Source organism: Paenibacillus oenotherae, from assembly GCF_019443105.1.
Taxonomy (GTDB): domain Bacteria; phylum Bacillota; class Bacilli; order Paenibacillales; family Paenibacillaceae; genus Paenibacillus_Z; species Paenibacillus_Z oenotherae.
In genome coordinates, this window is the sequence record NZ_JAHZIJ010000017.1 from 57,672 (window position 1) to 110,352 (window position 52,681).

A 52,681-nucleotide genomic window follows, 5' to 3' on the forward strand; every position below is an offset into this window, starting at 1 on the left:
AAGAGGCAATCCGAAACAGCTGCTGAACGAGCGAATCTTCCGCAATATCAATCTGATAATCACCGATAGCATCCTCAAGATCAATGACCATGGAGACGAGCCCTTCAATCTTCCCCATCAATATGTCTTCCGCTATTGTCTGACGGGTTGCAGGCATATATAAAGCAGCGCCGACTGCATGAGCCAGCATTTCTTTATCAGAGCAGTTGTCAAAAGACATCGGAGACAAATGAAACAAACTCTTCTCTTCCTCAGCTGTCAAATAGTTAAAATAGCGCAATAGGTTCGCCTCCTACTCTCTTCGACTTCTCCCAGCCATGTGATCATCTATATATTTTTCATTATACCCGTTTAAAAAATATCCCTCCATTACAGGAGGGACATTATTCAAAGCAGGCCATTATTAAGCTGATTGAGATCCGCGTTTTCTACGGATTGTACTAAAGATCATTGTACCCACGAAGATGGCAATCAAGAGCGAGAAGAACCATACATGCGAGATATGAAGGCCGAATACGCCGCCGATCATTTTACCGCCGATAACGATAATAAGGATGAACGCCGCTTTCTCAAGCTCAGGGTAGCGCTCGATGAGTCTGAGGAATACTTGGGCGACTCCACGCATCATCAATACTCCGAGCAATCCGCCGACGAACAGTACCCATACCTGATCGCTGACACCGAATGCAGCAAGTACGCTATCGATACTGAAGGCGATATCCATCACTTCAACTGCCAGTACCGTACGCCAGAAGCCATAGCCTTTATTCTCGATCTCGCCTTCCTCATCACTGCCTTTGCGGCCGATGTATGGAATGACCTTCTTGTACAGCTTGAATTCCAGATCGAACAGATTGCTTAGTGCGATCCATAGCAGGTAGAGACCTCCGGCAATCTTGATCCAATCGATCTGGACAAGATATGTACCTACCCCAATTGCTATGAAGCGGAACACATACGCACCAAGCAATCCGTAGAACAATGCCTTCTTCTGCTGTTCTTTAGGCAAGTGGCGAACCATGACAGCAAGCACGAGCGCGTTGTCCGCAGACAACAAGCCCTCAAGAATAACAAGCGTACCAATGATTCCCCAGCTTACCGGGTCGCTCATCGTTGCCACGATGGCATCCCAGCTAAAGAAATTGCTGAAATTGTTAATTAGACTATCGAAAAACTCTGACATGTTGCGACTCCTCCAAATAAATGCCGATTATTTTGAGCCTGCTTTCCATCTTAAACCCCAGTTATAGGCCTCGTCCAGCTCGCGGTGACCGGAGTAGAATTGTACGAGACGTTCTATGCTGAAGGTCTGGTCATTCACATTCTTGATCAAAGCGATCGCACACATACCTTTACGGTTGTTATGCTCGTCCATTCTTACGATAATATCAGGTCCCCCGCTTTGCTTCAAGGTCACGACACCATCGGCCTCCGACCAATTGGTTGCACCCTGATAGATGAAGGTGAATACCAGCAGGCGCTTAATCTCCGACAGCTTGTTGCCGTTGATGCGAATGTTCTCTCCTGACTTGACCGAGCCTGTGCGGTCATCGCCATCCAGCTCTACATATGGAGCACGCTGGAAATTGCCGAACGCCTCGCCAAGCGCCTGGACAACGCCCTTATCTCCATTCTTAAGCTCATAGAGGCAGGCCAGATCCAGATCAACACCGCTGCTGCCGCCAAACCACCCTTTCTTCTGAGTAGTCTGATTCCAGTTCAGATTAATGAGAATCTCTCCAAGAGGCCCGTTCTTCTGCAGATTGATGGAATCCCCGCGCTTCTTAAGCTCGATCTTGTTCAAATTAACCGGATTGCCCGCTGGCGGCGTAGACACCGGTGGAGCTGGCGGCGCCGGCGGTGGACTATTCTGGACCTTAGGCGGCTGAACGACAGGTGCCGGAGGAGGAGCAGGGTTCGATGACGGCGGTGACGGGGCATCCGCTTTGACCTCAATACCGTAGTTCCTGCAGAGATCAGCAAGGCCGCCGGAGAATCCGGATGCGATGGCTGAGAATTTCCACTCCCCGTTATGTCTATATAACTCTCCCACGACAATAGCGGTCTCGACGGAGAAGGAGCTTTCGAGGTTGAATCGGATGACTTCGCTGCCTGTACTGCCATCCATAATCCGAAGGTAACAATCCTGAACAGAGGAGAAGCTCTGCTTGCGCTGTTCTCCTTCATATACAGTTAGCGTCAGTGCAACACGTTCGTATTGCGGCGGTATGTTGCGAAGCTGCACAGCCAACTGCTCATTGTCAGTCACACCGGCATAAGCCTGCTTGTTGGCATTGATCGAGACAGCGCCGCTTGCACCTGACGGATTACCGTAAAAAATCAAATCCTCATCACGAGTTACCTTGCCATTACCACCGATAATGAATGCAGAGAAGTCAAGCTCAATCTGTCCCGTATTACGCCAGCCCATGCCAATGACCAATGATGTCAAGGAAGCGTTGTTTTTCGTAATATCGGCTTTCTGACCTTTTATCATACTAACGGACACGTCAGTCACCCTTTTTGTTTAGTATGGAGCAGAGAGGCTGGGCGAATCCGCATCCCAGCCGCCAGGACGCAGCTATTGCACATCAAGACCGTAGTTCTGGCACAGCGCACGAAGACCGCCGGAGAATCCGGAGCCTACCGCCTGGAACTTCCAGTCCGCACCGTGACGATACAGCTCGCACACAACAACCGCAGTCTCGACCGAGAAATCCTCGCCCAGATCGTAGCGCAGAATTTCGCGGTTCGTCGTCTCATCAACAATACGAACGAACGCATTGCTTACTTGTCCGAAATTTTGATTGCGTGCAGCAGCATCATGAATCGTAACGGTGATGCCAATGCGCTCCGTCTGAGCAGGCACTTTGGAGAAGTCCACTTTAATCTGCTCATCGTCGCCGTCGCCTTCACCGTCACGGTTATCGCCCGTATGCGTAACCGAGCCATTGCCAGCCGTCAAGTTATTATAGAAGACGAAATCCTCAATTCCTTTCGCCCGTCCATCACCATGCAGCAGAAATGCGCTTGCATCAAGGTCAAATGCATGCCCGCCAGAGTAACGGTTCGTATCCCAACCCAAGCCGACAATTACCTTGGTTAAGCCCGGGTTAGATTTGGTCAGATCAATACGTTGTCCTTTCGACAGGTTAATACTCACACGCATCCCTCGCCCTCAATTAGTTGTCCTTGCACTTCGCGTCGAAGTCGAATCCCGTTCCACCGTCATACCTGGCTGCATCCGAGCCATATCCTGCGATAGCAGACGATACTCCGGGATTCGGCTTCGTCAAATCCACCTGATATCTCTTCGCCAATTGATCGTCTTGCACCTGCACACGCCCCCTTGCAGTAAAAAGAATGAAGACCGCCGCAAGCGGCGGCCTTAGCTGCATTAGGAAACGGAAAGTCCGTAATCGCGAGCAAGTCCTCCAAGACCATCCTTAAAGCCGCTGCCGATCGCGTTGAATTTCCATTCGCTGCCATTGCGGTAAAGCTCGCCAACGACAACTGCAGTCTCAACGGAGAAGTCCTCTCCAAGATCATAGCGCACAAGCTCTTCGTTCGTTGCTTCGTTCACGATACGAACGAAAGCGTTGGATACTTGTCCGAAGTTCTGGCTGCGGGAATCCGCATCATGAATCGTAATCGCGAATGCGATTTTGTCAGTCTCAGCAGGCACTGCGGAGAGATCAACCTTTACTTGCTCATCGTCGCCATCACCTTCGCCTGTACGGTTGTCGCCTGTATGTACGACCGAACCGTTAGAGTTCTGGGTGTTGTTGTAGAAAATAAAATCTTTATCGCTGCCTACTTTACCGGTAGCGCTAACGCAGAATACGGAAGCATCCAGGTCGAATGCATGTCCGCCATCATATTTGTTTGTATCCCAGCCAAGACCAACGATTACTTTGCTCAAACCTGGATTTGTTTTCGTCAAATCGATTTTCTGACCTTTTTGCAAACTGATTGCCATTGATTAACACTCCTTATAGGTTATATAAATTACGTATATCGGCGCGCAAGGATGTTGATATGAGCCGCATGTGCTCCCTCGCCGATAGCGCTAAATTTCCACTCGCCGTTATGCCGGTAAATTTCCCCGACGATTAATGCTGTCATGCCGGAATAGTTATCCGTCAGATTAAAGCGGATCAGTTCCGAGTTGTTCGCCGGATTCAAGACTCGAATGTAAGCGGATTTGATCATGCCGAAGTCTTGCTTGCGATTCTCGCAGTCGTAAATGTTGACCGCCATAAGCACTCGCTCCACATCAGCCGGCACGCTCTGCAAATCAATATTGATTTGCTCGTCGTCACCATCGCCTTCACCTGTCAGATTGTCGCCGGTATGAACAACGGACCCGCATGGGCTCTTCAGGTTATGAAAGCACACGAGGTTCTTTTCTTTAGTAATTTTGCTGTTCGCATCCAAAAGGAGCGCAGAAGCGTCACAGTCAATGTTCACCGCAGATTTCTTCTTGCCGAAGAAGCCCTTCGTCTCCACTTCCGCCGGATCCCATCCAAGTCCAACCGTAATACGGGTAAGCCCTGCATTACCTTTTGTAAGATCGACCTTCTGGCCCTTAACGAGACTGATTCCCACAGATTACACCTCCCTTCGTTTACAGTAGTTGGTTCTAGTACTAGTATAAGCCTAGCGACTCACTTACCGCAAACTACAAAATGCTCTACTTGCTACCTAGGTATACGTCATGCATGGAATCAAGGTTTCAATAAAATATTCCGGCCCCATTGTTTTTTGTCGTATGGATATAATATACATAATAATGTCGAAATGAACCACTATATTTCAAGTAAGTATGTATACAAAGCCGTATTAGATTCCATTCATTTCACTACTTTTAATATTGTACGGACAGCCTCTATAATGGAACAGAGATATAAATCCATTCGACGGAGGTTGCATGAATGAAACCGTTCCCGCTTCAGGACAGAGGAATTCCCGCTAGTCAGCTTGTATTAGGATCCATGCGGCTTGGCGGAGGCTGGGACCAGAGCCCGTTGACGGCCGCTCATTATAAGGAAGGTCATGAGGCTGTAGATACGGCGCTGGAAATTGGAATCAATATGTTCGATCACGCGGACATCTACACGTATGGCAAGGCTGAGAAGGTATTCGGCAAGGTGCTGCAGGAGCGCCCGGAGCTTCGCTCCAAGATTCTGATTCAATCCAAATGCGGCATACGTCTGGCAGACGAGCATAATCCGCAGCGTTACGATTTTTCCAAGCCATATATTATAAGCAGTGTTGATGGCATTCTGGAGCGGCTTGGCGTTGAATATATCGACTTCCTGCTGCTGCATCGCCCTGATCCGCTCGTTGAGCCGGAGGAGGTCGCCAGCGCGATCCACGAACTGAAAGCCTCAGGCAAGGTGCGCTGGTTCGGTGTGTCCAACATGAGCGCAGGCCAGATCAAGCTGCTTCAAGCATACAGCGACGAGCCGTTCATCGTGAATCAACTGGAGATGAGTCTGCTCAAGACAGGATTCGTGGATACTGGAATATCCGTCAATCAAGAGATCGCAAGAAACAATGTGTTCCCGGAAGGAACGCTTGAGCATTGCCGCCAAGAGAACATCCAGCTCCAATCATGGAGTCCTCTTGCCCAGGGGCTGTTCTCCGGCAAAGCATTGGACGGTCAAAGCGAAGCTGTCGTCCAAACAGCAGCGCTCGTCAGGCAGCTTGCCGAAGAGAAAGGAACAACAGCAGAATCCATCGTGCTGTCATGGCTTATGCGCCATCCCGCAGGCATACAGCCCGTTATCGGCACCATTAACCCGGCACGTATCCGTGCTTGCAAGGATGCCGCAACTTTGCGTCTGACACGCGAAGAATGGTATGCGCTGTATACAAGCTCCCGCGGAGCTAGAATGCCTTAGTTCTTGTACACCCCCAAAAGGGATGTCCAGTAAGTCCAATATTCAATGAACCAGTCCCAAATGATGGAAGAAGATGCCTCCAAAAACCACTAAAGGTGGGACTGGAAGCATCTTTTTCATTATATAGGGGACTCATAGTGGGGACTCTGAAATCATCAAACAACGTTCTGGGGCAACCCATTCTCCAAGCATTTTGAAGGCAGAGTGACGGAGTAAAAAACCTGCGAATGTGCATGAATTTCGGTTACAAGACGCCACAATGGTAAAATTCCTGCGATCATACATGAATTTTAGAACAAATCGAACGTTATGGGGAAACGAAGGTGAAGTGCCTGCAATCTGGCAGGAATTTCACCTTCATGGGGTCAGAAACGAGGAAAAAACTGCGGTTTCGCATGTTTCGTCTGCTGGCATCTCGCTTGTCTAGCCGTTTGAATGATGGATCGTCCTCTGCCGAGGAGTGCGCCAACAATCCCATGATCGCAAGCATTGCATTGTAAAGCTTCTTCAAGCGGGAGCTGAGATTTCCAACAAGGACTTTCTGGACAGCCCCATTTCTTTAATTGCACTGCCCCGCATAGGCCATATCTGTCCTTTACCTTTGCATGTTCTTCCGCGCCTCACATAACCATAGGGACATGCGAGTACCCGTCACTCTCTGATTCTGCTGCAACTACGCGGATAAGCCGCAGGAAGTCAACGGACTGTTCCAGCGATCTCTCATCCGGGCAGAAACGATACTGCTTGCCGTCCAGCATGGAGATGACATCTATACGCTCCGGGGCTCTGCCGAACGCGCTTTGGCCGAAGACAGCCGCCATATGGCGGAAAGCATGAATAACCTCTTCATCTGCGTCAACCATATATTTCTGGATCGAATAAGCACGTCCGTCCGCTGAGCCCGCTTCAGGGAACACGGTCTGAAGAATCATGGTCAAATTCAAATCAAGAGCCGGAATATACGTCCCCCACTGCTCGAACGATATAATGGGCTGGAGTTCCCTGCGCTCCCCCTGGGCCAGAATCTTCACCAGGTTAGCCGTCACGGCGCTTTTTACTTGTGCGAAGTGGTGGCTGGAATCGAATTTATAGCCCCTGTTCGTCCATCTGTTCTCGATCAGCCCCTTCAACCGGTCGATAGTTCGACTGTTTGGCGGCAGACGATAGAAGTCTTCGATTACGTAGCTGACGGCATATTGGGCGAGCTGCTTCCAGTTCACGTCATACTGCCGCCGGGGCTTTCCCTGACCACTGCCGTAGCGGTACGGGTAGCGCAGCAGCTCCTCCAGCTTATAATCTTCAATTAGCCGCATGGACACCCTTCACAGCAGATGCAAATTGGCGGCCGAAGTCTCTGAGCGCCTCTTCTTCTTCCGAGGAAGGGTTCAGCTCGATCTTCATTCCCTCAAGCACATTCTCGGCACCAAGCTCTTTAAGCTTCTCCAGCAATATATCAACAGCAGCTCCATATAGGGCATAGGAGGAATCGGCAGAGCCGAACACCGCAGAACGGCGGCCCGACAGGTCAATGCTGTTCATCTCTTCGTAGAATTCGAGGAACTCATCCGGCAGTTCCCCATCTCCCCATGTATATGCGCCTAATATTATCCCTTCGTAGTTCACCAGCTCTGCGGCATTCGTATCCATCACGAATTTCACAACCGGCTCGATTCCCTGCGACCGAACTCCCTCGGCGATCGCATCGGCCATCGTCTCCGTATTTCCCGTCATGCTGGCAAAAACAATAATTATTTCAGACATTCCTGTCATTCCTCCATTTCATATGAGCCACTGATAATGAATATCAATTACAATCAGTTTAAGTGATAATGATTATCAATGTCAATATAAATGTTGGAAACATTCAACCTAGAGGGCTGTCCTATAAGCAAGATTATTCGAGATTAGTTAAAAGCGCGAGTGACCAGGGGCAGCGGGCCCCTGCCACTCGCGCTTCTTGGTTCATGCACGCCCACTACTGCACAGGTTATGGACAAGCGAAAACCACTCGCCCTCTAAGCTTGCTTAGGGTAAGCCACGCAGCAGGAAACGCTGGCATCCCCGCTTGTTCTTCAGTTGACCAAACACACTCTCCGGCTCAATCAGCCGCCAAACCGAAAGTGCGCAAGCCTGCGAATGTGCATGAATTTCAGTTTCAAGACGCCTTATATGGTAGAAATCCTGCGATTGCGCATGAATTTGAGAGGAAATTGGCCGATAAAAGGAAACTAAGGTGAAGTGCCTGCACCCTGGCAGGAATTTCACCTTTGTCAGGCCAGAATGAGGAAAAAGCTGCCGTCTGGCAAGTTTCGCCTGGCTCGTATCTCGAATCTCGAATCTCCTATCGCCTATCTCGCATGTCCCGGCTCGGCGTTTGAATGACAGATCGTCCTCTGGCGCCCCTAACAGGCTGCCTAACAGGAATGTTGCCTGACTTTATAGAGTTCACTTTGGGGACTTGCCCTGCATGACACAAGAAATGCTGAACAACCTCTTACGTCCAGCCTGCTCTTTTGAAAATATCAATCGCCTTCTGCCGATATCGTTCAAGATTCGCGAAGTCCAGCTGCTGAGACTTGAAGGCCCCCCACAATTTGATAGAATCCGGCACTTCAGCCTCTTCATTAACCGGAAATTCATAGCTCTGCTTCACCAGCACCGTCTGGCCTTCCTTGCTCGTCATATATTCGACCAGCCGCAGTGCATTCTCTCTGTTCTTCGAATAACGGGCTAGTCCGATTCCGCTAATGTTGACATGCGTTCCTGTCGTTTCCTGATTCGGAAAGAACACGCCCAGCTCTGCCGCAATTCGCGCATCCTCCGAATCGTTAGAGCCAGCAAGCTGTCCCATGTAATACGTATTGATGACCGCCACGTCGCCTATGCCGTCAGCAATGGCTTTCGCTTGATCGCGGTCCCCGCCCTCGGGCGTCCGCGCGAAGTTGCTGACCATTCCGCGGGCCCACGCTTCTGCTTGTTTCTCTCCATTTATAGCTATAAAAGAAGCAAGCAGCGACTGGTTATATAAATTGGAATACGATCGAATGAGTACTTTGCCCTTCCACTTCTCCTCGGTTAAGCTCTCGTATGTCGATAGCTCCTTGGGCTTTACACGATCCTTCGCATACACGATAACCCGCGCCCGTGTCGTAATACCGATCCAATAATCGTTCGAATCGCGCCATTTGGCAGGCACTTGCCGGTCAATACGGTCAGAACGCAGCGGCTGCAGAATGCCCTCGCGCTTGGCATTGTTTAGTACGCCTCCATCCACGGTAAAGAACAGATCTGCATCAGAATCCTCTCCGTCCCGCTTGATCCGTGCTTCCAATTCCTCTGCCGTGCCTTTGATTTCATTGACCTTGATGCCGGTAAGCTTCGTGAAAGACTCGAACAAGGCGGAATCCGCTTCATAATGCCTGGACGTATAGACGGTTATAGCGCCACCATCGCCGTCCGCATCACGCTTGATTGCAGCGTCCTTCCCATCCTGGCTTTGACTATTCCCGCCGCTTCCTCCAAACCCGCATGCCGCACAGAAGACGGAGAGAAAGATGATCATGATTGCTAGCTTGTTAACCATTCCTAACCACCCCTCCGTCCTCTCCATCTCCCGGTTTCGCGTCCTCCCGGATACAAGGCAAACTTATCGTTGCGGTCGTCCCTGCGTTCTCCTCGGACTGGAAGGCAAGCGTCCCCTGATAACGCTCTATTAATCGCTTGGCGATGGCGAGCCCTAGCCCATTGCCGCCTAATTCACGGCTCCTTGCTTTATCTACACGATAGAACCGGTCTGTAATATACGGCAAATCCTTGGCAGGAACACCCATGCCATAATCCGTGATCGCGATATCAACCTGGTTCCCGCTTGAATAAGCTTGAACAGTTATCACCTTACGCTCCAAGGAGTACTTGATTGCATTATCGAGCAGAATCAGCAATATTTGCTCCAAATGCTCATTGGAAATCATCAAGATCGTTCCATCCACGCGATCAACATCGATATCCAGGGTGAATTCCGGATGAATCAGCGCAAAGCGGTCAATGATTCTTCTAATGACGGCCGCCGGATTCTTCAATAAGGCTTCGAAGGCGTGAATATCCTGCTCGGCGCGGGATAAGGCCAGCAATTCCATTACAAGCCGCTTTAACCGTACAAACTCTTCAAGAGAAGCATCAAGCGACTCGCTAAGAATAACCGGATCTTCCCTCCCCCATCTCCGCAGCAGCGCCAAATGGCCTTCGATAATCGCGACCGGCGTTCGCAGCTCGTGGGAGGCATCCTCGACGAATCTGCGCTGCTGTTGGAACGAATCTTCCACCTTGTCCATCATGTCGTTAAAAATCTTCATCAAGGTGGCAATTTCATCCCCATTCGAAGCTGGCTGCATTCTCTCCTGCATCCCTTTATTCTGAATACTTCGCATGGTCAGCGCCATTGCCTGCAGCGGTTTAAGCAGATTGCGGGCAAGCAGCCAGCCTACCAGCAGGCTGAACGCAATCGCGCCCAGCATAAAGTAAAGCATGGCTCGCGATATCGTCTTTCGCAGATCCTCATATTGGGCCAGGCTTTTGACAATTTCGACCGAGCCGTTAAACTCGAATATCGTAATCGGACGCTGCATGATTAACAGGGAAGAGCTGTCCTGCCTGTAAAGCTCGATCTCATTTCGCGCTTTCGCCTGATATTCATTCCCGTTATCCGGCATGTTGTTGGCGATTGTAAGGATAGGTTTATTATCGGCTCCAAGAATGCGGATCCGTTGATCGTCTCGATTCATTTTATTAAGATACTGCCTAATATTCCCCAAGTTCTTGGTCGTTAAATCCGCTTCCTCTTCGAGAAAATAGTTCAGAATCGCATTCATGCTGTGCTCCATATTCCGCTTCTCGCGATGAATGATCCACTGTTCCATAATGATGTACTGCAATGCGTTATATCCGACAAACAACACCATAATGAACAAGGTTGACCACAGGGTCAGCTTGAACTTAATGGGCATTCTCAGGAAGGAGCCCGTCCAGCTTTTCAAGCTCATTTTCTCATCACGTATCCAATGCCTCTCATCGTTTGTATGTAACTGGACTCGCCGGGATAATCGATCTTGCGCCGCAAATATCTAACATACACATCCACCACATTCGTATCGACCGCCGCCTCGAAGCCCCATACCTGATCCAGGAGCGTTTCGCGATCCAGCACACGGTTCGTGTTGCTCAGAAACATCTGAAGCAGCGCATATTCGCGCTTGGTCAATTCGATCGGCAACCCCGCTCTGCTTACTATTCTCGTATTCGGATCCAGGCTCAAATCCAGATAGGACATGAGAGGCAGCCGATCCATCTCATGCTCCATGTGCACGGTCGCCCCTTGCTGTCTTCGGAATACGACCCTCATCCGTGCCAGCAGCTCTTCAATGGCGAATGGCTTCGGCAAATAATCGTCCGCACCGCAATCCAGGCCATTGATCCGCTCCGATACGCTGTCTCTGGCGCTGAGCATGATGATCGGCGTACACTTCTTCGACGCGCGAACCCGCCGGCATATCTCAAGACCATCCAATCCAGGCAGCATAATATCGAGCAGAATGACATCCCACTCTTCCGCCAACGCATACTGAAGCCCTGTGTTGCCTTCTGCAGCAATGGTGACGGAGAAAGACTCGCGCTGGAGTTCCAGCTGAATAAATTTCGACATGTTTTTCTCGTCTTCGATGAGCAACACTTTCTTCACGTTCACTTTTCCCCCCGCAAGGATAAGCATTACTTTATTCTGTCGTCTGCAAACTAATTACGGCAATTTTCACCATCTAAATGAAAATGATTATCATTACTATAGCTGATAATGCTGCGCTGATCAATCCTTGTTTTTCATCCACTGCTCGTTTCTTTGCCGGAGCGCTTGCAGCAGGTCTACGTTTATGCCTGCCCCTTCTGCTTGATGGAGAATGGCATTCAAATCTTTAGGCAGGCACTTCCCGCCGAAACCTCGATTGTTCTCATAGACGAAGGTATGGCTTCTGCCAATTCGCGGATCTTCCAGCCACACTTCCCTCAACCTGGAATAATCAACATCGAAGGCTTGCGCCACATCATAGAACTCGTTGCAAAAGGCTACCTTCATCGCCAAAAAGCAATTTTCCATATACTTGGCCAATTCGGCGGTTCTGGCTTCTGTAAATACGAATTTCACTTCTGCGTTGCATACGCTTTGATATGCTCTCACCGCAAGATGCGCATCCTCGCTCGAACCGCCTAGCGTCAGCCAGCTTCTAGCCGAGAGGTCGGCAAAAGGATGCGCCGTTGTCTCTCCGTAATACTCAGGCTGAAACACGATCCGCTTGCCTGTCGCTTCAATCTGGCCGTCCGTGAACCCGACCGGAACCGTGGATCGGATGACAATGACGGATGCATCCAGCCATGAGAGCACCTCTTCGACTTGCGACGTGTCGCAGCTGCCATCCGCCGCTTCCGGCGTAGGCACGCATACAAATGCGGCATCACAGGAGGATACTTCCCCCCGGCTGCCGATCCCCAAGGGCCCGTCATAAATCACCGCATCGGGAAATTGTTTATACATCGCTTTGCCGACATGGCCGAAGCCGATAATTCCGATTTTCAAGCGATTCACGCTCCTTCTATTATAAGTTGACGATTGAAAGGAACTTCCAGGCTGCTGCTTAGGGGGATGTTCTTACGATCGCTGTTGTTCTTTCTCTAGTTCAACTTATATGCGCTGTGCTGGCCTTCAAAGTCGCATGGCGTTTCTTCTGCACACCAAGCAGAACCATGATTACAAAATAGAATGCCCAATAGAGAATAAATTCTTCGAGAGAAGGGTTATGCGTATAACCTAGAAAGGCTTTGAAGAAAATACCGACTTGTCCGTTGATCAGCGTATGCTCTCCGCTATCGCGCAAATACTGTTCTTCGTCCAGCGGATGCTCAGGCATGATCGCCGTAAGGTTGTAGATCTCGCCGATCTCGCCGCCAGGCGTTCGGAACATCGACCCCATTATGCCAATATCCTGCATGATCCCGACAGCCTGGACAAGAAGTCCCGCTGCGATCATCGTGAGAAAAATACTGGTGATTCGAAAGAAGGTTTTCAATTGAATTCGCTTCGTTCCTTTGAAAAACAGGATGCCGACAACGAAAGCTAATACGAGCCCGAATAAGGCTCCCCAGCTTTGCAGAGCTAACTGGATGTCGCCTCCCGTAATGGCCGCGAAGAAAAACACGGTCTCCACCCCTTCCCTCACAACGACGAGGAAGGAATGGATAATCATATTCAATGCGCCGCCGACGGTAAGAATCGCGGCTATTTTTTGCTCGACAGCACCCTGTATATTGCGGCTCTGCTGGCTCATAAACAATACCATGTGGGCCAGCAGAACACAGGATACCAGCATAATGCCGATCTTGAGATAGTTCTGGCTGCCCATCATGGAGAAGCCGGTCAACACCGTCTGGAACAGCAGTGCCGTTCCGTAGCTTGCTGCCAGGGCGAGAACGACGCCGATCCATACGTACTTGTTCCATTGCGTTTGGCCGATCCGCTTGAGATACGTCATGATGACGCCGACGATCAATATCGCTTCAAGCGCCTCGCGAAACGTAATCAGAAAAGATTGTACATTCATACTTTAGCCTCCATTCTTCCATATAGCAATACGTACGGAAGACACCTGCGCTTGCGCGTAGGCGTCCTCCGTAGTGGAACCGATTAACGTAAAATGATGATTTCGTTCTTGTCGTAGAACACGCCGTTGCCGAACAACTCTGCAACTGCGCGAAGCGGAATGAATGAGCTGCCGTTGTTCACAACGACCGGCTGATCCAGCTTCAATGTGTCGCTTGGCTTGCCGTCTTGCACGATCGAATCGGAGTCCACCATCAGCTCGGTTTTCTTGCCGTCCTTCACGATCGTTACCGTCTTCGTCTTATTGTCGTAGCTCACTTCAGCATGAATGGCGTCCGCGATCAGGCGTACAGGCACCAGTGTACGGGAAGTTGCTTTATTGATGTATGGAGCGCTTACTGCCGTACGGAGCTGCCCATCGACCGTATACGCTTTATCATTGACCTTAACTTGCGTACCATCTTTGATAACCAGATACTTCAGCATTTTGAAGGAAGCAGACTTGGCTTTCGCCAGATCCGACTGGTCAATCGCGTTAGCGAACTCAAGCGCGTAAGCAGCCGCTTGCGCGTAGTCTTCCTTCGAGAGGAACGCTTCCTGCGTGGACAAGAACATATTGCCCTCCATTGCGTAGCCGCGTGCTCCTTGCAGTTCGCCATCAGCCAATTTCTTCAGAGCGTTCGCTACGTATTCCGATACTTTGCCGATCATCGTCCGCTGCATAGCGGCCTGGATTTTGTCTTTATCGATTTGGCTTGCGTCTCCCGATGCGAAGGCGCTCAGAATGTAGTTGGCATCTTCTACGCTGCCGCCTCTCAGGTATGTATACACAGGGAGGAAGAGGAAATAGCCTTCCGTTACGGCAGTCGGCTGGTCAGCGACTGGCTTCGCAGGTATATTCGTCGCGTACGTCATCGTTGCAAGCGCATAGGTTTTAATAATCGTTTTGTCCAGCACTTGGCGGTGTACGTTGTAATCATTGATATTTTTCGCTTCGAGATCAGCTTGCAGTTGTTCGATCGTTCCTGTCAGAATGCCCACCATATCAAACCCATAGGATGCATCGCGTTTAGCTACCGTAGGTTGAATAACGCCTTCATAGATTTGAATGACTTTGTTGAATTCGGTCTTTGCCGTTGCGAAATCACTGCTTGCCAGCGCGGGCTTAATCTTGTTGTTGATCAAGTCGCGCATGCTGAAGTAGAAGTACCATTGGAGGCCTTTGTCGATCGCTTGTTTCGCTTGGCCCACTTGAAGCGTGCCTTTAATGGCGTTGTCCAGCACGAAGGAAATATTCTCATCGATCTTAGGATCGTCTGGCTTGATTGCTGCATCGATTCGTTTCACGTCAGTTTGGAACTGATTTGTATACAGATCTTTGACTGCTTTGAGATCCGTCTTGTCCGTAAACAAAGCTTTGATATCAGCAAAACCTTTAATTTGGGCCGCGATTGCCGCGTCTTCCGTAATGTTGAATTTCGACGCTGCGCTAGCTGCGGAAGCCGCAGTGATTATGGAAGTAAGTACTAACGTTAGACTCATGACAAGGGAAAATAATTTACGCATTTTCATCTCTCCTAATATAAATTGATTATAATAATCCTTTCTTACGAGCAAAGTATAGACCCCCACCTCCTAAAAGAATAACGCCCGCCACTACGAATATCGTGACCGATGTATTCGTGCGATCCGTCCGCTCCATCGGAGCATGCCCTTCTGCCTCAGCTGCGGCTGCTTGGGAATCAGAGGCGGCTTTCTCGCTCTGCGCGCCTTCTGACGTCTCATCCGAACCTGCGGATACCTCGCTCGCATTTGTATCAGCCGGGGGGGATTCCTCAGCCGTCGGCTTGTCTTCAGCAACTGCTTCCTCTTGTCCAGCAGCCGCATCTGTACCCGGCTCAGCCGTGACAACCTCTGCGCTGGACTCCTCCGGTGTTGTTGCCTCGGTTACGGGTGCTTCTGCTTCCTCTTTAGGCTTGTCCACGGAAGCTTCCGCATCCTCGTTCTTCGGCTTGGAGCTTGCAGCTGCACCTGCTGCTGCGGAATCGGCACCTTTAACTGCTTCTGGCGCCTTTGGTTGGCCGCTTGGCTCAGGCTTTGCGGCAGCGCTTGGCTCTTTGCCAGGCGAAGGCTTCGGCGTGCTGGACGGCTTCGTCACCGGCTTGTCTTTGCCCGGAGCAGGAGCCGCTGGCTTGACATAAGCCTTGTAAGGGAACTGCGGATTAACCTTTCCGTAGATGAAATTCACCTTTTGCTTGAACGTATCCGGATCGGCATCCTTCTTTCCAACGCCGAACAGACCGGGATTGCCGAGCGCCTCCAAGGCTTCTTCGAACGCTTGATTGATCTGGTCAGTTCCAGATGAGATGTATGGGGACAGCGTATCGAAGGTCGCCTTCGCTTTCGCCAGCAGCAGCTTCGTTCCGGCGTAATCGCTCAAATCCTTCTGGGCATAGGTGAAGCGGCGATCCAGGTTCATGACAAGAACCGCTTTGTAATTCGCAATAAGCAGCTTGCTGGCCTTCTCTTCCATGTTCTTGTCCAGCGTTAGCGCAACGGCTTCGCCGAAATGCGATTTGATTTCCGAACGCCTGACTTTGTAAGCTTCTTCGGCAGCCGTCCAATCATTCTCATTTACTGCACTGACAATGACCTTAAAAGTTTCTGCGACATCCTCGGTATTCGCATCACCGTAAGAATAGGCCAGCGCTTGAGCTGGCGACATCCATATCAGTAACGCAACCAGCATCAGCCCATTTCGCAACCATCTTGACACGTTTACACTCTCCCACTATTTATTTTTCCGCTTGCCCCTCATCCGGCCTCATCCACTCATAAACCGTAATTCGAGAGTAGACCGGATCGAATAAATCCTCCGATGCGAACTCGGCCACCGGAATGACCCCCTTCGCCGCGTCGGCATTCTGCTGCAGAAACCCTTCGAGCACATGGTTCGTCAGATAGATTCGCTGCCCGTTACCTGACTGTACTAATGATTGAAAATAATCAAAGGTTACTATTTTGCGATGCTCGTACTCCGCCTGCAAGTAATGAAGCACCCGCGTTTCTTCCCAGGTGTACAGCACAAATGGCTGGTCCAATGTCTTCATATAATCATTCAATTGGTATACCGCCGGCTTCTGCCCGGCTTGAAGCTTGAGCCATTGCGCGCCAACAATCGATTGACTGACCAGTAATCCCGCCACTGCGATATAAATCGCCCCCGCTGCGGCCTTATGCCCATGCCATCCCCGGCAGCCGATGGATGCTTCGCGCAGCAATTGCGCCACTCGCAAAGCTCCGGCATACAAAATCAGCAGCAGCGGACCGGCAACTGGGGCGATGTGGCGAGGCTTCTCGATATTCTGACCGAGCAGCACCCAGATCGCATAAGCCGCCAGGCTAATCAACAGCCACTTGCCAGACCGTTGTTCGGCTGTATCGTTCCATCTGCTTCCCCTTAACCTTCCAATTCCCCATGCTGCAGCAGCCAGAAGCAATCCGTAGGCAACTGCCAATACAACTGACCGGCTGAACCAGATGTCGCGAATCAGATGATCCTTGATCAGTGTGACAAGCCGCGTTCCAATGGGCATGCTTGAGTCGGCGATTCCGCCTCCCCATTCGGAGAAATGCCCTTCTACGAAAGCGGTGGAAAGCTTCCAGAACCCCGGCAGCGTCCCTTCGGATTGAACCAAGCCGCCGATCCACACGAGCTGCGAGATCCCAATGGCTGCAATCGCCAGAATGAGCCTTCGGAGCCTGCCACGGCTGTTCGCCGCGCTGCTGAATTGAATAATGAGCAGCAATGCAAGCGCAATGCCGAATGGGAAATACGATAATCGAATCCCCATCAGTATGCTGAACAATAAGATCGCTGCACCCAAACGAATGTTGGACTGTGGCCGGTCCAAGGCCGAGCGAACGCTCCACAGATACCACCAGAGCACTGCAATACCTGCGCATTCGGACATGGGCCGCGAGCCCATCAGCCATAAGTACGGCAGCGACTGAACACCCACTGCTACCCAGAGGGCGTTGATCCACCCCACAGATCGCCTGGCTAACAGCGTAATCGGCAGTGCCGAGCTTAAGGCAAGGACAGCATTCCATAGAATCAGCGACTGGGCTGGGTCCACGACCCACGCATGAACCAGCTTCGCCCCCGCAATGAAATACGGATACCCCGGAAAATGAGGCTGCATCGCGAGCAGATCGAACCGGTCTACAGCGAGTGCGAAATCCGCCTCGTCCCATGAGCTCACAAACGGGCTTGCGTACAGCAAATTCATGCAGAAGATGGCGGCAAGCGCGATAGAAGCAGTGAGAATAAATATGCCGCGTGCTACCAGGCTAGATCTATGTTTCACGTGCTTGCCTGCTGCGGGCAACGTATTTGCTGCGATAGACAGGACGCTTCATTTCCTTATAAATAGCCGGAATCACGGAAGACACATATTGGCGGAACTTAATGAAGGACTGTCCCTGCGTGCGGACCTTGTAAGCGATCGGAACCTCCTCAAGACGGAAACCTTGCCTCAGCAGATTCAATGTGAGCACCTGCGCATAGTTGTAATCGTGAATAATTTCCCCACACTCCATGGCCTCTCGGGAAAAGCCTCGCATGCCGGACTGTCCGTCATAGATCCATTTGCGCAGCAGAATCGACTGGAGCAATGTAAATAGGTAGTTCCCGAGCCGGCGATGCACCTTCATTCCGAGAATGCTTCCCTTAAACCGCGAACCGAACGTGTAGTCCGCTGTTCGATTGATGATGGGAGCGACGACATCTGGAATTTGCTCTGGCGGATACTCGTTGTCGGCATCGATCATGAGGCCGATGTCCGCATCCAACAGGCAGCACTGCCTCAGCCCTTCCCGGACGGCAGCACCAAGGCCTTGATTAGCCCCGAAGGAGAATACATAATCGGCTCCGGCTTGCCGTGCCACCTCGACGGTTCGATCAGTCGAACCATCGTCAATGACGATAACTTGCACGTTATATTGAGGATGGAAGCCTCTCGGGACGCGCGCGATAACCTCCGCAATGCTCAATTCCTCGTTATAGGCGGGTATGAACACGACGAGCTTCTTGTTCGGTTTAAGTTTCATGAGGTCCCTCTTCCTTGAATGCGTCGGTTAACACCTGTCCCCGGCTTGCGCTTGGATACGGCGCGCCTAACAGGTAAGCGAGCGTCGGAGCCATGGATATAAGCGAATGGCGCTCATCGATTCTAATGCCTTGCCGGATCGTCTTCCCATGCAGGAAGAAAGGAACGAACCTCTCTCCCTCGTCCAGATGGCCGTGTCCGCCAATGCCATCAGCCTGGCCGTGATCGGCGCAAATAATTAGCGTCGTATTGTTCATCATCCCTTGATCATCCAGCCAGCCGACGAACTCCTCAACCAGCCGGTCTGCCTCGGCGATCTTCTCCAAATACTCGTCGTACAGTACGCCCATGCTGTGTCCGGTCTGGTCAACCGCAATCATCTGGACGACGAATAAGTCCGGATTCTGTTCAGCCATAATCTTCTTGGCACGATCAATGATGTTGCGGTCGGCTTTGTCGTTATGCATAACGGCCGTCACGCTCTCCACATCGTCGCCCATCGAATCAATCAGATGAGCAATGCCAAGCAGCCGTCCTTTTTTCCCTACCTTCCGCAGCGAATCGAATATGCTTTCCACTCGAATGCCCAGCTTCCATACCATATTAGATCGAATGCCATGATCCCTGGGATAAGCGCCGGTGAACATCGATGAGAAACAAACGACCGTTCTTGCCGGATATACCGTCTCCATCTGCGTATACTCGGTGCCTTCCTGGCGAAGCTTCTTCAGGAACGGAGCATCCGCCTCTTCGAAGCGCTCTTTGCGCATCCCGTCAATGACGATTACGATAACCTTCTCATTCATCGGTTTGCCTGTTCGATCAGGCGTGTTGGTGAGCGGCGCCGTTTCCTTCGGCTTCCAATCGAACAGGTTCGCATGCAGAATCCAGCTGTACAGACCGAAGGATAAGGTGAATATCCCCATTGCGAGAACATCCTTTTCCGTAAAAGCAGTGAACCATTCGCCTTCTCCCGATGAAGCCAGCAAACGGTAACTGTGGTTCCACAGGAACAGCAGGAGCAGCAGCTTTGGCAGTTGCTCCTGCGCATTGCCGCTCGTCGAATCGCTGTTCTTCAGCACAAGCTTCCAGAACCGCTTGAAGTTCCACCATGACGTGCCGATCCTCATTCGATAGTAGAACGTTCCCCAGAAGAACACTGTAAAGAAAAAGTACAGCCCGATGGCCGCCGCATACAGCGACAGATTGTGGGGCTCCCAAATGAGCAATGCCGCTATGACAGGAAACCACAAATAATTTCGCAGGAACAACGGAAAATCGAAGCAGTAGCATAATGCAAACAACGGCAGGAGCAGAAGCAGGCTTAGGCCGGCACTTGTCCAGAAGCTGCTGTCGAGCCACTGATTCGAGCGGTACAGCAGAAATACGGATACTGCAAAAATCGGCGTAAACGGCTTTCCCTCATTTAGCAGGTTCCAACATCTCGCCGCTACAATTTCAAATGATGAAGCTTGTTTCATAAAAACGTCCTTTCACGCTTAGAAGTCGTATCTGTCGTTTGTAGTGAAGGTTGACGCGGTATTCGTATCCATTCCCTCGCTTCGCGGAGGCGAACGGGCATCCGGATCAGCGAGTAGGCGCCCAGAATATAAGCTGCCGCGAATTTAAAAGCATGTGCAAGCAATGCCGTTGCGTAAGCCTCGTCCCAATTCACGCCAAGCACCGCCAACGTGCCGCTTAATGTGTTCTCATAGGTGCCGATTCCGCCAGGCGTAATATGGAATACTTGGCCGCCGATGGTTACGCTATTCGCCCAAACCGACGAAGCAACGCCCAGCTCGATGCCTCCCATCCGGGCAATGCCGAGCAGGATAGCCGCTTCCAATATCCAACTCACCGCAACAAGCAGGAGAATGTATGGCCCTTGCCGGGACGTCGCGACGGCTTTGAGCTGCTCCCAATGACGCTGCACGAAGGGCCACCGGCGAATCGGCAGTATGATTATCGCAATGCCTGCCAGAATCACCATGACGGCTATGGCGGCAAATGTAATCCAGGATACAGCCATCCCTAACCACAGCATGCCTGCAGCCGATATGAATCCGAGCACGAGCAGATCGACAAGCCGCATCATCATGACACTATGGAGAGCGGCATCCCATTGCAACCGGGCCTTTTTCATCAATATGCCTGTACGTACCAAATCGCCGATCTTGACAGGCAGCAGATGGTTGATCAGCAAGCTGTAAAATAACCCGTGAAGATAAAGCCCGATAGGGTGTTCATGCCCTAAATAAGCACGCCAGGCAGCGGCTTTGAGCAAAAACGACAGCCAGTATGCCGCAAACATTATAATTAGCCAGCCTGGATGAGCAAGTACGGCATGCAGCCGTTCAAGCAGCTGGCGCGAATCAAACAAGTTCCAACTCAATAAGATGAACACGATCAGAAGAACAAATCCGACACCACTGCTGATCGTTCTTCCCATCATCCAACATGGACGCCATTCGATGAAGCAAGCTGCTGAACGAAGTCGAAATTGTCCGGGCGGCGCTCCAATTGCTCCTGCTGTTCCCGGCAGGCGCCATTCCAGACCCGAGCGCCGGTATCCGTAATCATCATGCGTTGACCGCCCATCTCTTCCTGCGCTATTAGTCCGCTAAGAGCCAGGCTGTGGGTAACCTTCCTTATGGAAGGCTGGCTCAGGTTAAGCAGCTCCGCAAGTTCTGCTTCTGTAATGGAGCCTCTTTGGATCAACATTTCCAGCACTCTGAATTTATAACGTTGCGAGCGCGGCTTCCGATCAGTCTTTCTGGTCTTGTATAGGATACGAGCGTACATGTCTCTCCCTCCCTCTTGGAAACCTGTCTGTATCTTATTCTCAATCATGTATTGATAATGATAATCATTAGTAAGACATTTGCAATTATAGCGCCCGAAAATGAGAAAATGATGTGAAAACTAGTTTTTTTTCAGAAAAGTATTAGAAGCTCTGCTAGAAGCTCGAAAAAGTAACGCCTTCGCTCGTTTTTCTTGAAAATTGCGTGAAACTTGAACACCTGACATTGGTCGATTCAGTGGATATAAAAAGGAGAGCTGTCCACTTATGGACAGCTCTCAGGCTGTTGAGAAACCCCTGTTTCGAAAATTCTGCTTTGAACAAGGATGTTCTTAGATATCGTTTGCTAATCGATTAGAAGAAAAGTTTGTTAGGCGGTTCCGGCCATGATAATTTCAATGGAGCACGCGAAACGAAAATCGGTAAATGACTCCCACTCGGGAAGTGAAGGCGAAAAGGCGGCAGAAGGCAGAGCTTGCCTCCCGGCGCTCGGTGCCATCGCGGCACGCGGTACTCGGTCACACGTCGGCGGTCAAACCGAGCGGAGTAAGAAACCTGCGAATGCGCATGAATTTCGGTTACGAGACGCCTAAATGGTAAAATTCCTGCGATCACGCAGGAATTTTAGGGAAAATTGGCCGATAAGGGGAAATGAAGGCAAAATTCCTGCATTCTGGCAGGCATTTTGCCTTCACCAGGCCAGAAGTGAGCAAAAACATGCGGTTTCGCAGGTTTCGCTTAGCTCGCTTCTCGCTTTTCACTGTTTACTTCTCACTTTTCACTTTCACTTCTTACTTCTCGTTTCTGGTTTGTCGCTTTTTACTTCTCATTTCTCGTATGTCTCGGCGGTTGGACTTACGGATCGTCCTCTGGCGAGAAGTATTTCAACAATCTGATGATCGCAGATATTTCATATCGCCAAGCTTCTTTTCACCGCAAATCCTGCACTTATGCCACTTACGCAGTCGTCCATCACTGAGCACCGCCATATGCTATCACAACAGCCCTCGGCGAGCCTATAAGCAGCCCTGCACGTTGCATTTGCTATATGTAAACTTTATTAATTATGTCGTTGAAACTCTATGATTCACCGTCTTTTTTATCGTTTTTCCGTCGTCGCTTTATATCAAAATGTCGTTTTTAGATTTAACTTTCCTTTGCTATTTTATATTTACTTGCACTGTTGTCATTCAACTAACGTTCTTCCGTTAGCGGAACACTTTGTACGGCTATTTCTCCAACTCATAGCGGGTCGCGATAATGCCCGACTTGAGCGTTCGGCTGGACAACAGCTTGAGCCTGATTTTCTCGCCGTAGCCGTCGAATACCGATTTTCCGCCGCCGAGGACGACCGGACAAATCGTCAGCATGAATTCGTCGATCAGGCCAAGCTCAAGCAGCGTCTTCGCCGCCCCCGGACTGCCGAAGATAACGAGGTTTTTGCCTGGCTGCTCCTTGAGCGCCTTGATTTCCTCTGCGATATTGTCCTTGATCAGCATCGTATTGTTCCATTCCACCTTGTCCATCGTGCTGGAAATGACGATCTTCTTAACATCCTGCAGCCATTTGGCATGCTCCATACCGTGCGCCGACGCATTCGGATTGTCCAGCACCGTGGGCCAGTAGCTCTCCATCATGCGATACGTCGTGCATCCGTATACGGGAGAGCCGACTTCGGCTACGACCTCCTCGGCGTATTTCTCTAATTCCTCGTTGTACGGAATCCAATTCAGTCCTCCGTTCGAATCCGATGCATACCCGTCCAGCGACACATGCATGAACAATACGAGTTTTCTCATGTCCGTTTCTCCTCTGATTTCGAATTTATTTTGTTCGATTTTTTTTGGCCGTTGGCCCGCGTTTCATCCTGCTATTACATTAACTATAAATCATTACGTTACGTAAGGTTCAAGTGGAAATCTGAATTTTTGTGAAGACAACAATGCTACGCAAAGCCGCGCTTACAGAGCGTTGGAGGGAACTTCTTCAATTTTCGTCGCTCCTTCAGCTGATCATAAAAACGAAAAATTCCTACCTATTCATGTTAAATAAACATAAATCGGTAGGATCATTAGCACAAAGACGGATTAAGGTGAACTCCATCGCTTATTCAGTTGACATCTGACTGGTGTCTGCCAAAGCCTAGTGAAATAAAGGGAAATGGCTGAAGGTACCGATTTTTTGGCGACATAATTACATAAATTCACCGCCAACATACGATCAACCTTCCGCCATTATTAAATAAAATCTACACTATACAAAGCCGCCTTCGACTTATACCTTATAAGCACGCATCGCTTTGCGCAGCTCTTTAAGCGACGGGCGTTTGCCGTACATAAGAACACCGACGCGGTAGATTTTGGCGGCGAACCAGCCCACAATACCGATCGTAACAAGCAGAATCAGAATGGACGCCCATACTTGCCATAACGGCGGATCTTCCAGACCCAATCTCACCAGCATAACGTAAGGGGAGAAGAATGGAATATATGAGGTTACTTTAACAAACATCGCATTCGGATTGGCAATACCGCCGAACAAGCAAATGTAGTAGCCGGCAAAAGACAGCATCGTAATCGGCATCAGTGCCTGCCCGAGATCTTCTGTACGGCTGACGATCGAGCCGACCGCCGCGAACATCGTCGCATACAGAAAGTAGCCTGCCAGGTAGAAGATTACCGCATAAATGACGAGCAATGGATCAATATCAGCCAAATTAATATTCAATTCGCTCATCATATCCGCATTGTGCGGCAGCAGCAGGCTGCCAACCATTACGGCGACGAAGATTATAATTTGCGCTAATCCCACCAGGAACATGCCGAAGATTTTACCGAACATGCCCTTGAGCGGCGATACGCTCGTAATGAGCACCTCCATGACACGCGAGCTTTTCTCTGCTGTAATTTCACTTGCAATGAGCTGCCCTGTAATCATAATTGCCATGAACAGCAGGGTCAGGATGACATAGACAAGCCCCATATCCATCGCTTGCTCGGATTTCGACTTCCCTTGACCAATGGAACCCGCACCCTCAATCGTAGAAATTTGTACCGAATCAATCTCTACCGGCTCGAACAGCAATTTTTTTTGTTCCGCGGTCATATTACTGTCCTTCAGCACGGTTTCCATCTTCACGGATTGCAGCGCAGCGCTCAGAGACTGGGTTGTGCTCATATCCATAAGTTCCTCTGATTTGAATGTAACTGCCGGGAATGAGCTGCTATCGCTTTTCGCAAATTCCATATAGCCTTCAATTTTCTCATCGATAATTGCCTGCTTCAGTGCGCTCTCGTTCGCATCAGCCGATCCTGCATCAGCAATCGCAACGATCTCCAATTCCGGTTCTTTCTGCCCAGCCAGATAGCTCTGCAGCATCGCTATAATATCGGCATCCGTTCCCCCGTTAGAACCATTGTCCAAATAACCGATCTTCGTAGGCTCGCTCTCGCCGCTGAATTTGTCTATGAGATAAGGCAAGTTTGCACCAATGCATATAACTAGCGCGATGATTAGCGTTGTGATCAGAAATGCCTTGCCCTTCACCTTGTTCGCAACCGTAAATCCAACAACTGTCCAGAAGCTGTTATTCATGGTTATCACCTACCGTTTTTATAAAGATTTCGTTGAGCGTTGGCTCCAATACTTCGAATTTATTAATGCCTGTTTGTGCCATAGCCAGTTCCAGAACCGGTCTTCCCGCACTCTCATTGGATATAAACAGCGCATAACCATTCTCATGGCGAACGACTTTTGTTACTCCAGCGATGGTTTCCAAGCCCTGCACATCACCCTCTGTCCCGAGCAGAATGCGCTCGCGCGGAAACTGCTTCTTGATGCTCTTCAAGTTACCTTGCAGCACCGGATTGGATTTGTGGAGAATGGTAATATTGCGGCAAAGCTCCTCGACATGCTCCATTCTGTGCGTAGAGAACAGAATGCTTGAACCTGAATCCCGCAGCTCTTTAACCGTACTCTTCAACAGCTCGACGTTAACCGGGTCAAGACCGCTGAATGCTTCGTCCATTATGACGATCTTGGGGTTATGGATGACGGATGCGATAAACTGGATTTTCTGCTGATTCCCCTTCGACAGCTCCTCAACCTTCTTGTTGTAGTATTCTGGTACGTTGAACCTATCCAGCCAACGCTTCAGGTTGGTAACTGCATCCCTCTGCGACATTCCGCGAAGCTTGGCGAGGTAAATGACCTGATCGCTTACCTTCACCTTAGGATACAGACCCCGTTCCTCCGGCAAGTAGCCCAAATTGCGGAGCAGGTCCGTGCTGTAAGGCTTGCCATTGTATTGAATGCTGCCGCCATCGGGATAAATGAGGCCGAGCACCATACGCATCGTTGTTGTTTTGCCTGCACCATTGGCACCAAGCAGGCCGTAGATTTCACCCTCGGCTACCTCAAAGCTGATGCCGTTTACCGCTGTTTTATCCCCATACTGCTTGTAGACCTTATCCACTTTCAAAGGATTCATAGTTGTTAATCTCCCCTCTACCATGATTAAGATTGAATTCGCAAACGCTCTTGCTCAATCATCGCTGTCAGTATATCATCAAGCTCCAGCCTCTGCTTGCTCAAGATGTGAATGCCTCTTGCCCTGCACCATTCCTCAGACTCTATCATATTGCTCGTGACAACCTTGTATGTGCTGCCGCCGGCAAATTCAGCGCTATGGCAGCCAGGCATCGAACGCCATTGCTCCTTGCTGCCAGCTGTATCTGCGTAAAGCATGGACCAAGATTCAAGCAGGGTGTCCTTCTCATACATGCCAAGCACACGGCCATGGACGATAAAGACGATATAGTCGGCCAGCCTTCGCACCTCGTCGATTATATGCGAGGCCATCAGCACAGTCCGTTCCCCGCTCTCCATATAGCGATGAATGACATCTATCATCGTTCTCCACGCGATGGGGTCCAGTCCGGAGGACGGTTCATCCAGCAGAAGCAGCTCCGGATTATGGGCCATTGCAAGGATCAGATCGAACTTGCGACGCATCCCCTTGGACATTTTGCGAAGCTTGAGCGACGGGTCAATCTCGAATCTGCGGATCAGCTCCTGATACCGGTTAATATCCCATTGCGGATACCATTGCCGGGTAAACGCCGCCTTTTGCTCCGCTTTCATATGGTCATACACGCTGCTGTTCTCCTCAGGAACATAACCAATCCGGGCCTTCATCTGCCAGTTGTCAAAAGCGCCCTGCTTCTCGCCAAGCACTTCAATCTCGCCCCTGTCCGGCTTTGCCAGATCAAGCAAGCAGCGGAACAGCGAGCTCTTGCCGGAGCCATTGGGACCAACGATTGCGGTCACATAGCCTCTCGGAATGGCAAGGTCAATAGGCCCCAGCTCAAAATGTGAGCGTTTCTGCACCATCCCTTTTACCTCAATTGCCGGTGATTGCATCCCTCTCCTCCCCCTTCTGCCTAAGTGCCGTTCGCATTTCTTCTGCGCTGCAAAATGTCCCTCAGCATCTCCATCATCTCCTCATCGGAGCATCTCACCCGTACTCCGGCGTCAACCGCTGCCTCCAATGCCTCTATGACTGAGCTTCTTCGGTGTATATCCCGCATCTCATCGCCAACCTTGGCAACATAAGTGCCAGTACCTTGCTTCGTTCGAAGGAGCCCTTCATTCTCCAGATCCTGATACACGCGGCGTATTGTTATGACACTGCATTTCAAGGTCTGAGCCAGCTCGCGTATTGATGGCAGCAAGGTTCCCTCCGCCAACTGTCCGCTAACGATGAGTGCACGGAGCTGTACTTCGATTTGATGATACATAGGTTCAGCGCTTTGCTCATTAAGCTGTATCGGAATCCACACCGTGCACACCTTCTTTTTGTGTTGAATTATCTATCGGACAATTGTTATTGGGAGAAGTCCCGGGATGCAAGCCTTCTGCGAATTAGTATGCCAGTCAGGAGCAGCGCAGCGATAGCGGACACATTCGCAAGGATCGGCCAAGCCAGTTCCTCATTCTTCGCGGCATGCAGCGACCATAGAAGAAACTCCGTTTGGTTGGCCCATAAAAGAATGGCGATCACTGTGTACAGCAGCATAGCTAACAACGAAGAGATAAAGTATATTTTCCCGTTGTAGGCTTGTTCAATGTATACGTATATACAGCCCCCAATGATGGAATATCCGAACCAGAAGAAGACGAAATACATGTACTGATCTACGCTGAGAAGCGTGTTTAATTCGTCAGAGATTATATATTGAAAGGTGTAGAAGAAGACAGCTACAGGTACTGAGACCGCTATCGACTGTATCATTCTCGCAAGGACGATCGCGTTCAAGCTAATCGGCAAAGTCCGGAAGTAAGTGATCTTGCGTGTAAACGGGTCGTCCGTCCGATACCGGAATATGGTACGATTCATCAGAAAGCCCATGAAGGGCACGAGCAGCAAGTACAATGAATCCCCGATCCAGCTCAGATCCTCCCCCTTATCCATTATCATTTCGTTGATGTTCGGTGTAATAATCAATCCGACATAAATGAAGAATAATACTGTGATAACGACTCCTATCCACGATTGGCGCATTTCATTCCGGAAAATGTACATCGCGCCTCTCCAGTCGGACATGTTGTCCCTCCTCACTCATTATACTGTATATATCTTTATACACAGTATAATCACACTGTGTTATTCTGTCAATCCATACAGGTAAAATTTTCTTCCACTTACCTCCAATGACTATGTTCGAGCTGCTAGAGGCATCTGACCTCTCATCACAAGCGAAGCGATCGGTAGGGAACGATCATCAGACTGTTGACGTAATCCTTGCCAGAGGACGATCGTTCATTCAAACGCCGAGACATACGAGATGCGAAAAGCGAAAAGTGAAAAGCGAGCGAGGCAAAACATGCGAAACGACAGGCTTTTGCTCACTTCTTGCCCCATGAAGGTGAAATGCCTGCCAGAGTGCAGGTATTTTACCTTAATTTCCCTATATCGGCCGAATTTTTCTGAAATTCATGCACGATCGCAGGAATTCTATCATTAAGGCGTCTTCTAACCGAAATTCATGCACTTTCGCAGGCTTTTTACTCTATTACTCTACTCCGTATTCAAACCTCGCTTGAATAAGGCCCGGGGCGCTCATGAACCAAAAAGCGCGAGTGACAGGGGTCGAAATACCCTGTCACTCGCGCTTTCATAAGTCGTTTATGAGACAGCCCTCTTTGCGGACTGTTATTGCGGCTAGCTATGCCCCTGCATGGCCCGCATTGCCGGTGTTCGGAATTTCATCATCAGAATCCGTATGCTCCCTCTTGTACCAGTGAAAGAAGATATAAGCAAGGATACCGCCATACATAATTTCCTGCACGAACTTCATTATGATGCCGCCCAGTTGTTGATCCTCAATAGGCTTTATCAGATTAAAGAATGATGGGCCGCCGTCAAAGCTGGCCAATAACGCGCTCGGATCACCTGAAACACAATAGCCCATCGCAACTGCCCACACTTCGGGATCATTATATGTTGCGTACATCGTGCTCGTTGTGAAGATAATCAATGCGCACGCAGGTGTTAGCAAAATACCGTTTGCGAATACGTAAGCCATCTTCCGAACATCCGTCAATCGGCTCCATTCCGGAATCGGACTTACAATCTGCCACCACATCATAAACGATGCAACGAGCATTGCGAAGTAGTAGATGCGATGTACTGTAAAATGTGTCATGACGTAATCATGCACAACCGGCACATGGTAGATGGAGAACAGCATGTTGAACAACACGAGTGAAAGAATCGGATTCATCGCCCAGCGGAATCGGCTCCAGAATGAAGCGCTGAACATCACGCGCCACATAAAAGCAGGTATTCCCAGTATAATGATCGGCGGAACGATCAAGTACGAAAGCGACATGTTCGTCATATGGAAGGAGAACATGAGATGGCCGAGAAGCTCGAGCGGGCCGCCCTGTGCCATATAATAGAGTACCATTCCGGTAACGAATAGACATTTTTGAGTTACAGTTACGCGAGCCGCCTCAGGCGCATGCTTCTCCCGCCATGGACCAGCGAGGTAGAAATATAGGATAACAAGCGCAGCCATAAAGAAGAAGAACATCGGGCTCCATAACTCTTCGAATGTGAAGTACTGCAGTCCTAACATAGCAACATGGACTCCCCTTTCCAAACTTACTTACCTTATGCTTATAAAAAAAGAGGGGGCCGACAAGGACCTCCCTCTCTTCAATTGATTACCACCAAACCCAATACTGGGCCATAACTACTGCTGTTATTGCAATTGTGATACCAAATAGAATCCCGATAATGGGATAGATATGACCACGGTCTTTCATATGCATCCAGAAAGCCATTTGAACGAACACCTGAAGAATGGCCATCCCAATCAGAATGATATAGATAAAGGTTTCATTCACTTCTCCAGCCGCTACAGCTGCAAAAGCGATCACTGTCAGCAGGATAGAGAAAATAAATGCAATAATATGCTTCTGAGGGCCTTCTGACTTATGGCGTCTGCCATTATTGTTTGCAGCTGATGGTTGATTTGCCATTTGTTAGCCCACCTTTCCCATCAAATAGACGACGGTGAAGATGAATACCCATACGACATCGATAAAGTGCCAGTACATGCCGGCAACATAAATCTTAGGAGCTGTAACGACATTAAGCCCCTTCTTGAATACTTGTGCGATAAGCAGCGAAATCCAGAGAATACCGAACGCAACGTGAGCGCCGTGGAAGCCAACAAGCGTATAGAACGAAGAGCTGAATGCGCTTGTTGTAAAGCCATGGCCTTCATGTACATAGTGGTAAAACTCATAAATTTCAAGACCAAGGAACCCTAGTCCCAGAAGAACGGTAATAATTAACCAGTTGATCATCGCTTTGACCTGATTGTTGTGCATAGCCTGAATCGCGAATACACTCGTCAAGCTCGATGTAAGCAGGAGGAGCGTAGCTGCCGCTACCAGCGGCAAGGAGAACAGCTCCTGTTCAGTAGGTCCGTCAAGCACCTGGTGACGAAGTGCCAGGAACGCGGAGAACAACGTTCCGAACAATACCGTTTCTCCGCCAAGGAAGAGCCAGAAACCGAGCACTTTATTACGGCCTTCGAGAGTTGCTTTCTCCGGCTCGTGCGGCAGTTGTCCGTCTACATGCGAATGTCCGCTCATGCTTTTACCCCCTTGTCCTGCAGTTCTTCCGGTTCAATATGGAAGCCGTGATCGTCAATTACAGAACGGAAGAACATGCATCCGAAAGTAATGACAAGCCCGCCAATACCAATGTAGTAGTTGTGATACATGAAGCCGAAGCCAGCGATAAACAAACCAAGCGACATCAGGAACGGCAGAATTGAAGGCGATGGCATGTGAATCGGACCAAGCGGTTCAGCTGGCGTCATTGCATTCTTGCCTTCCATCTTCTCTTTCCAGAAAGCGTCATAACCGCGAACAAGCGGAGTTTGTGCAAAGTTGTACTCTGGCGGCGGAGATGGAATCGTCCACTCCAGCGTACGGCCGTCTTCCCACGGATCGTTGGAAGCATTGCGAGGCTTGAGTCCCGTAACGATCATATTGATAATAAAAACGATTGTACCGAGGCCCATCAACATTGCGCCGACGGAGCTGATCAGGTTCATTTCGTTAAAGCCCATACCGTCAAGATAACGCCATACACGACGCGGCATTCCCATCAGACCAAGGAAATGCTGAATGAAGAACGTCAAGTGGAAGCCGATATAGAACAGCCAGAAGAACAATTTGCCAAGCGTTTCGTTAAGTACGCGGCCAAACATCTTCGGCCACCAGTAGAACAAGCCGGAGAAGAGACCCAGTACGAGACCACCCACGATAACGTAGTGGAAGTGGGCAACAACAAAGTAAGAATCGTGATACTGGAAGTCAGCTGGCGCAGCCGCGAGCATAACCCCTGTAACGCCACCCATAACGAATGTCGGAACGAAGCCGACAGCGAACAGGTTAGCCGTCGTAAATTTGATGGAACCGCCCCACATCGTAAACAACCAGTTGAAGATCTTAATACCGGTCGGTACGGCAATAAGCATCGTCGCAATGGAGAACAGCGCGTTCGCAATCGGGCCAAGCCCTGTCGTGAACATATGGTGAGCCCATACCATGAAGCCGAGGAAGCCGATCAGCACGGTAGCGAATACCATGGAGCTGTAACCAAACAACCGCTTGCGCGAGAAGGTACTGATTACTTCGGAGATAATTCCGAATGCCGGCAGGATCAGAATATATACTTCAGGATGTCCGAAGATCCAGAAGATATGCTCCCACAGCACTGCATTACCGCCCTGTGAGACATCGAAGAAGTTAGCTTCGAACAGCCGGTCGAACATAAGCGCAACCAGACCTACTGTCAGAGCAGGGAAAGCGAACAGAATGAGCGCAGATGTAATGAATGCCGCCCAAGTAAACATCGGCATACGCATGAAGCTCATGCCAGGCGCACGCATATTAATGATTGTTACCAGGAAGTTGATACCGCCGATAAGTGTACCGAGGCCCGCAATCTGCAAGCCGATAACGTAGTAATCGACGCCATGAGTCGAGCTGTATACGGGACTTGCGAGCGGTACGTATGAGGTCCACCCTGCATCCGGCGCGCCGCCTGCGAACCAGCTGACATTAAGCAGCACAGCTCCGAAGAAGAATGTCCAGAAGCCAAGTGCATTAACGAACGGGAATGCAACGTCGCGCGCACCGATCTGCAGCGGAATAACCGCATTCATCAGCGCGAAGATCATAGGCATCGCCGCCAGGAATATCATTGTCGTACCATGCATCGTTAACAATTGGTTGAATGTTTCGGCTGATACAAAATCATTCATCGGCTCCCAGAGCTGAATCCGAATCAGAACAGCCTCCAAGCCACCGATAATGAAGAAGAAAAAGCCAGCAAACAAATACAAAATGCCGATTTTTTTATGGTCAACGGTGGTCAGCCAGTCCAATAGACCGGTGTACCGTTTAACCGCATGAGCATGAGCCAAAGTAGGTACCTCCTTCAATCCGCAAGTAATTAGTAGTCAAGCTTCAACCCCGCCAAATATTTCGCAATGGCTTCAATCTGCTGATCGGACAACTCAACTGTAGGCATGAGGTTACCCGGCTTCACAGCTTGCGGATCTTTAATCCATTTAATTAGGTTCTCTTCCGTTGTGCCTTCATTATCGTACTTTTTATCTTCCGTGTTCACCAGAATACCGCCAACCGATTCTCTGCTGCCGATACCTGTAAGGTTAGGATAGGCTTGTGCGCCCTTGTCGCCGATCGCGTGGCAGCTCAAGCATTGATTCGTAAGCAGGTCTGCAAGCTCTTGATCCTGCGGAAGAGCTACAGGCGCTTTCTGAGCCGTAATCCAACGTTCGAACGATGCGCGGTCAACTACCTTGACCTTAAAGTCCATCAAGGAGTGCGAAGGTCCGCACAGCTCGGCGCATTTACCGAGATAAACACCCTTCTTAGGCGCTTCGAAGAACATCGTGTTCGCATTTCCTGCAGGGTTCGTATCGATCTTGCCGGCAAGAGAAGGAACCCAGAACGAGTGAAGCACGTCTGCTGTCTTCGCTTCGATGGAGATAACCGCGTCATCCGGAATAAGCAGCTCTTGGGCTGTCTTTACGCCAAGGTTCGGGTATTCAAATTCCCACCAATATTGATGAGCGGTAACTTTAACTTGAATGGCATCCGGATCTTTCGTGTAGTCTTTGGCTAGTCCGAATACTGACTGGATAGTAGGAACACCCAAGATAACGAGAAGGATGATCGGAATAACTGTCCAGATGATTTCCAGCTTGTGGTTTCCTTCAACTTGAACTGGAATGGATTTGTCGCCGGGACGACGACGGAAACGAATAATTACATAAACAGCGATTGCAAATACGATTACGACTACGATAACCATAATCAGGATCGTCAGTTTCATTAGTCCGAATTGCTCTTCGGCAACCGGCCCTTGCGGCTTAAGCGTCGACAGGTCAGCTCGTCCGCATGCTGACAACAGCAACACCATTCCGGCAAGAAGCGGCATAAGCCGTTTTAGAACGTGCCACCGATTCATCATCAATCAACCCCACTTTTTACGTTTTCACAGCAGCCGAGAATCGCACAATAAAGCGGCAAACTGCGTGATTTCCTAGCTGTTTTAGACAACTTCCGCAATCTAATCACCATATTAAATATAAAGTTGAAGGTGCTGTTTGTCAATCTTCCTAGCAGAGTTCACAAATTGTTCTCATACCAGCAGAAATGCCGATTTTATAAGGATTTTTGCTTGCCAATGCCGCAAAGTTTGAAGCCCCATGTCTATCCTTCATTGTGCACCAAACCCATGGTTGTTTATGTATGAAACGACATGCATATTTCAGATTCTGTCGTTCATGCTATAGGTAATGAAGCGGAAGGAGCATTCCAACATGAGAAATCAAGCTATGGCGCGTTCACTTATACTGCTGCTTGCCGTTCTTCTCGGCATGGCCTCTATAAGCGGATGCAATTATGAACGGCGCGTCAAGGACAGCACTTTCGATTACGGCACTCGTCAGAAGAATGATCCCAAGATGCACGGCGCGCGCATGTACGGTACGATAACCGGGCATCCCGGCCAGCATGACAATGCATGGCTCGAATACAGCTCCCTGCTCTCCACCGAGGTATCGAATATCAATGGTGTAGCCGCGGGCCTGGTCATGATTACGGATAAGAACGCCTATGCCGCCATATCACTCGACTGGACCGGTGTCGGCACGAAGAAATCAGGCGGACGCAGCTCCAGAGAACAGGATAACAGCGGCTCCACAAAAGGCGTGTACAATATTAACAACGGCAGCCCTCATTGGAACAATGAACGAATGGTCGGGCCCTATAACTCCAACTTCACAGTTAATGACCATAATCAAATATCCGAGGAGCTGAAGCAAACGATTGCCGTCCAGATTCGCAAGCTGGCGCCGGCCGTTCAGGAGGTGCATATCTCGGCGAATCAGACGTTCGTCAATGAGATCCTGCAATACGCGAAGGAAGCTTGGTCCAACCATTCGCTAACGCCATGGACGGAATCATTCAATGTTCTGGTCAAGCATCAATTCGCCGGCGGCGATGAGCTGCCCGTTCCGCTTAATATCCTGAAGCAAAAGCAGCATGCATCTCCTGCCAAAAGGGATTAGAGCGCAGCCGCTCTTCGCAGATCCACTGCGAATGCCGCTCAGGCAAAAGCCTGATGCATTCGCAATGGATTGTTATTGGGCCGCAAATCTTGAGAATGGGATCGAGAACTCCGGCATGCCTGCCGCATACGGCGTGTACTCATACAGGCCGAAGAACACAACGATGGAATCCCCTCTAATGAAGAAGCGCTGATCGGGTGCTATCGTCTCGAACGGACTGAGAAGATAAAGGTCCTGCTCCTTGATTCCTTTTTTGACTGCTTCATTAATGATCCCGATATAGTTCTCATTGCCGAGCGCCGCTTCCTTCAGCGTGATCTCTTCTCCGGTCTCCAGATTGAAATTATGCGGCTGGTAATCATACATGCCATGAGCCCCGCCACTGTATTCATAGATATTGTATTGAAGGCTTAATCTGTTCTTTTCATTATAAGTAACGGAATAACTGACATCGAAAGCCATCGGCGGTATCTCATCACCCATCTCCGCTGCGTATCCCTCGTAATCCACCATTAATTCTTGCCCGCTCTGAAAGTATTCCTCAGCCTCCGCTTTCAGCACTTCATTGATCTTGTCTTGAACAGCCTTATCTGCAAAGCCCTCCAGCTGCGGATATTGAACGGTCACCTCTCCAAACTCCGATGCATCCTCGAGCAGCTTGCCCACCAGCTTCAAATCATTCTCGATGATCGGCTGAATGGAAATCACCTTCGCCTTGGCATCATATCCAATCGCAAAGCCCATCTGCTCCAGCAGAAAGCGCAAAGGCAAATATGTCGTTCCCTTCAGCACAACCGGGGGAGTTCCATAGATCCGATTGCCGTTCAGCCAGAAGTAGTAGTCGTCCGCCTTCATCTTCATCGTTCTGTTCTTCCCGCTAACGGATATGATCCTCGTCTTCGCATCCCAGCTCGTACGAAGCCCAAGCTGCTTGCTCAGAAACGACAGCGCAACGAATGTCTCATTATCGGCTGTCATTCCGGCCGGCACGCTCAGCAATTTGCCGTCCCATTTCATTTGTACCGTCCGCATTTTCAGTACGGTCTGTGATGCGGCACTTTCCGCATATACAGTTCCGCTGACGGGAAGGACAGCAGCCGTTCCCATCAATAAGGAAGCCGCAATTGGAATCGCGAGCCATTTCCTGTTCTTCACTGTTCTTATCATCGCCACTTCTCCTCGTTTGAACACCTCATTTTGCACGCTATATTTATGATATACCCATCCCGGCCAATCTGCAAAAATAAAAACAGCACAATCAAGTCGCGCCGCCCGCTGCTCCCGCCATTTCCCTTATGTTAGAATGGTGACAAACTGGCTGTTACGAGAGGAGCAGGCATTCGGGACGAAGACAGAGTGAGGCGAAGAGACAAGCTGCTCGCGATTACCTTGGTGCGGGAAGCGCGGCCAGAAACAGCGAAGTCATTAGCCGAAAAGTTCGAGGTGTCCGAACAAAGAGACAAGCGAGCTGCGAGCTAGGCGAAACATGCGAAACGGCATTTATTTACTCGTTTCTGGCCCCATGAAGGTAAAATGCCTGCCAGAGCGCAGGTATTTTACCTTCGGTTCTCCTTAACGGCCGATTTTTCGCCTAAATTCATGCTTCATCGCAGGAATTTAACCATTATGGCTTCTAAATAACCTAAATTCATGCACATTCGCAGGCTTTTTAATCCGTCTCTCTGCCTTCAAAACAGTTAGAAAAAGGGGCGCTCATTTCACCGCCGCCTCACGTATAACGGCCGTTCTGCCTGCCGCCGAAATTATTTTACAATAGCGCTTGACATCCCCCCGAAAATGATTTATCTTTAATTTAAGATATTTGATATTAAGAAATGAAGCGAGGTGAACTACGATGAATGAAACAGTCGATAACTCATTGCATCTGAACATTGTTCTATCGAGGGCATTTCAGTGGGTCAGCGCTCATGCGCATCAGGATATACGGCGGCACGGATTGAATCCGACGGAATTCGGCGTTCTGGAATTTCTGTATCATAAAGGCTCGCAGCCACTGCAGCAGATTGGCGAGAAAATATTGATGACCAGCGGCAATATCACTTATGTCGTCGATAAGCTCTCCCAGAAGGGCCTCGTTCAGCGCAAAGCTTGCGATAGTGATCGAAGAGTGATTTTCGCAGAAATAACCGACAAGGGAAAGCAGTTTATTGAAGAAGTTTTTCCCCAGCATGAGAAGGTTATTCAGAAGGCAGTCAGCGGTCTGAGCACCGAGGAACGGGCACAAGCGATTCACCTGCTCAAGAAGCTGGGTATCGCGGCGCAAGGAAGCTTCACTTAGTCAAGGGCTATAAGCTTGTTGAAAAGGGGCAGTGCCCCATGGTTAATATCTTAATTTTAAGAAACTTAATATTAAATAAGAGGAGAGATTTATAATGAGTATCGATATTGGATTGTTGATCGTTCGACTGGTTATTGGTTTGTTGTTTGTAGGACATGGAGCGCAGAAGATGTTCGGCTGGTTCGGGGGATACGGGCTTAAAGGAACCGGCGGCTGGCTGGAATCAATCGGCGTCAAGCCGGGCGTGCTGATGGCGTTCATGGTAGCATTATTCGAGATCGCTGGCGGGCTGTCATTCGCGCTTGGGCTGTGGCTTCCGGTCGGAGCGGCACTGATCGTCATTACGATGATCGGCGGTATCGTTACGGTGCACGGCAAGAATGGATTGTGGGCCACTTCCAACGGTTATGAATATAATCTCGTTCTTATCGCTGTCGCGGTTGGTATTGCTCTTGTTGGAGCCGGAGATTACGCTGTATCGTTCTAATCGCTAATCTGTGCATAATAAACTGACGAACTCCCGCCTGCCCGCCTTATATGGCTATACACAATTACAAGCTGCCGGGCCGCTACATGCGGCTCGATTCAGCAAAGGGGATAACGATAATGCAAACTTTAGTTTATGGTCCGACTCTTCAAGCAACTGGCGCTTTTGATGGCGGCAATATTACCGAGCAGAAACCGATCGGCTTTCCTGGGGAAGGATCGGTCGTGAAACGGGTAGGCCCGCTATTCTACTGGGCTTGGGCTCATTCCAGGAGAGATGGCTATATCGGCCTCCACCCTCATCAAGCATTTGAAATTATGACTTATGTGATTCACGGCAAGGCCGAGCATGGCGATACTCTCGGAACTAGAAGCACGGTTGGCCCCGGTGGCGTACAGATTATGCAGACCGGATCAGGCGTAAGCCATGAAGAACGGTTCATCGGGCCTGATATGGAGGGCTTCCAAATCTGGTTCGAGCCGCATTTTGATGAGGCCTTGAACAGGAAGCCGACTTATCATCAATTCGAGCACGAGCAGTTTCCGATTGTGGAAGGCGACGGGTATGTGAAGAAGACAGTGATCGGACAAGGAGCGCCTGTAGAAATCGTAGTTGATGCGCTGATGTGGGATGTCGAGATCCAGCCCGGACGGGAATATCACCACTCTATTCCATCCGACCGCACACTGACTGCACTGGCGATACGTGGTGCTGGAGCGTGGTCGATCGGCCCCGGGGATGAGAAGAGCACTGCTTTTCATCATAAAGACTTTATCGTTGCCCAGGCGGATGATGCGCAGGAGATTGCGATTCGCGCTTCTGATGAAGCCCCTCTCCGTCTTATTCTGATCGAAGTGCCGACGAAAGTCGATTACCCGCTCTACCCGAAACGTTAATAATGTACGGACGAAAAAGCCGGCCTAAGCGCAGCAGCTCTGCGGCACTTAGACCGGCTTCCCTATAGCGGTTAAGCCAGTATTTGTTCAATACGCTCCAGCACATCCTGATCCAGCACGATACCTGCCGCTTTGACATTCTGAATGACCTGCTCCGGATTGCTTGCGCCGAACAACGCGCTTGCAACGTTCGTTTGGCGCAATATCCAGGCTAACGCGAGCTGCCCAACAGTAATGTCCAATTCCTCGGCGATTTGCGATAATGCAACGACCTTTGCAAGCTTCTCCTCGGTCACACCTTTGCGCATCCATTCCAGCTTCGCCGCACGGCTGCCCTCCGGCAAGTCGTCCAAGGACTTATATTTGCCCGTCAGCAAGCCTTGCGCAAGCGGCGAGAACACAACTTGCCCAATTCCGTTGCGCTCACTGAACGGGATAACTTCCTTCTCAATATAACGCTCGAACATATTATAGATCGGCTGATTGACCACGATCCGATCCAGCAGATAACGATCAGCCACAGCTAATCCTTCCGCCATCTGCGCAGCCGTCCATTCACTGACACCGACGTACAGCACTTTGCCTTGGCGAACAAGATCATCAATGGCGCGAAGCGTCTCATACAGCGGTGTCTCCGGATCATGACGGTGGCAGTAGAAAATATCTACATAATCCACACCAAGACGCTTCAAGCTGGCATTGCATTGCTCGATGACATGCTTGCGCGACAAGCCGCGGTCGTTAGGACCCTCGCCCATCGGCCAGAATGCCTTGGTCGCCAGCACATACGATTCCCGGGGGAACGCACGTATGGTCTCGCCAAGGAGAATTTCGGCCGCACCCTGCTCATACACATTTGCTGTATCAAAGAAGTTGATGCCCAGCCCATATGCCGTCTGGATCGCCTTCACCGCATTCTCTCGCTCTACATATCCGCCATAAGTCAGCCAGCTGCCGAGACTGATCTCGCTTACTTTCAATCCGCTGCCGCCAAGTCTGCGAAAATTCATCCTGCACATCCTCCTCTTAATCGAACATGACTCACAGCTACTATTGTACGCATGCTTGTATTTAATTTAAAGTAGTGAAATTATTATCACTTTATTATATTTTGTATATCTACTATACTTACCGTAACTACTATAAAGACTTCAAAGGAGACTGCAACAGCATGGCGGCCAACAACTATATTCCCAAGGAACCGACCGTAATTGATTGCAATATTGAAAAGACACTGAATGTCATTGGCGGCAAATGGGCCTTTCTCGTACTGCGCGAGCTATTCGGAGGAACAAGAAGGTTCGGCGAGCTGCAGCGGTTAATTCCTGCCGTCAGCCCCCGCGCACTGACTAGTACGCTGAGACATCTGGAAGAGCAAGGTGTACTGGAACGCTGCGTCTACCCAACCGTTCCCGTAACCGTCGAATATTCATTAACACCCAAGGGAGAGGATCTGCACCAAATAATGAAGGAAATGAAGCTGTGGGCGGCCAAATGGACATAATGGACATAATGGACATAGACATGGATGGACATAGCGCCATCCCCGGTCCTGTTCTTATTTGCCAGCTCTCCCGTATTGGCGGAACAGCCGGATGCATATAGCTACCCAGCAGCCGCTAATCCAGAATCCGGCGACAATGTCGGACGGATAGTGAACGCCAAGATAGATGCGGCTTAATCCAATGCATAGAATCATCCCCGCGCTGAATGCGATCAGCGCGGTTCTCGCTCCTCTGGTGGGCAGATGGCGCCATAACAAATAGGTCAGCAGGAAGTAGAGTGTAAAGGCCGCCATGGAGTGTCCGCTCGGAAAGCTGTAGCCCTGCTCCTCCACGATCCGGTTGATATCCGGACGGGCTCGCTGGTACATTCCCTTAAGCACACTGTTTAGTAAGGTAGATCCGGCAACGCCTCCGAGGAGGAGCAGAAGCTCCTTCCGGTGCTTGAGGATAATAGCGAGCAATGCGGCTGATGCGAGAACAAGCGGAACAACAACAGCTGCGGAGCCAATTACGGAGAAGATCTTGGCAGCACTTGTAAGCACAGAGTTCTCCCTGCCCTGAATGATATGTATAATCGCTTCATCTATATGACTAAGCTGCTCGCGCGATACCAGCACAGCAAGTCCTTGAAAACCGAATAAAGCCATAATAAGCAGAACGACGAACCACATTGTCCACAAACCTCCATGATGTCAGTAATTTCTCTTATTATAATCCTACCTCCGCCAATTCGACAATTTACGACCTTCCAACAATAATTAATTAGGCTGTTATACCCTTCCCTCCACGTGCAGCCGCGTCTAAATTCAATCATTGAAACCGATTCCGGCATATGTTATAGTGAAGGAAATTCAAAGGCAATGAAGCTTAGGGTTCAACCTCGCATATACCAGGGGTTGAACCTTATTTCGTATGCCTCACAAGAGGAGCATGATATAAGGTGCATTTGGAAGCTATTTACCACCGTGTAACTCAGAACTGGGCTTATGCTTATGATGAGAAAACCCTCCACATCCGAATTCGTACGAAGAAATCAGATGTGGCCCGCATCGATCTTAACTGTGCGGACAAATATAAGAAAGAAATAACGACCTCCGTCGTTCCAATGGTGAAATGGGCTTCCGACAATCTGTTTGACTATTGGGAAGCGGCGGTTCAGCCTCCTTACCGCCGCTTGGTTTATTATTTCATTCTTCAATCCGATGACCAAACCGTGTACTTCATGGAGAAAGGCTTCTTCGACACCCTCCCTGATAATATGGACGATGGTCTGTTCGATTTCCCTTTCCTCAATCCTGCAGATGTTATCTCCCCGCCTCAATGGGTGAAGGATGCTGTCTTCTATCAAATATTCCCTGAACGATTCGGTAACAGCGATGCTTCCCTTAATCCTCCTGGCGTAGAGCCTTGGGGCGGCGTGCCGACACGTCTGAACTACTTCGGCGGCGATCTGCAGGGCGTTATCGATCATCTTGACCATCTCAGCTCGCTTGGCGTTAACGCGATTTATTTCAATCCTATATTCGAAGCGACAACCAACCATAAATACGATACGAAGGATTACCTCAAGATCGATCCTCAATTCGGAACGAACGAGACGTTCAAGAAGCTTGTGGCTGCTTGCCACGAGAGAGGAATTCGCGTCATGCTGGATGCCGTGTTCAACCATTGCGGCCACGCTTTCCCTCCTTTCGTCGATGTTAAAGAAAAGGGCAAGGATTCCAAATACGCGGATTGGTTCCATGTACGTGAATGGCCGCTGACCGTTGTTGATGGCATCCCGACCTATGACACCTTCTCATTCGAGCCGATCATGCCGAAATTGAATACGGAGAATCCTGAGGTCAAGGAATATTTGCTCAAGGTGGCCCGGTACTGGATTGAAGAAGCTGGCATAGACGGCTGGCGACTCGATGTAGCCAATGAGGTGGATCATAAGTTCTGGAGAGAATTCCGCAATGTCGTCAAAGGAATCGATCCTGACATCTTCATTCTCGGAGAAATTTTCCATGATTCCATCCCTTGGCTGCAGGGCGACCAATTCGATGCCGTTATGAACTATCCGTTCACGAATGCCGTCCTTGATTTCTTCGCTTATAACCGAATCGATGCCGCACAGTTCACCAATAACATTAATTCGCAACTGGCGGGCTATCCTAGACAAATCAATGAAGCAGCATTCAACCTGCTGGGAAGCCATGATACCATCCGCCTGCTCACGTTGTGCGGCGGCAATAAAAATTTGATGAAGCTGGCCAGCCTGTTCCAATTTACCTTCTTCGGGTCGCCTTGCATTTATTACGGGGACGAGATCGGTATCGATGGCGAGTTGGATCCGCTCAACCGCAGATGTATGGAATGGGATCCAGCCAATCAGGATCAGGATCTGTTCTCATTCTTCCAACGTTCTATCGCATTGCGCAAGCAATATGAAGCGCTGCGTACAGGGACTCTCAAGTTCCAGCAGGATCGCTGCACTGACAAGACGCTCGTCTATGAGCGTTTCGACGAGCAGGATCACTTCATTATTCTCATGAACAACTCGGATGCCAGCATTACGTGCAAGGCTGCTGCCTCGGAGAGCAGCTGGAACGATATCGAGTCCGGCAGCACGGTTCTTGCCCAGCAAGGACAATTGACGGTAGAGCTTCCGGCATTCGGCTACGCTATTCTTCACGCAGTTAAATAATAGCCTGCTCTATTAGAAGAGGCTGTTCCCCAGGTCATTGGACCAAAGGAACAGCCTCTTTGTCGTAAGCAGCTTCTACTATGGACGACTCGTTACGATTAATGCCTGATTCGGCTCCAGCGTCACCTGCTCCAGCCCTTCACCGATGCTGGAAGATGCGAACGCACTATCGATCGCAACGAACAATCCTCCAGTGGAAGGCCCAATAAGCTCTAGCAAGTTCAGGGATACGGACTGATCTGCGCTCAAATTAAAGCATCCTGCCAGCGTTTCCTCACCACTGCGATAGCCATAAATAACGACATGATCCGGTGAATCAGCCAAAAAGAAGTTCGCCGGCTTCAGAAGCTTCTGCCATCTTGTCTTGCATGCATGAAGCTCTGCAAGAAGCGGCAGCATCGGCTCCTCGTTCGTCCAGTTCATCGTCAGCTTATTGAAGAATGCGCGCGGAATTTCAGCACCGTTCGTATTATCTCCCAAGCCGCAGTTCATCGGCTGCTCCTCATTAAGCTCGAAGCCGGTTGCGATGAATGGAATTGCATTGGGCAGGAAGTGATTGAACACGCCGATCATACGGGCCAGCTTGACACCGCCCCGGCTTGTTATTCTTGGCGTATCCGCCGTTTCTGCACAGGCGAAAATGTGAATTTCCATCTCCGGCAGATCACGGATATAGGACAGTAAATTATCCTTGGTAATGTCCGTCATGACATTCCAGCCGCTTCCAAGCATAATATTGTATCCGACCTGTGCCGCTTTCTTATGATTGCGGTTGAACAGATCCTCGCTGATTAGCAGCGCATTAGGCCGCATCGTTTGAATCGTTTGAACGATTTCATCAAGAAGCGGTATGGGCAAGACATGGCCGATATCGATGCGGAATCCGTCAATGCCATACGTATCCAGATTGAATTTGATCGCATCAATGAGATAATCCCATAGCTCGCGATTCGGCTGTTCAGCCGGATAATAGTTGCATTTGATCGTATCAAACAGCACATATGGCGCTTGATCCGGCTTAATCAGCGATCCAGTGTGCGGCGCAAAGTCATGGTACAAGCGCAGGAATGTAATATCCGTCCATATCGGCTGCGTGTCATTCACCCAATCCGAATGTGCTGGCGATGTCGTTATTCCCATCTCGTTCTCGACCAGTGTCAGAATCTCTTCGCCCGTCTCCTGCGCGCGCTTCTTCAGCTCTTCCCACAGCTCCGGGTTCAGTACATTCGGCGGCTGCGAGAACTGCTCCAGGAATGGCGCTGTCTCCTTGCTGCGGTATACGGTCTCCACCTTATCAGGTGTACACTCCTCGAAGGGAGCCAGCTCCGGAATATGAGGCAGCCGGAAGTCGTCGAATGCATCCTTGCGCATCCAATAGACCCAGTCGGGATGCTCTGGAATAATATCGCTGTTCCGCGCTGTAACACGGGGAATAAAGTCAACCGTCACCCGGATATCGAGCAGATGGCAAGCTTCCACCAGCGCGGCAAACTCATCATGAATCGTCAGATCCGCCATATCGTCAAGCAGCTCATCATGCAGATTGGGATCAAGATCAAAGAGTGATTGCACCGCATACGGGGACCCGATGTCCCCCTTCAGATGCATCTGGCTGTAACGGGTAACAGGGAGAACATACAGAATATTAACTCCCATCTCCTTCAGAATCGGCAGCAGCAGGATCATTCTCAGGAAGGTGCCCGACTCAATCTCCCCGTCATGATCATAATCCCAGGCGGTAGAATAACGGACAAGCGAAGAATAGATAATGCTTGCATCCAGATTCGTTGCCGCCCTGGAGTCAAATGCTGTTGATGATTGCTGCTGTACATACTGCAAATGCTCAGTGAGAAAATCAAATGCCGAAACCTTGATTTCTCCCTCGCGCTCTTCCAGAATGCCCCCATAGCCGCAAACATTCCAAAGTGCAGGTATCCATAACGTTTCCTTCCGCCCACTTCTGTTCGACGAAAGAAAATCAACAATCTTTGTTAATGGCGTTAATTGCGTAATTGTCATTGCCATCCTTATTCTCTCCTCTTCACTTGATGCGGATAGGGGACGCGTTATTCAGCTAGGCCGATATGTTATCAACCAAATTTTTCATCCATTTGCGGGAATTAATTCTCACCAGCCCGAAGACAAAGCGAACGACTTCCTCCAGCGACAGGAAGAAATAGACCCAGAACACGGGCTGCTTCCAGACGACAGAGAGCAAGAGGCCAAGCGGCACACCGATAAGCCAAGTTGTCGATGATTCAAGCTTGAATATAAATCTGCTGTCTCCACCGCTCTGCAGTATACCGCCCGCAATAATCATGTTGGCTACCTTAACCCACATAATGCCGGCGAATACCCAGATTACATAAATGCTGAGCTGGTTCGCTTCATCCGAGATATTGAACGCCTTCACATATAGCGGAGATAACGCCGCGATAATAACGCCCAATATGACCGAACTGATAATACCGAATCGGATAAATCTCTTCGCATAATCAAGCGCGGAATCATTCTCGCCGGCACCTAATTTATTGCCCACTATAACAGCTGCTGCACCGGACAAGCCGGACAGCAATCCAATCGTTAAACCTTGCAGCGGGAATGTGATCGTCATCGCCGTCATCTCGATTGTCCCCATCCTGCTATAGATGATCGCATAGACAGCCTCACCCAAAACCCATACTAATTCTGTCAAAATAATCGGGTATGTCGTTTGGAAAAACTTCTTCACGAGCGGTCCCGATATACTGAACAGATATTTAACCTCGACAGAGCCCGGCAAGCGGAACTTGTACACAGCCCCGATAATCAGTATGCACTCCACGATCCGCGAGATGACGGTCGCATAGGCGGACCCCTCCAGCCCCATCTCTGGAAAGCCGAAATGTCCGTAGATCAACAGATAGTTCAGGACGATGTTCAAAGCAACGACAGCCAAACTGACATACATAGGGAATTTCACATGTCCTGTGCTGCGCAAAATTGCTGAATACATCATCGTAAGCATCGTTGGCACGTAACTGATTGCAACAACCTTCAAGAAAATATAGCCGTTCTCCGTAACGTTCGTATCGGTTGTGAACAAGCTTAGACAAAATTCCGGATAGAAGAATACGATAATACTGAACAGGAGAGATAGCACGATGCCAAGCATCAAGGCGAAGCCGAGCAGCTGCGATATGCTTTTCGTATCCTTGTTCCCCCAGAACTGGGCCGCGAAGATCGATACCCCTGTAGCCAAGCCTGCCAACACAACCGCAATAATACTGTATATCTTGCTCGCCATACCGACCGAGGCTATCGCCACATCACCGAGCTGGCCGACCATCAGTTGATCGGTCAAATACAGAACAGCCATAATCAAGCTTTGCAGAGCGATTGGAACAGCGATCTTGTAGAGATTGATGTAAAAATCCTTTTTGTTGTCCATACACTTGCCCATCCTCGCATCTTATAAGATAGCAATCCCTTTGTTGATAATTTCCTCATAACTTGTAATGACCCGGTCTGCTTGCGACAGATCCTGCTTGCCGGAATTGGGATTGAAATATCCGATACAAGTCATGCCGGCGGCCTTCGCTGCCGTCACCCCATGATGAGAGTCTTCAATGACCAGACATTCGGCAGGCGATACGCCCAGCAGCTCAGCGGCACGAAGGAATATATCCGGCGCAGGCTTGCCCCTCGGCACCTGCTCTCCACTAACAACGACTTGAAAGTCGGACTTTAGTCCGACCTTCGTCAATATCGTGTCAATTAACGCCAATGAAGAGGATGAAGCCAGCGCAATTGGAATCCCTTCCTCACGCAAACGCCCAATGAGTGCCGTCACTCCCTCAATAGGAGACAGCTCCGCAGTATCAGCCATGGACTTGATAACTTGTCCCTCATGGCCAGCCAACAGCTCATCTGCTGACAGCTCCAGGCCAAAACGGTCTTTGAGCTGCTCCCACATCGTGCGCAGAGGTATGCCTACATAGGCATGATGCTCCACCTCATTAAGCGAAAAACCATGGGAAGCGAATGAAGACTTCTCAATCTCAAAATATAGCGGCTCGCTATCTACCAATACGCCGTCCATATCGAAGATGACAGCTCCAAGCCCGCTAATATCAGACCTAACCATGCATGGCCGCCTCGCCGACCATATAATTAGACTTTGTGTAGCGCATCAGCGTATAATTCTCCTTCGTCTGCACCTCGAGCACTTTGAACCTCTTCGTCAAATTAAGCTCGTGATAGCCTTCACCGTCAACCAGCGTAATATTGGACGCGCCGCCAATGATGATCGGAAGCTGCATCAGAATGATTTCATCAACCAGGTTATGGTCGAAAACATGCCAGTTAAGCAGGCCTCCGCCCTCTACCATCAAGCTCTTGAAGCCGAATTGCTCCTCCAGAATTTTGAACAGCTGCTCAAAATCAACCATGTCCTTGCCGCAGATCAGCACTTCCTTGCCCAGCTCCTGAATAGCGCGCACCTTATCCGGCTCAGCACCGCTCTCCGTCGTTACGATAATGGTTCTGCCGTCGTCCTTGAACACGTTGCTGTCCAGCGGAATATCCATCGATCTGGTCGGAATAATCCGTGCCGGGTTATTGTTCGCCTCATAGCGGTTCGTCAGGAACGGGTTGTCCGTAAGAATCGTATTCTTGCCAACCATGATGCCATCCACTTGTCCGCGGAATTTATGAATATATTCGGTATCCTTCTGATTGAATAATTGAAAAAGCTCTTTACTGGAATGTCCCGATCCGAAAGTTAATTTCCCATCAATTGAAATTTGGCTGAATATTGTTACTTTCATACCGTCTCCATCTCCTCGTTAGTCCGATTTAGACTTGCTTCCATCTCTGATACTGCTATATCCAACTTCTGGTCGATCAAGTCCAGTGCTCGCTCCGGTCCCTCGGTCTTCAGCACCTCAAGCGCACATGCGATTGCGATCCAAACGATAATCATAAATGGACTTACAGGCATCGAATGGCAATGCTTCAGAAGAGAAATCAGCATCCGCTTGTTCGGTGAGCCGGCTGCCTCCAGCTTCTCCAATATCTCAGTGTTCGCCGGGATTCGCTGAACCCGGTTAGCCCACAACAGCTGGCATTCCTCGCTTAGCATAAAACGGACAAAGGATTTAATATCTTCGCCGTACTCGGATTCCAGTGAATGATTAGGAAAAACCAGACCGATCGATGATGTCATCGAGACGGATGGATTCCCCCGAATGCTCGGCAGCTGGCCAACTCCCAGGCGCCCTTCCATATTCCGGCTAAGATGGTTGAAGATCCATTCGCCGCTAATAATAGCCCCGATCTTCCCGGCAATAAACTGCTCGAGAAGCTCAGTCGCGCCATCCAGGCTGATGATGCGTCCTGAAGCGGTTTGATTATTCAGGAAGGCCAGCGCCTGTTCCATCTCTTCTGTCGCCAGATTCGGCCTGCCGTCCTTCAGCGGCCATCCGCCGAAAGCAGTTAAATAGGCAATAAAGACATACGCTTGCGACAAATCCGCGCCGAAAGGCTTAATACCCGACTCCAGCAGATTATCCGCCTGCGCTTCGATGCTCTCCCATGTCAGCGGCGCTTCTTCATATATTTCTTTGTTGTAATAACATACCAAATGATTGCCCAGTAGTACGGGAACTCCATACTGTCCGCCATCAAACTGCATCGTTGCAAGCGAAGCATCTGACATCAGGCCACCGTACAGCTCTTCTGGAACCAATGAGTACAGGCCTACCTTGTTATAGGTGATCATATCTGATGGAACGAAAGCAAGCTGCGGTCCTTTGCCGGTTTTGCGAACATTGCCCAGAGCTGTTCCCAGTTCAGCAATGTTCATCACCTCTGGCGTAACGTTGATGTCATGGCGCTCAGAATATAGTCTGCAAATCTCCTCAAGCACTTCTATCGATGTATCACCAGGACCATCAAATTCATGCCATATGGTCATTTCCCTCTTTATCTCTATATTCTCTCCCATTCCAATGCGCCTCCCAGCTAAATCAAACTAGACTTGTCCGCTTCAAGTAGTGGATTCTAGGGTGTGAAAACTGTTTTAATCGTTTCGCTCTCAACCCGATGTCTAGATTTCAAATCATAGCCCAGCAATTCATGGATGGCTTTCTCGTATTCGCCCAGCTTGTATTTTCTCGTAACCAGATCCTCGAGTCCCGGCATTTGTCCCGCTAAATGAAGCGCAGGACCGAACATGTGGCGGTACTCTCCTGCTCCGATAATTCTGACACCGTTCTGGATATATTTTGTCGGCGAGAAGGTGTACTTGTACGTCCCGTTGATCCCGAAGGGAACAATTCTGCCGCCTCTGTCTATCCACCGATCCGCGGTCTCCAGTTGATTGCCTACCGTGTCGATAATGACATCGAACTTCCGGCCATCCAGAAGTCCCGATACGAACTCCTCTGTCAGCTCGTCCGGAGTTATGGCAACATCAGCGATTGTCTCGGAGAAACCAAGACGATACGGATTAGGCTCCGTAGCGACTGTCACCCGCGTTCTCAGCGCCTTGCTGACCATCTGGCACAATATGCCCATTGGCCCCGACCCAAGAACTAATACTGCGTCATACTGGCTTACGTTCGCCTCCAGAAAGTTATGAAGCACACAAGCCAGCGGCTCAATGAGAACTGCAGCCTCAAGACTCATAGAGTCCGGGATGCGATGAACGAAGCGAGAGTCGATGACAAAATACTCGGCAAAGGTGCCTGGGGCGTTCAATCCCGAGATCACCATTCCGTTGCCATCCGTACCCAAGCATAAATGCGGCTGGTCCTTGCCGCAGAAGTAGCATTCTCCACAACTCTGATTGGGATCGATAACGACTCTGTCGCCGACTTGAAGCCCAGTCACCTGTTCTCCGGTCTCTACAATGATTCCGACTGCCTCATGTCCCCGAATGACATCGGGTACGCCTTCTTCCTTGCCCGTTATTACCGCCAGATCAGTACCGCATATACCAGTCAGCCGGATCTGAATTTTCACTTCAGTCGGCGATCCAATTTGCGGCTCTTCTCTCTGATCAAGCTCCAGTAGGTTTTTCGTCGTCCAGACTAATGCCTCCATGCCTTCCACCTCCTATAGTAAAAACCATACAAGACGGATTAAGAAACCGAGCGAAACATCGCATACCCGAAGCCGGGGAGTGATATCTCAAGCTCTCCATTCGCTGCATGAACGCCAGTACCTGTCCAAATCTCCTGCCAATGAGGACTGGAGGCTGCAACCTTAAGCTCCACGGACTCGGTACTTGCATTCATCATCACAATGAATCGGTTCCCATCATCCCATCTCTCATAAGCCACTCTATTATCTCTATCCATCGCATGTAAAAAGCGGAAACGACCAGTACGAAGCACCGGATTCTCTTGTCGCAATTTGATAAGCGTCTGGTAGAACTGGAATAGCTCGCGGTTCTGTCCGCGCTCATCCCAGATCATGCATTTCCTGTTGTCGGGATCATTCTCTCCTGTCATGCCAATCTCATCCCCGTAATAAATACAGGGTGCACCATAGTAAGTGAATTGGAATAATACTGCCAGTTTCGATTGATTCACATTGCCGCCGCATAGTGTAAGTAATCTTGGCGTATCATGACTCCCCAATACTTGGAAGGATGCCTCGACTGCCTGCAGCGGATAAGCGGCCAATTGAGCGCCGACTGAATCGGCAAACTCCTTGCCATCTATAACGCCGCGGGCAAAAAATTTAATAACGCTGTCTCTCACCGGATAGTTCATGACCGCATCGAGCTGATCGCCCTGCAGCCATGCCATGGAATCATGCATAATCTCACCGACAAGATAGGCATCAGGCTTCGCCGCCTTGACAACCTCCCGCAGCTTGCGCCAGAAACGGTGATCCACTTCATTAGCCACATCGAGCCTGTAACCATCAACATCCGCTATGCGAATCCAATAATCAGCCACATTCAGCAAATATTCGCATACCTCCGGATTAGCCGTGTTGAACTTGGGCAGATTGGGCTCGAAGCTGAACGTCTCGTACGCCGCTGCCCCCTCGCTTGCCTGCAGCGGCCACTGCCGGACAAGGAACCAGTCCGCGTAGCGCGATTCTTGCCCTTTCTCCAGTACGTCCACGAACGGAGGAAAGGCACTGCCGCTATGGTTGAAGACGATGTCCAGAAGCACTCTAATGCCTCGGCTGTGGCAAACAGCAACCAGTTCTTTCAGCAGCTCGTTGGTGCCAAAGTGCGCGTCTACTTGCAAATAATTTTTGGTATCGTACTTATGATTCGTATCTGCTTCGAACAATGGCGTAAAATAAATCGCATTGACGCCAAGCTGCTCCAAATGATCAAGGTGATCCAGTACGCCCTGCAGGTCGCCGCCAAAATAATTTCTGAATCCGGGCTCGCCGCCCCACGCCTCCGTATCAGGAGGATCATTGCTTCTATCCCCGTTCGCAAAGCGTTCTGGAAAGATCTGATAGAACACAGCATCCTTTACCCACTCTGGCGGTTGAAAGATATCGGCAGCATGCAAATACGGATATTCGAAATTACCGTCAGAATTTTCAGACGGATTAGCTTTGCACCAGCGTTCTCCGTAATATAATTGCTCATCTCCGGATTGCAGGTGGAACCGGTAGCTGAGCCTTCCATTCGGCGGCTTTACAACGGCTTCCCAATAATCATATAAGCTGTCCGAAACAAGTTTTATCATGCCCCCCCTTTCTTCTGTCTTTAACCAATCGTACTTGTCCCCGTAACAAACCTGCACCCTTTCTACATCGTCTCTCATTGTTCGGAGACGAATATAGATTGTTGAACGGTCATAGGCAAACGCCCAGTTTTGTTTGTGACGATGGTACAGCGCTGCATGATTCATCACGTTCCCCCTTCCACGGTTCCACCGTACAACAAAAGGCACAACCTTATATTCAGTGAGGTTGTACCTTGAGGTAACATGGCCTTCAATTTTTTTTCCAAATTTTAACGCCAATTAATGATGTAATATGTGTCTGCGGCTGTACAATCATCTTAATAGAACTCAGCAAACCCTGTCAATCTTTACTATATCTTCTCTCAAAATAGCCTAAAATACTACTTATAGCCTATTCATATTACTTAAAAATAGTTCTTATGGACTATAAATGAATACGCTTACATTGTCTTCCATAAATTACATCTCTCTGAATGCGTTTTCACAGACTTTCTTCTAGATTTCTTTTTGATTTCATTTATATTTCATTAATATTTCATTTTCGTTTCATATTGATTGCTTGTAATTTACAATGCTTTAACACGCATTTTTCATTAAATTTTATGCATCATTTGCAAAAGAGATAAATCGATCCTTTCGCTAATCATATTGCAGCTGATGGAAGCGTCACCACTATTATAGTAACAATGTACTAGTCATTAAGAAGTGCCGCCCTCGCCAAATTAGCAAGCAAAATTAGTGGAATCTATTCATTTGCCGCCAACAGCCCTTCAATACTCATTTTTTCAACTTCCCACACGTGTCCGTGGACCGAAAAAAGACCTGGGGCAGCCATTATTTTCTTGTAGAAGCATGTCGTTTAAAATAATTTTCGTCTTTTCAGCCGCTAAAATTGTCGATGAATCCAAAAGAATCAGCTCCCCCTCATTCGCATCGGCCGATTGATGATGGAACATGTCCGTCTTTATGATCCGTTTTCATATTATGCTGCAATTGAATGCCACAGCAAAGAATCCTCCTGCTCCACTGTTGCAGTGGTTCAGGAGGATTCTTGCCTTGCTTAAACGTTGTCGAAGCTTAGTCTTACTTGCCGATGCGAGCGAAAGGAACGGTCAGAAGGTCAGTGTCGCCCCACTCTTTCGGAGAGTTGGATTCGCTTACTCCTGGCGTGTCGGAAGTCGCCGGATCGTTAGGGATGGAATCTACAGGCGAGAACTCGCCTTGGTGAAGCATAACGCCGATTCCGGAAGTCTCGATGTTCGGGTTGCCGATTGCGCTCAGTGGAATCTTCGCTTCGTAGAACGTGTCACGATTCGCATCATGACCGAGTGCTGCGAAATCGACCACTTTGCTTGCATTGGTGACATCATCCGCATCTTTTACGCCCCACAGTGTGGTGTAGCCTTTGCCCTTCGCAAATTTAACCGTAATGCCTGCTGCTGCGCCTGTCTTGT

50 protein-coding genes (1 of these 50 running past the window's edge) are annotated in these 52,681 nt (G+C 49.6%); 7 read left to right on the forward strand and 43 right to left on the reverse strand.

The window, feature by feature from the left end; all coding sequences use genetic code 11:
- The 7 genes from K0T92_RS19275 to K0T92_RS19305 all read right to left on the reverse strand — a co-directional run.
- Positions 1-220, reverse strand: partial view of an HpcH/HpaI aldolase/citrate lyase family protein gene (locus tag K0T92_RS19275; protein WP_219874163.1) — the beginning only. The gene continues 923 nt to the left of window position 1, outside the view; the window shows 220 of its 1,143 coding nt (coding positions 1-220); the start codon lies at positions 218-220; its stop codon lies off the left edge, out of view.
- Positions 221-403: 183 nt separating this feature from the next.
- Positions 404-1,183 (reverse strand): TerC family protein, encoded by a 780-nt coding sequence (locus K0T92_RS19280; protein ID WP_219874112.1) that lies wholly within the window; start codon positions 1,181-1,183, stop codon positions 404-406.
- Positions 1,184-1,210: 27 nt separating this feature from the next.
- Positions 1,211-2,509, reverse strand: a complete 1,299-nt coding sequence (locus tag K0T92_RS19285; RefSeq protein WP_219874113.1) for a TerD family protein — start codon at positions 2,507-2,509, stop codon at positions 1,211-1,213.
- 72 nt (positions 2,510-2,581) lie between these two features.
- Positions 2,582-3,163 (reverse strand): TerD family protein, encoded by a 582-nt coding sequence (locus K0T92_RS19290; RefSeq protein WP_219874114.1) that lies wholly within the window; start codon positions 3,161-3,163, stop codon positions 2,582-2,584.
- A gap of 19 nt (positions 3,164-3,182) precedes the next feature.
- Positions 3,183-3,335 carry a TerD family protein gene (locus K0T92_RS19295; RefSeq protein ID WP_219874115.1) on the reverse strand — a complete coding sequence of 51 codons (153 nt, stop codon included), beginning with the start codon at positions 3,333-3,335 and terminating at the stop codon, positions 3,183-3,185.
- A gap of 62 nt (positions 3,336-3,397) precedes the next feature.
- Entirely contained in the window at positions 3,398-3,979 is a 582-nt protein-coding gene (locus K0T92_RS19300) for a TerD family protein (protein WP_219874116.1), read from the reverse strand.
- 29 nt (positions 3,980-4,008) lie between these two features.
- Positions 4,009-4,608, reverse strand: a complete 600-nt coding sequence (locus K0T92_RS19305) for a TerD family protein (protein ID WP_219874117.1) — start codon at positions 4,606-4,608, stop codon at positions 4,009-4,011.
- Positions 4,609-4,934: 326 nt separating this feature from the next.
- Between K0T92_RS19305 and K0T92_RS19310 the strand changes: the two genes are divergently transcribed.
- Positions 4,935-5,906 (forward strand): aldo/keto reductase, encoded by a 972-nt coding sequence (locus tag K0T92_RS19310; protein ID WP_219874118.1) that lies wholly within the window; start codon positions 4,935-4,937, stop codon positions 5,904-5,906.
- A gap of 620 nt (positions 5,907-6,526) precedes the next feature.
- Here K0T92_RS19310 and K0T92_RS19315 read toward each other — a convergent pair.
- The 25 genes from K0T92_RS19315 to coxB all read right to left on the reverse strand — a co-directional run bounded on the left by K0T92_RS19315 (position 6,527) and on the right by coxB (position 33,544).
- The gene (locus K0T92_RS19315) at positions 6,527-7,219 is read right to left on the reverse strand and encodes a hypothetical protein (protein WP_219874119.1); all 693 of its coding nucleotides are present in this window, start codon (positions 7,217-7,219) and stop codon (positions 6,527-6,529) included.
- Positions 7,206-7,667, reverse strand: coding sequence for a flavodoxin (locus K0T92_RS19320; RefSeq protein WP_219874120.1), 462 nt, complete (start codon positions 7,665-7,667; stop codon positions 7,206-7,208). Before K0T92_RS19320 ends, K0T92_RS19315 begins: the two co-directional genes overlap by 14 nt.
- Positions 7,668-8,400: 733 nt before the next feature.
- Complete coding sequence (locus K0T92_RS19325) at positions 8,401-9,489, reverse strand: Fe(3+) ABC transporter substrate-binding protein (RefSeq protein ID WP_219874121.1); 1,089 nt, start codon at positions 9,487-9,489, stop codon at positions 8,401-8,403.
- A complete protein-coding gene (locus K0T92_RS19330; RefSeq protein WP_246628281.1) occupies positions 9,482-10,939 on the reverse strand; it encodes a HAMP domain-containing sensor histidine kinase in 1,458 nt (485 codons plus the stop codon). The genes K0T92_RS19325 and K0T92_RS19330 overlap by 8 nt, the downstream gene beginning before the upstream one ends.
- A 2-nt stretch (positions 10,940-10,941) precedes the next feature.
- Positions 10,942-11,640, reverse strand: coding sequence for a response regulator transcription factor (locus K0T92_RS19335; RefSeq protein ID WP_343223744.1), 699 nt, complete (start codon positions 11,638-11,640; stop codon positions 10,942-10,944).
- A 123-nt stretch (positions 11,641-11,763) separates the two neighbouring features.
- Positions 11,764-12,528, reverse strand: a complete 765-nt coding sequence (locus tag K0T92_RS19340) for a Rossmann-fold NAD(P)-binding domain-containing protein (RefSeq protein ID WP_219874124.1) — start codon at positions 12,526-12,528, stop codon at positions 11,764-11,766.
- A 100-nt stretch (positions 12,529-12,628) separates the two neighbouring features.
- A complete protein-coding gene (locus tag K0T92_RS19345) occupies positions 12,629-13,549 on the reverse strand; it encodes an FTR1 family iron permease (RefSeq protein ID WP_219874125.1) in 921 nt (306 codons plus the stop codon).
- Between the two features lie 83 nt (positions 13,550-13,632).
- Complete coding sequence (locus tag K0T92_RS19350; RefSeq protein WP_219874126.1) at positions 13,633-15,114, reverse strand: stalk domain-containing protein; 1,482 nt, start codon at positions 15,112-15,114, stop codon at positions 13,633-13,635.
- Between the two features lie 25 nt (positions 15,115-15,139).
- Entirely contained in the window at positions 15,140-16,324 is a 1,185-nt protein-coding gene (locus tag K0T92_RS19355) for an LPXTG cell wall anchor domain-containing protein (RefSeq protein ID WP_219874127.1), read from the reverse strand.
- A gap of 19 nt (positions 16,325-16,343) precedes the next feature.
- Positions 16,344-17,918, reverse strand: a complete 1,575-nt coding sequence (locus K0T92_RS19360) for a nucleoporin-interacting protein (protein ID WP_219874128.1) — start codon at positions 17,916-17,918, stop codon at positions 16,344-16,346.
- Positions 17,908-18,660, reverse strand: a complete 753-nt coding sequence (locus K0T92_RS19365; RefSeq protein WP_219874129.1) for a glycosyltransferase family 2 protein — start codon at positions 18,658-18,660, stop codon at positions 17,908-17,910. Before K0T92_RS19365 ends, K0T92_RS19360 begins: the two co-directional genes overlap by 11 nt.
- On the reverse strand, positions 18,650-20,140 hold the full coding sequence (locus K0T92_RS19370) for an alkaline phosphatase family protein (protein ID WP_219874130.1): 1,491 nt from the start codon (positions 20,138-20,140) through the stop codon (positions 18,650-18,652). The genes K0T92_RS19365 and K0T92_RS19370 overlap by 11 nt, the downstream gene beginning before the upstream one ends.
- On the reverse strand, positions 20,137-21,111 hold the full coding sequence (locus K0T92_RS19375; protein ID WP_219874131.1) for a lysylphosphatidylglycerol synthase transmembrane domain-containing protein: 975 nt from the start codon (positions 21,109-21,111) through the stop codon (positions 20,137-20,139). Before K0T92_RS19375 ends, K0T92_RS19370 begins: the two co-directional genes overlap by 4 nt.
- On the reverse strand, positions 21,108-21,461 hold the full coding sequence (locus K0T92_RS19380) for a MarR family transcriptional regulator (protein WP_219874132.1): 354 nt from the start codon (positions 21,459-21,461) through the stop codon (positions 21,108-21,110). The genes K0T92_RS19375 and K0T92_RS19380 overlap by 4 nt, the downstream gene beginning before the upstream one ends.
- Before the next feature lie 1,227 nt (positions 21,462-22,688).
- Positions 22,689-23,258, reverse strand: a complete 570-nt coding sequence (locus K0T92_RS19385) for a dihydrofolate reductase family protein (RefSeq protein WP_219874133.1) — start codon at positions 23,256-23,258, stop codon at positions 22,689-22,691.
- A gap of 475 nt (positions 23,259-23,733) precedes the next feature.
- Positions 23,734-25,053, reverse strand: coding sequence for an ABC transporter permease (locus K0T92_RS19390; protein WP_219874134.1), 1,320 nt, complete (start codon positions 25,051-25,053; stop codon positions 23,734-23,736).
- Positions 25,046-25,948, reverse strand: coding sequence for an ABC transporter ATP-binding protein (locus K0T92_RS19395; RefSeq protein WP_219874135.1), 903 nt, complete (start codon positions 25,946-25,948; stop codon positions 25,046-25,048). The genes K0T92_RS19390 and K0T92_RS19395 overlap by 8 nt, the downstream gene beginning before the upstream one ends.
- 26 nt (positions 25,949-25,974) lie before the next feature.
- Positions 25,975-26,880: an ABC transporter ATP-binding protein gene (locus K0T92_RS19400; protein WP_219874136.1), complete on the reverse strand. Its 906-nt coding sequence runs from the start codon at positions 26,878-26,880 to the stop codon at positions 25,975-25,977.
- A gap of 20 nt (positions 26,881-26,900) precedes the next feature.
- Complete coding sequence (locus K0T92_RS19405; RefSeq protein WP_219874137.1) at positions 26,901-27,299, reverse strand: GntR family transcriptional regulator; 399 nt, start codon at positions 27,297-27,299, stop codon at positions 26,901-26,903.
- Between the two features lie 44 nt (positions 27,300-27,343).
- Entirely contained in the window at positions 27,344-28,063 is a 720-nt protein-coding gene (locus tag K0T92_RS19410; RefSeq protein WP_219874138.1) for a hypothetical protein, read from the reverse strand.
- Between the two features lie 622 nt (positions 28,064-28,685).
- The gene (gene ctaG / locus K0T92_RS19415) at positions 28,686-29,600 is read right to left on the reverse strand and encodes a cytochrome c oxidase assembly factor CtaG (RefSeq protein ID WP_219874139.1); all 915 of its coding nucleotides are present in this window, start codon (positions 29,598-29,600) and stop codon (positions 28,686-28,688) included.
- Positions 29,601-29,688: 88 nt separating this feature from the next.
- Positions 29,689-30,006 (reverse strand): cytochrome C oxidase subunit IV family protein, encoded by a 318-nt coding sequence (locus K0T92_RS19420; protein WP_219874140.1) that lies wholly within the window; start codon positions 30,004-30,006, stop codon positions 29,689-29,691.
- A gap of 3 nt (positions 30,007-30,009) precedes the next feature.
- Entirely contained in the window at positions 30,010-30,627 is a 618-nt protein-coding gene (locus tag K0T92_RS19425) for a cytochrome c oxidase subunit 3 (RefSeq protein WP_219874141.1), read from the reverse strand.
- Positions 30,624-32,471 (reverse strand): cytochrome c oxidase subunit I, encoded by a 1,848-nt coding sequence (ctaD, locus tag K0T92_RS19430; RefSeq protein WP_219874142.1) that lies wholly within the window; start codon positions 32,469-32,471, stop codon positions 30,624-30,626. Before ctaD ends, K0T92_RS19425 begins: the two co-directional genes overlap by 4 nt.
- A gap of 29 nt (positions 32,472-32,500) precedes the next feature.
- Positions 32,501-33,544 (reverse strand): cytochrome c oxidase subunit II, encoded by a 1,044-nt coding sequence (gene coxB / locus K0T92_RS19435; protein WP_219874143.1) that lies wholly within the window; start codon positions 33,542-33,544, stop codon positions 32,501-32,503.
- Between the two features lie 352 nt (positions 33,545-33,896).
- Here coxB and K0T92_RS19440 point away from each other — a divergent pair, with 352 nt between their 5' ends.
- Entirely contained in the window at positions 33,897-34,646 is a 750-nt protein-coding gene (locus tag K0T92_RS19440; protein ID WP_246628282.1) for a hypothetical protein, read from the forward strand.
- A 72-nt stretch (positions 34,647-34,718) separates the two neighbouring features.
- On the opposite strand, the gene K0T92_RS19445 is transcribed toward K0T92_RS19440, so the two are convergent.
- Entirely contained in the window at positions 34,719-35,813 is a 1,095-nt protein-coding gene (locus K0T92_RS19445; protein WP_219874144.1) for a PdaC/SigV domain-containing protein, read from the reverse strand.
- 688 nt (positions 35,814-36,501) lie between these two features.
- On the opposite strand from K0T92_RS19445, the gene K0T92_RS19450 reads away from it, so the two are divergent.
- From K0T92_RS19450 to K0T92_RS19460, 3 genes are all read left to right on the forward strand, one after another.
- Positions 36,502-36,945 (forward strand): MarR family winged helix-turn-helix transcriptional regulator, encoded by a 444-nt coding sequence (locus K0T92_RS19450; protein ID WP_219874145.1) that lies wholly within the window; start codon positions 36,502-36,504, stop codon positions 36,943-36,945.
- Positions 36,946-37,039: 94 nt separating this feature from the next.
- Complete coding sequence (locus K0T92_RS19455; RefSeq protein WP_219874146.1) at positions 37,040-37,432, forward strand: DoxX family protein; 393 nt, start codon at positions 37,040-37,042, stop codon at positions 37,430-37,432.
- 119 nt (positions 37,433-37,551) lie between these two features.
- Positions 37,552-38,328, forward strand: coding sequence for a pirin family protein (locus tag K0T92_RS19460; RefSeq protein WP_219874147.1), 777 nt, complete (start codon positions 37,552-37,554; stop codon positions 38,326-38,328).
- A 71-nt stretch (positions 38,329-38,399) separates the two neighbouring features.
- Here the strand turns inward: K0T92_RS19460 and K0T92_RS19465 are convergent, their stop codons facing one another.
- Complete coding sequence (locus K0T92_RS19465; protein ID WP_219874148.1) at positions 38,400-39,338, reverse strand: aldo/keto reductase family protein; 939 nt, start codon at positions 39,336-39,338, stop codon at positions 38,400-38,402.
- A 161-nt stretch (positions 39,339-39,499) separates the two neighbouring features.
- Here K0T92_RS19465 and K0T92_RS19470 point away from each other — a divergent pair, with 161 nt between their 5' ends.
- Complete coding sequence (locus tag K0T92_RS19470) at positions 39,500-39,832, forward strand: winged helix-turn-helix transcriptional regulator (RefSeq protein ID WP_219874149.1); 333 nt, start codon at positions 39,500-39,502, stop codon at positions 39,830-39,832.
- A gap of 54 nt (positions 39,833-39,886) precedes the next feature.
- Here the strand turns inward: K0T92_RS19470 and K0T92_RS19475 are convergent, their stop codons facing one another.
- Complete coding sequence (locus tag K0T92_RS19475) at positions 39,887-40,504, reverse strand: phosphatase PAP2 family protein (protein WP_219874150.1); 618 nt, start codon at positions 40,502-40,504, stop codon at positions 39,887-39,889.
- Positions 40,505-40,773: 269 nt separating this feature from the next.
- Here K0T92_RS19475 and K0T92_RS19480 point away from each other — a divergent pair, with 269 nt between their 5' ends.
- Entirely contained in the window at positions 40,774-42,522 is a 1,749-nt protein-coding gene (locus K0T92_RS19480) for an alpha amylase N-terminal ig-like domain-containing protein (protein WP_219874151.1), read from the forward strand.
- Between the two features lie 78 nt (positions 42,523-42,600).
- On the opposite strand, the gene K0T92_RS19485 is transcribed toward K0T92_RS19480, so the two are convergent.
- The 8 genes from K0T92_RS19485 to K0T92_RS19520 form a co-directional block, all read right to left on the reverse strand.
- Entirely contained in the window at positions 42,601-44,547 is a 1,947-nt protein-coding gene (locus tag K0T92_RS19485) for an alpha-amylase family protein (protein ID WP_246628283.1), read from the reverse strand.
- Positions 44,548-44,596: 49 nt separating this feature from the next.
- Positions 44,597-45,952 (reverse strand): MATE family efflux transporter, encoded by a 1,356-nt coding sequence (locus tag K0T92_RS19490; RefSeq protein ID WP_219874152.1) that lies wholly within the window; start codon positions 45,950-45,952, stop codon positions 44,597-44,599.
- A 21-nt stretch (positions 45,953-45,973) separates the two neighbouring features.
- On the reverse strand, positions 45,974-46,648 hold the full coding sequence (locus tag K0T92_RS19495; RefSeq protein WP_219874153.1) for an HAD family hydrolase: 675 nt from the start codon (positions 46,646-46,648) through the stop codon (positions 45,974-45,976).
- A complete protein-coding gene (locus K0T92_RS19500; protein WP_219874154.1) occupies positions 46,641-47,330 on the reverse strand; it encodes a dihydrofolate reductase family protein in 690 nt (229 codons plus the stop codon). Before K0T92_RS19500 ends, K0T92_RS19495 begins: the two co-directional genes overlap by 8 nt.
- A complete protein-coding gene (locus tag K0T92_RS19505) occupies positions 47,327-48,508 on the reverse strand; it encodes a sugar ABC transporter substrate-binding protein (RefSeq protein WP_219874155.1) in 1,182 nt (393 codons plus the stop codon). Before K0T92_RS19505 ends, K0T92_RS19500 begins: the two co-directional genes overlap by 4 nt.
- Before the next feature lie 56 nt (positions 48,509-48,564).
- Positions 48,565-49,608, reverse strand: coding sequence for a zinc-dependent alcohol dehydrogenase (locus K0T92_RS19510; protein ID WP_219874156.1), 1,044 nt, complete (start codon positions 49,606-49,608; stop codon positions 48,565-48,567).
- 38 nt (positions 49,609-49,646) lie between these two features.
- Positions 49,647-51,392: an alpha-glycosidase gene (locus K0T92_RS19515; protein ID WP_219874157.1), complete on the reverse strand. Its 1,746-nt coding sequence runs from the start codon at positions 51,390-51,392 to the stop codon at positions 49,647-49,649.
- Positions 51,393-52,310: 918 nt separating this feature from the next.
- Positions 52,311-52,681, reverse strand: a 371-nt coding sequence (locus K0T92_RS19520; protein ID WP_219874158.1) for a hypothetical protein, incomplete at its 5' end; no start/stop codon positions are given.

Coding starts and splice junctions, on each gene's coding strand:
- K0T92_RS19450 (WP_219874145.1), top strand. CDS start 36,502: ATGAATGAAACAGTCGATAACTCATTGCATCTGAACATTGTTCTATCG.
- K0T92_RS19325 (WP_219874121.1), bottom strand. CDS start 9,489: ATGGTTAACAAGCTAGCAATCATGATCATCTTTCTCTCCGTCTTCTGT.
- K0T92_RS19425 (WP_219874141.1), bottom strand. CDS start 30,627: ATGAGCGGACATTCGCATGTAGACGGACAACTGCCGCACGAGCCGGAG.
- K0T92_RS19380 (WP_219874132.1), bottom strand. CDS start 21,461: ATGTACGCTCGTATCCTATACAAGACCAGAAAGACTGATCGGAAGCCG.
- K0T92_RS19470 (WP_219874149.1), top strand. CDS start 39,500: ATGGCGGCCAACAACTATATTCCCAAGGAACCGACCGTAATTGATTGC.
- K0T92_RS19485 (WP_246628283.1), bottom strand. CDS start 44,547: ATGGCAATGACAATTACGCAATTAACGCCATTAACAAAGATTGTTGAT.
- K0T92_RS19400 (WP_219874136.1), bottom strand. CDS start 26,880: ATGCAATCACCGGCAATTGAGGTAAAAGGGATGGTGCAGAAACGCTCA.
- K0T92_RS19495 (WP_219874153.1), bottom strand. CDS start 46,648: ATGGTTAGGTCTGATATTAGCGGGCTTGGAGCTGTCATCTTCGATATG.
- K0T92_RS19315 (WP_219874119.1), bottom strand. CDS start 7,219: ATGCGGCTAATTGAAGATTATAAGCTGGAGGAGCTGCTGCGCTACCCG.
- K0T92_RS19390 (WP_219874134.1), bottom strand. CDS start 25,053: ATGAATAACAGCTTCTGGACAGTTGTTGGATTTACGGTTGCGAACAAG.
- K0T92_RS19465 (WP_219874148.1), bottom strand. CDS start 39,338: ATGAATTTTCGCAGACTTGGCGGCAGCGGATTGAAAGTAAGCGAGATC.
- K0T92_RS19460 (WP_219874147.1), top strand. CDS start 37,552: ATGCAAACTTTAGTTTATGGTCCGACTCTTCAAGCAACTGGCGCTTTT.
- K0T92_RS19490 (WP_219874152.1), bottom strand. CDS start 45,952: ATGGACAACAAAAAGGATTTTTACATCAATCTCTACAAGATCGCTGTT.
- K0T92_RS19420 (WP_219874140.1), bottom strand. CDS start 30,006: ATGGCAAATCAACCATCAGCTGCAAACAATAATGGCAGACGCCATAAG.
- K0T92_RS19300 (WP_219874116.1), bottom strand. CDS start 3,979: ATGGCAATCAGTTTGCAAAAAGGTCAGAAAATCGATTTGACGAAAACA.
- K0T92_RS19320 (WP_219874120.1), bottom strand. CDS start 7,667: ATGTCTGAAATAATTATTGTTTTTGCCAGCATGACGGGAAATACGGAG.
- K0T92_RS19500 (WP_219874154.1), bottom strand. CDS start 47,330: ATGAAAGTAACAATATTCAGCCAAATTTCAATTGATGGGAAATTAACT.
- coxB (WP_219874143.1), bottom strand. CDS start 33,544: ATGATGAATCGGTGGCACGTTCTAAAACGGCTTATGCCGCTTCTTGCC.
- K0T92_RS19350 (WP_219874126.1), bottom strand. CDS start 15,114: ATGCGTAAATTATTTTCCCTTGTCATGAGTCTAACGTTAGTACTTACT.
- K0T92_RS19345 (WP_219874125.1), bottom strand. CDS start 13,549: ATGAATGTACAATCTTTTCTGATTACGTTTCGCGAGGCGCTTGAAGCG.
- K0T92_RS19505 (WP_219874155.1), bottom strand. CDS start 48,508: ATGGGAGAGAATATAGAGATAAAGAGGGAAATGACCATATGGCATGAA.
- K0T92_RS19455 (WP_219874146.1), top strand. CDS start 37,040: ATGAGTATCGATATTGGATTGTTGATCGTTCGACTGGTTATTGGTTTG.
- K0T92_RS19445 (WP_219874144.1), bottom strand. CDS start 35,813: ATGATAAGAACAGTGAAGAACAGGAAATGGCTCGCGATTCCAATTGCG.
- K0T92_RS19310 (WP_219874118.1), top strand. CDS start 4,935: ATGAAACCGTTCCCGCTTCAGGACAGAGGAATTCCCGCTAGTCAGCTT.
- K0T92_RS19515 (WP_219874157.1), bottom strand. CDS start 51,392: ATGAATCATGCAGCGCTGTACCATCGTCACAAACAAAACTGGGCGTTT.
- ctaG (WP_219874139.1), bottom strand. CDS start 29,600: ATGTTAGGACTGCAGTACTTCACATTCGAAGAGTTATGGAGCCCGATG.
- K0T92_RS19375 (WP_219874131.1), bottom strand. CDS start 21,111: ATGATGGGAAGAACGATCAGCAGTGGTGTCGGATTTGTTCTTCTGATC.
- K0T92_RS19365 (WP_219874129.1), bottom strand. CDS start 18,660: ATGAAACTTAAACCGAACAAGAAGCTCGTCGTGTTCATACCCGCCTAT.
- K0T92_RS19410 (WP_219874138.1), bottom strand. CDS start 28,063: ATGTCCGACTGGAGAGGCGCGATGTACATTTTCCGGAATGAAATGCGC.
- K0T92_RS19280 (WP_219874112.1), bottom strand. CDS start 1,183: ATGTCAGAGTTTTTCGATAGTCTAATTAACAATTTCAGCAATTTCTTT.
- K0T92_RS19510 (WP_219874156.1), bottom strand. CDS start 49,608: ATGGAGGCATTAGTCTGGACGACGAAAAACCTACTGGAGCTTGATCAG.
- K0T92_RS19395 (WP_219874135.1), bottom strand. CDS start 25,948: ATGAATCCTTTGAAAGTGGATAAGGTCTACAAGCAGTATGGGGATAAA.
- K0T92_RS19370 (WP_219874130.1), bottom strand. CDS start 20,140: ATGAAACAAGCTTCATCATTTGAAATTGTAGCGGCGAGATGTTGGAAC.
- K0T92_RS19385 (WP_219874133.1), bottom strand. CDS start 23,258: ATGAGAAAACTCGTATTGTTCATGCATGTGTCGCTGGACGGGTATGCA.
- K0T92_RS19440 (WP_246628282.1), top strand. CDS start 33,897: ATGAGAAATCAAGCTATGGCGCGTTCACTTATACTGCTGCTTGCCGTT.
- K0T92_RS19475 (WP_219874150.1), bottom strand. CDS start 40,504: ATGTGGTTCGTCGTTCTGCTTATTATGGCTTTATTCGGTTTTCAAGGA.